This is a genomic window from Deinococcus sp. NW-56 (assembly GCF_002953415.1).
Lineage (GTDB): Bacteria > Deinococcota > Deinococci > Deinococcales > Deinococcaceae > Deinococcus.
Map to the genome: position 1 here is coordinate 114,568 of NZ_CP026517.1, position 56,387 is coordinate 170,954.

Sequence of the window (56,387 nt, forward strand, 5' to 3'; positions counted from 1 at the left end):
CTCGCGGTAGGCGTAGCTGGACTGAAGCTGCAAGGTCGGCTCGGACGCTTCCTCGTCCAGCGTGTAGAAGACCCCGTGGCTGGCCCGCACGAGCGGCGCGAGTTCGGACAGGATCAGGCGACTCACCGTGAGCAGATCACGCTGCCCCTGCAGCATCCGGGTGAAGCGGGCGAGGTTGGTCTTGAGCCAGTCCTGCTCGGTGTTCTTCTCGGTGGTCTCGCGCAGGTTGTGGATCATCGCGTTGATGTTGTTCTTCAGCGAGTCCACCTCGCCCCGCGCCCCCACCGAGATCGTGCGCGTCAGGTCGCCCATCGTCACGGCGGTGGCGACCTCGGCGATCGCGCGGACCTGGGTGGTCAGGTTCGCCGCCAGCTCGTTCACGTTGTCGGTGAGGTCCTTCCAGGTGCCGCTCGCGCCCGGCACGCTGGCCTGCCCGCCCAGGCGGCCCTCCACGCCCACCTCGCGGGCCACGCCCGTGACCTGCTCGGCGAAGGTCGCCAGCGTGTCGATCATGTCGTTGATGGTGTCGGCGAGTTCGGCGATCTCGCCCTTGGCCTCTACCGTCAGCTTGCGCCGCAGGTCGCCCGCCGCGACCGCCGTGACCACCCGTGCGATGCCCCGCACCTGGTCGGTGAGGTTCGAGGCCATCGAGTTGACGTTGTCGGTGAGGTCTTTCCAGGTGCCACCCACGCCGCGCACGTCGGCCTGACCGCCCAGCTTGCCCTCCGTGCCCACCTCGCGGGCCACACGCGTCACTTCCGAGGCGAAGGCGTTGAGCTGATCGACCATCGTGTTCACGGTGTTTTTCAGCTCCAGGATCTCGCCCTTCACGTCTACAGTGATCTTTTTACTGAGGTCTCCATTCGCCACAGCGGTGGTGACGAAAGCGATGTTGCGCACCTGATCGGTGAGGTTGGACGCCATCGAGTTGACGTTGTCGGTGAGGTCCTTCCAGGTCCCGCCGACGCCACGCACGTCGGCCTGCCCGCCCAGCTTGCCTTCCGTGCCCACCTCACGGGCCACGCGGGTCACTTCCGAGGCAAACGCATTGAGCTGATCCACCATCGTGTTGATGGTGTTTTTCAGCTCCAGAATCTCGCCGCGCACATCCACCGTGATCTTCTTGCTGAGGTCCCCGTTCGCCACGGCGGTGGTGACCTCCGCGATATTGCGGACCTGCCCGGTGAGATTCGACGCCATCGAGTTGACGTTGTCGGTGAGGTCCTTCCAGGTGCCGCCGACGCCTCGCACGTCCGCCTGGCCGCCGAGTTTGCCCTCCGTCCCCACCTCGCGGGCCACGCGGGTCACCTCGGACGCGAACGCACCCAGTTGGTCCACCATCGTGTTGATGGTGTCCTTCAGTTCCAGAATCTCGCCGCGTGCATCGACGGTGATCTTCTTGCCCAGGTCGCCGTTGGCGACGGCGGTGGTGACGAAGGCGATATTCCGCACCTGATCGGTGAGGTTCGATGCCATCGAGTTGACGTTGTCGGTGAGGTCTTTCCAGGTGCCCCCGACCCCACGCACATCGGCCTGACCGCCGAGTTTGCCCTCCGTGCCCACCTCACGGGCCACCCGCGTCACCTCGGAGGCAAAGGCGTTGAGCTGGTCCACCATCGTGTTGACGGTGTTCTTCAGGTCCAGAATCTCGCCCCGCGCATCCACCGTGATCTTGCGGCCCAGGTCGCCGCCCGCGACGGCGGTCGTGACCTCCGCGATGTTACGGACCTGGTTGGTCAGGTTGGAGGCCATCGAGTTGACGTTATCGGTGAGGTCCTTCCAGATGCCGCCCACGCCACGCACCTCGGCCTGACCGCCGAGTTTGCCCTCCGTTCCGACCTCACGGGCGACGCGAGTGACTTCCGAGGCGAAGGCCCCGAGCTGGCTCACCATCGTGTTCACGGTGATGGCGGTCTGGAGGAACTGGCCCTGGATGGCCTGACCGTGGTGCTCGACCGTCATGGTCTGCGACAGGTCGCCCTGCGCGACCGCCGTGATCACGCGGGTCATCTCGCTGGTGGGTCCGACGAGGTCGTCCACGAGGCCGTTCACGTTCTCGATCAGCTCGGCCCATTGCCCGGTCGTGGGGCCGAGGGGCACGCGCTGGGTCACTCGGCCCTCCTTGCCCACGATGCGGCCCACCCGCGCCACGTCCTGCGCGACGCGCTCGCTCTGCTCCATCACCTCATTGAACACGTCGGCGATCTTGCCGGGCGTGCCCTCCCAGGCCATGGGCAGGCGCACGCTGAAGTCGCCCCGGCGGTAGGCCTGCAGGGCGGCGAGAAGCTGGAGGTCCTCGGGGCGGTCGGGAAGGGTGGGCTGGGTCATGGTGGGGAAGGCACCGCACAGGATTTAGACAGACTTCATCCGGGCGGTACTGCCGCCAAGCATAGGAAGAGACTCCTAACAAATTCTGAATCTAAAGACTGTATGAAGCTCACCTCCCTGCTCTCTGGAGGCGGCCACCAGGCCCGAATCTCCCAGTGGGTTGGGTGGTAGGTCTATGCAGTGGCGGCGAAACATCTGAGCCTGCCTGAGCCAGAGCATGGGCGGCACAAGGTCAAACGAACTGGCACGGGGACCGGCCCCTGTTGAGGCCTGAAGCCACCTCCCCCAGCCAAGAACCATGGCCGATTCGTTAGCCGACGTTAATAGACCAGCCCAGCCACTGCTGCGCCACCTCTACCTCTCTCTTCCGAGCGCATCATCAGGCGGCTGACCCAGGGTTTGCCGCACGCCAAAGCCCGTGCCTAAGCTCAAGGCGAACAGCACGAACCTCCGGTTGGCCGTACCGAAATGTAACGCTCCCTTTGGCCTGAGCCATGGCACGTCTGCGGAGCAGGGAAGATCGGCCCAACCGGGATATGGACGAATTTCTCCTGCGAGGCATCTATGGAGCTTGTCTATCAACGTCGGTTAGATGATACCATCGACCATGGATTCTCTCGACGAGCGGGCCTCAAAGATGCGCGAGGCCCTGGCCCTGGCCCGCCTTGACGACCTACTCCCACATGTCCGGGACCAGTTGCCTGTGCCCCCCGGCATGGCGTTCACGCTGCTGAGCCTGATATTCAGACAGGCGGCCGCCGACGGGGTCGATTTCCTTTCGCCCCGGGAGGACTTTCACGCCTGGCTTCTTCAGGCCGCGCGTCTCAACCACCGTGGCTCGCCAGCCAAACCCAACACGGTTCGGCTGCGGCTTTCCCTCCTGAGCAACATCTACACTCAGGCTCTTCAGGCCGGGCTTCTGGACCACCACCCGCTGGATGGGCTTCAGCGGCCTCCCAATGAACGCGCGGGGGCTCCACTCCTGAGCCGCGAACAAATCACGGCCCTCCACCGGGCCACCCGGAATGATCCGGCGCTGCACGCGGCCCTGGTGTTGATCGACGAACACGCCTACCGGGTCCGGGAACTGCTTCAACTTCAGTGGGACGATTTCGATCTGGGCACGGGTGCCGTTTTGCGGCCGCATACCGTGACCCGGCTCAGCGACCCGGCGCTGCACGCCCTACAGACGCTGCAGCAGCAAGCCGGGGGGATGTTCGCCCGTGGCCGGGTACTTCCCTACAACATTGAGCGCGATCTCCGGGCTGCTCTGCACTCCGCTTGCCGCAAAGCAGAGGTCCCGTATGCCCCCCCCGGGGACCTGCGCCGCGCCTCCCTGCGCGACCACGTGCATTCCACCCACAGCGCCGGCTTCAGCGCTCAGGGCGGCAACACCAACCTGGAGCGGGCCACCCGCCTCGCGCGGGGGGTAGCGACCGCTCTCGAACACCCATCCCCACTCCCCCTGAAACGGTAAAGCCAGGCAGTCAACCATTCGGCGCCCCGGTCGTCATGGACCGTACCCCCCCTTCGCCTGCCCTGCGCTCACCGCCAAGCCACCGGCGCTTCCATCGCCTGTCTGGGCCAGCGCCACGTGACGGAGGGACACCACAGGTTCACTGTGAAGGTTCCGGACTTCGGGGAGAAAGCGGAGAAGGCCGCCCAGACGGTGCAGGAGGGTGAGACGCCTGGACCCAGTGACCCACCGCTGCATCTGGCAGCGCGACCGGCTCAGCCGTGGCCTGGCCGCCGGATCAACGTGCAGCGGAGCGCCCCATACTCCAGGTGAGTGGTCCGTCCCCCGGCAGGAGCACCTCGGCGGTGACCCGGAAGCCGAGGCTCTCGTAAAACCGCACGTTGCGCTCGCTTGACGTTTCGAGGTACGCGGGAAGGCCAGCGTGGTCGGCGGCCTCCAGGCCCGCCCGCAGGACAGCCCGCCCCAGGCCGTGGCCCTGCCGGGCCGGGTGCACGCCCACCGTCTGGAGGGTCCAGGCGGGACCGGTCGGGCGGTGCTGGGCCAGCAGCGCTTCCGCCTGGGCCGAAGCCTCAGCGCGGTCGCCGGCCAGCTCGGTGATGCGCGGCTCCAGGGTCTCAAACAACGACGCGGGGGGCGCGGTCTGCGGGGTGGTCCACACCGCGACCGCCTGCGCTTCCTCGGCCACCCAGACCCGGCCATAGGGAAGACCGAGGTGCCTGAGAAAGAGGTCCTGAAGGTGGGCAATGCGCCAGAGGTGCCGGTCGGCGGCCACGGTGTGGCGGGTCCAGGGGTACGCCGCGAAGGCGGCGGTGAGGGTCTGCACCGCCCGGGGCACATCGGCGGGCGTGGCTGGCCGAAGGGACGGCGGGGCCTGGGTCATGGAATCCTCCTCAGGGGGCGGCGGGCAGGGTGAAGTGGAAGGTGCTGCCCACGCCGGGCGTGCTCTCGACCCAGATGCGGCCGCCGTGCCGCTCGACGATCTTCTGGCAGATGCCCAGGCCCAGGCCGGTCCCCTCGTACCGGTCGCGGGTGTGCAGGCGCTGAAACAGCACAAAAATACGCTCCAGATACGGCTTTTCTATCCCGATGCCGTTGTCGGCGACGCGAACATGCCACTCCCCGCCCACCCGCTCGGCGCTCACCCGCACCTCGGGAGGGACTCCCGGCCGCGTGAACTTCATGGCGTTCGAGAGCAGGTTCTGAAAGACCTGGGCGAGCTGGGGGCCGTCGCCCAGGACCGTTCCCAGCTCGCCGGCAGTTACCCGTGCGCCCGTCTCCTCCAGGCGGCTGCTCAGCCGGGCCAGGGCCTCGGTGAGCGGGGCCTGGAGGTTAACGGGCTGCAGCGGCCGCGCGTCCCCGCTGAGGCGAGAGTAGGTCAGCAGGTCGTCCACCAGGGCCTTCATGCGGGCGGTGCCCCCCACGATCAGGTCGAGGTACCGCTGGCCCCGGTCGTCGAGGTGCTCCCCATAGCGCCGCCCCAGCAGCTCGGTAAAGCTCGCCACCGTGCGGATCGGCTCCTGCAGGTCATGTGAGGTGATGTAGGCGAAGCGCTCGAGTTCGGTGTTGCTGCGTTGCAGCTCCGCGTTGGCCCGTTCCAGTTCGGCGGTGCGGGCCGCCACCCGGCGTTCCAGCGAGGCGTTGAGGTCGCGCAGTTGCGCCTCCGCCTCCCGCTGCTCGGTCACGTCCGTGTGGGTGCCGAACCAGCGCACGATCTGCCCCTGCCCGTCCCGGATGGGCACGGCGCGGGAGAGAAACCAGCGGTCTTCCCCGTTCCGGCCCCGCAGCGCAAAGGTGTCCTCCCAGGCCTCTCCCTGCTCGAAGGCCCGCCGGAGCTTGGCGAGCACCCGCGGCGCCTGTCCCGGGGGAAGCACCCCCGTCCAGCTCCAGCCTAGCCCCTCTTCGGGGGTCAGGCCGGTGTAGTCGGACCAGCGGCGGTTGTGCCACTGCACCGCGCCGCTGGGGTCGGCCGTCCAGGCGAACTGGGTGATGTTGTCGGCCAGCTCGCGCAGCCGCTCCTCGCGGTCGCGCAGGGCCGAGAGCGCCGCCCGGCGGGCCTCGACGTCCAGCAGCACGCCGGGAAAGGCCAGCGGCGTGCCGTCGGGGGCGTGGTCGACGCGCCCGTTCGCCTCGATCCAGTAGTAGCGGCCGTCGCGGCGCCGCACCCGGTACTCGTGCGCGTACGCGCCGCCGCGGGCGATGGCCCCGTCGATCGCCCGGAGCAGCCCCTCGCGGTCCTCCGGGTGGACGGTGGCGATCACCTGCTCGAGGTTCAGGCCCTCGCGGCCCAGGGCGGGGTCCAGGCCGAAGGTGGCGGCGAAGGCCTCGTCCACGGTGAAGCGGTCGCGCGGCAGGTCTCAGAACCAGGTGCCCAGGATGGCCCCGGCGGCCAGGGCGAGCTGAACGCGCTCGGCGTTGTGCCGCAGCGCCCGCTCGGCCTTCAGGCGGTCGGTCACGTCCTGTTCGGCCACGACGGCGCCGAGCAGCTCGCCCCCGGGGCCGTGGATCGGCGCGGCGTTGTTGAGAAACGAGCGGCGCTCGGTCGACCCAAAGGGCTGACACTCCACCAGTTCGCCCTGAACCCGCTCGCCCGTCAGCAGGGCGCGGGCCATCGCCCACTCCCCGGCCCTCACGCGCTCGCCCGTCTCGGGCCACCAGCCCACCCACTCGCCGTACTCCTCCCAGCTGGCCGTGTCCGGCGCCACCCCCCACAACTCGCGGTGCGCGGCGTTGTCCCGCACGAGGCGGCCCGCCTGATCGGCGAGAATCACGCCCACCGGCAGCGCGTCGAGCACCGCCGAGAGCCGCGCCTCGCTCTGGGCGTGGGCCGCCTCGGCCTCCTTGTGGCCGTGCACGTCCGTGGCGCTGCCGATCCATTCCTCTGCCCCGAGGGGCACCAGTTGCAGGTCATGCCAGCGGTAGGTGCCGTCGAAGCGGCGCAGGCGCACGGCCTGCCCGAACGGCGCCCGCTCCGGCAGGCCGGTGTACTCGGTCCAGGTGCGGTTGAACTGCACGTCGCCCCGCGCCGGATGAACCGTCCAGACCAGTTGCGGCAGGGCGTCCAGCATGAGGCGGGTGCGCCGCGCCAGCGTGCGTTCCTCGCCCAGCAGCCGCACCCGCTCCAGCGCCTGCGCGAACGCGCCCGCTGCGGTCGCCAGGAAGGTCTGCTCGCCCGGCGTGGCCCCGTGCTCCGCCTGGCGGCCCAGGCTCAGCGCCCCCACCGGGCGGCCGTCGGTGACCAGGGGCAGGAACACTTCCGGGGCACGGAACAGCGGCTGGTCCGAGCGCTGCCCTTCCGTGGCGGGTGACAGCGCCTCCAGGGGGAGCGGCTGGCCCAGCTCCCCGGCCTCCTCCCCCACCCTCCCGACGAGGTGCAGTTCGTCACCGCGCACCACGCGCAGGCTGGCCTGGGACGCTCCCAGCGCCTGGGCGAAGTTGGGCAGCGCGGCGGCCACCTCGGCGACGGTCTGCGCTCCGGCCAGCCGGAGGATCAGGTCCTGCAGGCGGGCGGCGCGGTCCTCGGCTTCCTTCTGGGCGTGGATGTCGTGCAGCGTGCCGATGATGGTGGGCTGGCCCGGGGCCTCCCCCGACGGGCGGCTCAGGATCAGGTGCCAGCGGTACGCGCCGCTCGCCACCCGCAACCGGGCCTCATGCCGCACCGGCTGCTGGTCCTGCTGCGCCCGCGCCCACACCGCCAGGGCTGGTCCGCGGTCGTCCGGGTGAAAGAGGTCGGCAAAGCCGTACCCGTGCAGCGCCTCGGCCGTCAGGCCGGTGTGGGCCGTGAGGGCCGGGTTGGCATAGACCGTCGCGCCCCCAGCGTCGCTGACATAGGCCGGAAGGGGAAGGGGATCGAGCAGCGCGAAGGGGGACGGCACGGGGGGCCTGTGGACCATGACGGGCCAATAGTACGGTCGGGCCGGGGGTATGGTGACGCGGCGCCCCGGCCCCGGGGCAGGAGCGGTCCTCAGCGGCCGGGGCCGGCGAGGGCCTCCAGGGTGGCGTGCAGCGCGTCGGCGTGAAAGCCTTCGTAGAACGCCGGGACGGTGTCGGGCCGCTCGCCCAGCCGCGCGAGCACCTGTGCGTAGGAGGCCCCGGTCCGCTCTCCCGCCTCCTGGGGACGGTCCAACCAGTCGGCCGGCGAGTCCAGTTGCCCCAGCCGCGCCCGCAGGAAGTCGAACAGGTCCAGATTGCGCGTCAGGAGGTCGGGTGTGGTGGTGCCGCCGTGGCAGGGGATCACCACCTGCGGGCGGAGCGCGTGAAGACGTTCGAGAGAGCGCCGCGTGACGGCCAACTGGGGTCCGCCCCGCACCTGGGGAAAGGGATGCTCGGCCGCGTCCCCGGCCAGAACGGTGCCCAGCTCCGGAATCCAGACCGACACGTGGTCCGGGGTATGGCCCGGCGTCGAAATCACCTCCAGCGTGAGGTCGCCGCCATGCAGGGTCAGGCCCCCGGAGAAACTCAGGTCGGGGGCCACCAGCGTGACGTCGGCGAAGCGGGCGTCCTGGGCCTGGTGGTGGCGCAGCACCTCCTGGGCGCGCTTGGAGCGCAGGCGGTCGCGGGTGGCCTCGCTGGCGATCCGCAGGCCGGGCAGTTCGTCCTCCGGGGTAAACAGGCGACTGCCGTACACGTGGTCCCAGTCCGCGTGGGTGTTCAGCACCAGGACCCTGCGCCCGGCGAGGTCGGAGCGGACCGCCCCGATCACCTGCCGCATCAGGGCTGGGGTCGCCATCGTGTCCACGAAGACCAGAAAGCGGGCCGTGACCACGGCGAAGGTGTCGACCTCCTCGCCGGCACGGAACCAGCGGATGCGCGGGTCCACCTCCGGATGGCGCACTTCCTGCACGTGTGTGGGCGGCGTGGGTTGGGTCATGGCAGAGAGTCTGACAGGAGCCGCGCTAAAGTGCGTCTGAAAAACGTGCTGGCGCATGTTTTCCCTGCGTGAACAAGAGTGCACGATGAGACGGAGGTGGTGTGCCCATGACCCGGCCTGCCTACCCGAACGATCTCACGGATGCTGAGTGGAACGTGCTTCTCCCGCTGCTCCCTCCAGAGGCCCCAGTCGGCCGACCCCGGAAGTGGTCATTGCGGGAGATCCTGGACGGCATTTTCTATCTGCTGCGCGGCGGCATTGCCTGGCGGGCAATGCCGCATGACTTTCCCCCCTGGCAGACCGTCTATCACTACCATCGAATCTGGAGGCTGCAAGGCGTGTGGGAGACCGTGCACACGAGCCTGCGGGAGTGGGTTCGACTCCGGGAAGGCCGTGCAGCGACCCCTAGCTGTACTTCGGGAATATTCAGGGAGGGGACACAGGGGCCAGCATCCGAGATGCTGGCCCCTGTGCTATGGCTCGTTCTCTGCCTCGCTGGACCCGACATTTCCCTACCTGGTTTGCGCCCTTTCTGGTGCATTTTCGCCACCGAGCCCAGCGGACCTGGGCGCCTCTGTACGTCCGTGGATTGTGCAGCACGGTCCACCGAAAAAGCATGCAGCCCTTGGCTGCCGTCGTGGCGCCCGGGAAAGAGGACCATCTCCAGCAGTTCATCACCGACAGCCCCTGGCTGACCGAACCCCTGGAAACCCTGCTCGCTCAGCGGGCTCAGCAGATGCTGGGTGGCAAAGACGCCGTGCTGATCATCGACGACACCTGCTTGACAAAGTTCGGCACCAAGTCTGTCGGCGTCGCCCGTCAGTATTCCGGGCAGGTCGGGAAGATCACCCCCTGTCAATGCCTCGTCTCCCTGACGTTGGCCCAGCACGACTTGCCGGTTCCGCTCGCCCTACGGCTCTTCTTGCCACAGGAGTGGACCAACGATCCCGCTCGGCTCAGGGCGGCTGGTGTTCCGTTGGAACACCAGCCGCCACAGACCAAGTGCGAACTGGCGCTGAAAGAGTTGGACCGGGTGCGTCCACACGTCACCTTCGGCATGGTTCTGGCGGATGCGGGGTACGGCGTGAACGCCCGGTTCCGGCAGGCACTCACCGAGCGAGGACTGCTGTGGTCGGTCGGCATCACCCGCACGCAGACGGTCTATCCCAGGGACGTTCGCTTGATCCCCATCCCTCGGATCTTCCGGGGCAGGAAACCGACGCACCCAACCCCATCCGAGGACCGACTGTCGGTAGAAGAAGTGCTGGCGGGTGCTGCATGGCAGCACCTGGTATGGCGACATGGAACCAAAGGCCCGCTCTCCGGACGCTTCGCGGCTGAATACGTTCGCCTGGCAGACGGGGAGGAGTACGCTCGCAGTCAACATCTGCCGGGTCAAGCCGCCTGGATCATCGGAGAACAGCGACGAGGTGAGGAGCGCAAATACTACGTCTGCAATCTGCCCCCTGACACGCCGTTGTCGCGGTTGGTGGAAGTCACCAAGCGCCGCTGGGCGTGTGAGCTGAGCCACCGGGAGCTGAAGGACGAAGTCGGGCTGGACCACTTCGAGGGCCGGTCCTGGCAAGGTCTGCATCACCACGCCGTGCTGTGTATGGTGGCCCTGACCTTCCTGCAATGGCTTCGCCTCACCCAGCCCGACGACCTCAGAGGCGACACCATTCCGGCCATTCGAGCGGAGGTGGCAGGGGACTTGCCCCTGCCACCTCCTTGCCGCCGATGTCACACCTGCACCGCCTTATTCAGCGGCCCCTGAATATCCCCGAAGTACAGCTAGAGGCTGCCAAGAACCCTAAGCAAAAAGTGGCGTGAGGTTGTGGCAGAGCAGAATGCAGGCGGCGAGGAAGTGGAACCCAACCAATGTGGAGGGAAGGCGTTCCAGATCTCGGCTCAGCCTCCGGAAGCGTGCCAGCCACGCAAACGAACGTTCAACCACCCAGCGTTTCGGAAGCAGGATGAACCCCTTGGTCGCTTCTGGACGCTTCACGACGACCAGCTCGACGCCCGCATCCGTCGCGTCTAACGCGGTCTGGACTCCCGTATACCCTTGATCCACGAAGGCGACTTCCACCTGTGCTCCGGTGGCTTCCTGCACCTCTAGGCACAGGTCTTTGACCTGTGCCCTGTCCTGTTCGTTGGCTGGGGAAGTGAGGATAGCCAGCACGTGTCCCAGGGTGTCCACGGCGAGGTGAACCTTGGTGCCCTTGCGCTTCTTGGCCCCGTCATAGCCCGCACGGTGACCGCTTTCAGGTGTGCTTTGGAGGGTTCGGCTGTCCATGACCACCGCGGACGGCTCGGGATCTCGACCTTGCTCCACCCGGGCCAGGATTCGCAGGTCGTGGGCGGCATTCTCGAAGCAGCCTGCCACGAACCAACGGTGCGCCTGTTGGCGCACCGTCTCCGCAGGAGGAAAGTCGTTTGGAAGATAGCTCCACTGCGCCCCCGTGCGGGCCATCCACAGCAAGGCGTTCAGGACATCCCGGATGGGGTACTTCCGTTGACCTGCATCCGCACGGCTGAGCAGCAGGTACGGGAGCAGGAACAAGTAGGTGTCATCGTCAACGTCGCTGGGGTAGCCTCGCCGCGTCACCCACCCATTCTGCTGTTCTCAGAGCCACGCCCCTCGAGTTCGTCCCTGTTCTTGGCAGCCTCTAGCTGTACTTCGGGGATATTCAGGGGCCGCTGAATAAGGCGGTGCAGGTGTGACATCGGCGGCAAGGAGGTGGCAGGGGCAAGTCCCCTGCCACCTCCGCTCGAATGGCCGGAATGGTGTCGCCTCTGAGGTCGTCGGGCTGGGTGAGGCGAAGCCATTGCAGGAAGGTCAGGGCCACCATACACAGCACGGCGTGGTGATGCAGACCTTGCCAGGACCGGCCCTCGAAGTGGTCCAGCCCGACTTCGTCCTTCAGCTCCCGGTGGCTCAGCTCACACGCCCAGCGGCGCTTGGTGACTTCCACCAACCGCGACAACGGCGTGTCAGGGGGCAGATTGCAGACGTAGTATTTGCGCTCCTCACCTCGTCGCTGTTCTCCGATGATCCAGGCGGCTTGACCCGGCAGATGTTGACTGCGAGCGTATTCCTCCCCGTCTGCCAGGCGAACGTATTCAGCCGCGAAGCGTCCGGAGAGCGGGCCTTTGGTTCCATGTCGCCATACCAGGTGCTGCCATGCAGCACCCGCCAGCACTTCTTCTACCGACAGTCGGTCCTCGGATGGGGTTGGGTGCGTCGGTTTCCTGCCCCGGAAGATCCGAGGGATGGGGATCAAGCGAACGTCCCTGGGATAGACCGTCTGCGTGCGGGTGATGCCGACCGACCACAGCAGTCCTCGCTCGGTGAGTGCCTGCCGGAACCGGGCGTTCACGCCGTACCCCGCATCCGCCAGAACCATGCCGAAGGTGACGTGTGGACGCACCCGGTCCAACTCTTTCAGCGCCAGTTCGCACTTGGTCTGTGGCGGCTGGTGTTCCAACGGAACACCAGCCGCCCTGAGCCGAGCGGGATCGTTGGTCCACTCCTGTGGCAAGAAGAGCCGTAGGGCGAGCGGAACCGGCAAGTCGTGCTGGGCCAACGTCAGGGAGACGAGGCATTGACAGGGGGTGATCTTCCCGACCTGCCCGGAATACTGACGGGCGACGCCGACAGACTTGGTGCCGAACTTTGTCAAGCAGGTGTCGTCGATGATCAGCACGGCGTCTTTGCCACCCAGCATCTGCTGAGCCCGCTGAGCGAGCAGGGTTTCCAGGGGTTCGGTCAGCCAGGGGCTGTCGGTGATGAACTGCTGGAGATGGTCCTCTTTCCCGGGCGCCACGACGGCAGCCAAGGGCTGCATGCTTTTTCGGTGGACCGTGCTGCACAATCCACGGACGTACAGAGGCGCCCAGGTCCGCTGGGCTCGGTGGCGAAAATGCACCAGAAAGGGCGCAAACCAGGTAGGGAAATGTCGGGTCCAGCGAGGCAGAGAACGAGCCATAGCACAGGGGCCAGCATCTCGGATGCTGGCCCCTGTGTCCCCTCCCTGAATATTCCCGAAGTACAGCTAGAGGCTGCCAAGAACCCTAAGCAAAAAGTGGCGTGAGGTTGTGGCAGAGCAGAATGCAGGCGGCGAGGAAGTGGAACCCAACCAATGTGGAGGGAAGGCGTTCCAGATCTCGGCTCAGCCTCCGGAAGCGTGCCAGCCACGCAAACGAACGTTCAACCACCCAGCGTTTCGGAAGCAGGATGAACCCCTTGGTCGCTTCTGGACGCTTCACGACGACCAGCTCGACGCCCGCATCCGTCGCGTCTAACGCGGTCTGGACTCCCGTATACCCTTGATCCACGAAGGCGACTTCCACCTGTGCTCCGGTGGCTTCCTGCACCTCTAGGCACAGGTCTTTGACCTGTGCCCTGTCCTGTTCGTTGGCTGGGGAAGTGAGGATAGCCAGCACGTGTCCCAGGGTGTCCACGGCGAGGTGAACCTTGGTGCCCTTGCGCTTCTTGGCCCCGTCATAGCCCGCACGGTGACCGCTTTCAGGTGTGCTTTGGAGGGTTCGGCTGTCCATGACCACCGCGGACGGCTCGGGATCTCGACCTTGCTCCACCCGGGCCAGGATTCGCAGGTCGTGGGCGGCATTCTCGAAGCAGCCTGCCACGAACCAACGGTGCGCCTGTTGGCGCACCGTCTCCGCAGGAGGAAAGTCGTTTGGAAGATAGCTCCACTGCGCCCCCGTGCGGGCCATCCACAGCAAGGCGTTCAGGACATCCCGGATGGGGTACTTCCGTTGACCTGCATCCGCACGGCTGAGCAGCAGGTACGGGAGCAGGAACAAGTAGGTGTCGTCGTCAACGTCGCTGGGGTAGCCTCGCCGCGTCACCCACCCATTCTGCTGTTCTCAGAGCCACGCCCCTCGAGTTCGTCCCTGTTCTTGGCAGCCTCTAGCTGTACTTCGGGGATATTCAGGGGCCGCTGAATAAGGCGGTGCAGGTGTGACATCGGCGGCAAGGAGGTGGCAGGGGCAAGTCCCCTGCCACCTCCGCTCGAATGGCCGGAATGGTGTCGCCTCTGAGGTCGTCGGGCTGGGTGAGGCGAAGCCATTGCAGGAAGGTCAGGGCCACCATACACAGCACGGCGTGGTGATGCAGACCTTGCCAGGACCGGCCCTCGAAGTGGTCCAGCCCGACTTCGTCCTTCAGCTCCCGGTGGCTCAGCTCACACGCCCAGCGGCGCTTGGTGACTTCCACCAACCGCGACAACGGCGTGTCAGGGGGCAGATTGCAGACGTAGTATTTGCGCTCCTCACCTCGTCGCTGTTCTCCGATGATCCAGGCGGCTTGACCCGGCAGATGTTGACTGCGAGCGTATTCCTCCCCGTCTGCCAGGCGAACGTATTCAGCCGCGAAGCGTCCGGAGAGCGGGCCTTTGGTTCCATGTCGCCATACCAGGTGCTGCCATGCAGCACCCGCCAGCACTTCTTCTACCGACAGTCGGTCCTCGGATGGGGTTGGGTGCGTCGGTTTCCTGCCCCGGAAGATCCGAGGGATGGGGATCAAGCGAACGTCCCTGGGATAGACCGTCTGCGTGCGGGTGATGCCGACCGACCACAGCAGTCCTCGCTCGGTGAGTGCCTGCCGGAACCGGGCGTTCACGCCGTACCCCGCATCCGCCAGAACCATGCCGAAGGTGACGTGTGGACGCACCCGGTCCAACTCTTTCAGCGCCAGTTCGCACTTGGTCTGTGGCGGCTGGTGTTCCAACGGAACACCAGCCGCCCTGAGCCGAGCGGGATCGTTGGTCCACTCCTGTGGCAAGAAGAGCCGTAGGGCGAGCGGAACCGGCAAGTCGTGCTGGGCCAACGTCAGGGAGACGAGGCATTGACAGGGGGTGATCTTCCCGACCTGCCCGGAATACTGACGGGCGACGCCGACAGACTTGGTGCCGAACTTTGTCAAGCAGGTGTCGTCGATGATCAGCACGGCGTCTTTGCCACCCAGCATCTGCTGAGCCCGCTGAGCGAGCAGGGTTTCCAGGGGTTCGGTCAGCCAGGGGCTGTCGGTGATGAACTGCTGGAGATGGTCCTCTTTCCCGGGCGCCACGACGGCAGCCAAGGGCTGCATGCTTTTTCGGTGGACCGTGCTGCACAATCCACGGACGTACAGAGGCGCCCAGGTCCGCTGGGCTCGGTGGCGAAAATGCACCAGAAAGGGCGCAAACCAGGTAGGGAAATGTCGGGTCCAGCGAGGCAGAGAACGAGCCATAGCACAGGGGCCAGCATCTCGGATGCTGGCCCCTGTGTCCCCTCCCTGAATATTCCCGAAGTACAGCTAGTGCCGCGATCATCGACAGTCAATCCGTCAAGACCACCGAAGCCGGCGGACCCCGCGGCTACGACGGCGGCAAGAAAGTCAGTGGCCGCAAGCGTCACCTACTCGTCGACACCCTGGGGCTGGTCATGGCGATCAAGGTGCACGAGGCGGACATCCAGGACCGCGCGGGCGCGGTCCTCCTCCTGCGCGATCTGCCGAACGTGTTTCCGCGCATGGGGTACCTCTGGGCGGACGCGGGCTACACCGGAAAGCTCGCTGGGGACATCAAAACGCACCTCGGTTGGACGCTGGAGATCGTCAAGCATCCCTGGTCCGGTTGGCAGGGCACCTGGGCACCAAAAGACGCACCTCCACGCGTGGTGGAGGTGCCCAAAGGGTTTGTGGTGCTGAAGCGCCGCTGGGTGGTGGAGCGAACGTTCGCGTGGTTGGGCAAGTCCAGGAGGATGGCCAAGGACTACGAAGCGCTGGTCGAGACCGCAGAGAACATGGTCTATGAAGTCATGATTCGGCTGATGGTGCGTCGCCTGGCAAAAGGCCCACCGTGACGGTTTTCAGACGCACTTTAGTCCAGCCGCGTGCGTTCGCGCTCGGCGGGACAGGCCAGCGTGTCCGGGGCCAGGCCGTAGACCTCCGGTTCCTCGTCCAGAAAGTCGCGCAGGACCCGGGCACAGACGCCCTCCAGCAAGTCCGGGAGGGCGGTGGGTGTACGCTCGACCCACCCGTCGGAGCTGCCCAGGACCACCCATTGGCCGTCCGGGGAGAAGTCGGCGCGCATCAGGCGGGCGCTGCCGTGAGCGGCGAAGACCCGGCGCTCCTGTCCGGTCGCCGCGTCCCACAGGAAGGCCTGACCGTCCAGGCCCGCGGCGAGGAGCCGCCGCCCGTCCGGCGAGAAGCGGACGCTCTGCATACGCGGCCGCCCCCGCAGCGGCCCCAGGGCCAGCAGAAGTTGGCCGCTGGCCGTGTCGTAGACCCGCACGTTGCCGCCCCGCGTGCCCACCGCCACCCGCGTCTCGTCGGGGGACAGGGCCACGTCGCTCGGCATCAGGTGTTGCCCCTCGGTCTCCTCGTGAGGGTCCAGCGCCCGCAGGTGCCGTCCGGTACGGGCGTCCCAGAGGTGCGCGCCCGCCGGGGAGTCGGAGGCCGTGGCGAGGAACCGCTGGCCCAGCGCCACGCCGGTCACGCTGGACAGGCTCTGCCCGCCCGCGACCGGTTCGCGCAGGGTCAGCACCCGCCGCCCGCTCGGCAGGTTCAGCACCGCCACGCCCTGTCCCCCTGCGGCGAGGAAGCGCCCGTCCGGACCCAGGGCCAGGGCGCTGCCCGGCACCTTCAGGACCCGCAGGCGGCCACCCGCCGCGTCCCACTCGGTCAACCGGGTGTCCAGCACGGAATAGGCGCGGCGGCCGTCCGGGGACAGGAGCACCTGGGTGGCGGGCGCGTCGGGGCGGCTCCACCGCACCCGGCCGCTGGCGAGGTCCCAGGCCCGCAGGCCGCGCGTCACGTTGCCTGCCCAGAGGGTCCGCCCGTCCGGGGACACGGCCAGGCCGCGCACGAAGTCCCCCCCGAAGGAGAAGGCCCCGGGCGTGAGGGGACCCTCCACCGGCCACACCCGGGCATTGCCGTCAAACCCCGCCGTCGTGACCGCGCGGCCCAGGAACCCCGCGTTCTCGGCCCCCAGCCCCGTGGTGGGAAGCTGCCACACCTCGCGCACCCCCGCGCGCTCCCCAACCGACCAGAGCCGGACGGTCTGGTCCTTGCCCCCGGTCAGGAGGGTGCGGCCCCCGGGCGCGTAGGCCACGTTGGACACCGGCTCGCGGTGGGCGCGCAGCACCTGCCCCGCCTGACCGGTGACGGTGTTCCACAGCCGCACGGTCGTGTCGAGGCTGCCGCTCGCGAGGGTGCGGCCGTCGGGGGCGAAGGCCAGGCTGAGCGCGGGCCGCTCGTGGCCCCGCAACACGTGCTGCGTCCTGCCCCCCGGCAGCGCCAGCAGGTGAACGTCGTTGCCCGAGGGGGCGGCGAGCTGTCGCCCATCCGGGGAGAGGGCCGCCCCCCAGCCGTCGATGCCACCGGGCAGCGTGCGGACCGTCCGGCCGGTGTCGAGGTCCACGAGGTGCGGGGCCTGGTCCCCCACGAAGCCCAGCAGGCCCACCCCCTCCGACGACAGGTGCAGCCGGGCGGCACCCGCGACCCCCCGCCGCCACCGTTCCTTCCAGGTCCGCGTGTCCCACAGGTGCAGGGTGGTGCGGGTGTACCCGGCGCCGAACACCGAGAAGGCCAGCAGCCCTCCGTCGGGGGAAAAGCGGACGGGGCCGGGGTCGTGGCCCGGAGCGCGCAGCAGCACGCGCGGCCCACCCGCCGCTCCGACCCGCCACACCCGCACCGCGAGGTCACCGCCGTTGCCCAGCAGGCCGCTCACCGCGACGAAGCGGCCGTCCGGCGAGGCCGCCAGGCTCTCGGGAAAGCCCCCCGCCTGAAACAGCTTGCGGCCGTAGTCGAGGTGCGAGGCGCGTTGCAGGGCCAGATCGGCCTGTCGGGTGGGCGAGCGCCGGACCGCCTGCACCGCCAGCAGCGCGGCCAACTCCGGGTCGCCGGGCCGGGCCAGCAGCGCCGTGGACTCGGCCGCGAGGCGCTGGCTCTCGCTGCGGTCGAGGTTCACCCGCGCCAGGTCCCGCTCGCGCCGCGCTTCCTGACGGCTCGACAGCGCCCAGGCACTCAGCCCGGCCGCCGCCACGGTCGAGACGAGCAGCACCGCCGACAGCACCGTCAGGACACGGCGAGCACGGCCCTCCAGCTGCCGCTCGCGGGCCTGCCGGGCCGCGTCGGCGTCCGCCTCGCGGCGGCGCTGCTCGGCGCTCGCGGCGAGGTACTCGCCCTCGCCCGGCGTGCGCCGCAGCCCCGCCTGCGCGGCCCAGGCTTCCGTGTCGGTCAGGAGGGCGCCGCGCAGCAGCCCACCGGGGTCGCGGCCCGAGGCGTGCCACTCGCGCACCCGGCGGGCGAGCAGGCGCTGGCGGCGCAGGTCGTCCCGCGCCCCGTCCAGCCACGCGCGCAGGGTGGGCCACCCGCTGAGCAGGGCCTCGTGGGCGACTTCCAGGGTGGGTTTGCGGGTCAGCGGATCGTGGTCGGCGGTGAGCAGGCGGTGGGCGGTGTACAGGTCGAGGATGTCCGGCACCCGCTCCTCGTCCAGGGCGCGCAACTCGGTCAGGGGGCGCGGCGGCGGGTCTCCCCTTCCCCGCCCTCTCCCGGGGTCACCAGCCGCAGAAAGACCTCGCGGACGAGCGGGCGGTCCCTGGGGCCGAGGTCGTCCAGCAGCGCTTCCGCCCGCCGCGCCAGCGCCCCGTGCAGGCCGCCCATCTCCTCGTAGGCCCGCAGGGTGAGGGTCCGGCCCTCGCGGTGCCCGAACAGCTCGGTCAGGGCGTACTGCAAGAGGGGGAGCGACCCCGGCTGCCCCGCCGCGTCCCGCACCAGCGCCACGGTCAGGGCCGGTTCCGGCTCCAGCCCTGCCCGGCGGGCGGGGGCCGTGACCGCTTCGGCCAGTTCCCCGGTGCCCAGCGGCGTCAGGGCCAGGGTGTGCCCGTGCAGCAGCGGCGCGGCCACAGGGTGCAGCAGGGGGCGGTCGTAGAAGTCGGCCCGCAGGGTGACGGCCACCCGCACTCGGCTGCCTTCCGCGTTCACCGCCTGCGCGATGCCCGAGAGCAGGGCGTCGCGCTCCGCGGGGTCCTCGGCCTGGGTAAAGACCTCCTCGAACTGGTCGATCAGCACGAGCAGTTCGGTGTCCTCCCCGGCGGGCAGGAGGGCGGCGGCCAGCCCCGTCAGGTCCCCGGCCCGCACCAGCTCCGGGGGCAGGGGGCGCAGGGCCACCGCCGAGAGGGCCTCGCCCAGCGCGGCCAGCGGTCGGCGGCCGGGAACGAAGCTCGCCACGAACCAGCGTTCCGACCCCGGCAGCGCGCCTCCCCGCAGGGCGGGCAGCAGTCCCGCACGTACCACCGAGGATTTGCCGCTGCCACTGGGGCCGACGAGAACCAGAAACCGTGCGCCCGCGAGGTGCTCCAGCAGCGCCCGCGTCACCCGCTCTCGCCCGAAGAAGTCGGGGGCGTCCGCCTCCTGAAAGGCGCGCAGGCCCTTGTAGGGGTTGAGGGGGGTGCCCCGGTCACCGGGCGGGGCAGTGGGGGGCGAGGCGGGGGGAGCTGGCATTTCCCGCGCCTCGCTTCCGCCGGTGAACAGGCCGAGTTCCTTGGCCCGGGCGATGGCGGCCGCGCGGCTGTGCACGTCGAGCTTGGCGTAGACCTGTTTCACGTACCAGCGGGTGGTTTCCAGGCTCAGGGGGAGGTGCTCGATGATCTGCCGGTTGCTCAACCCCGCGACCATCAGCCGCAGCACGTCGCGCTCGCGCTCGGTGAGGGGGTCGGGCAGCGGTTGCCGGGTCTGGGCGGGGCGCGGCTCGGCGGCTGCCTCGAAGGCCGCCACGAAGCGGGCCACGTCCGCGTACCGGTGGCTCGGCTCGGGGGCCGTCGCGGTGGCCAGCACGGCGAGCACGTCCCCCGGCACCCCGGCACTTCCCAGGGCGGCCCGCAACACCTGCCCCAGGCTGTAGAGGTCCCCCAGCGGCCCGGCGGGTTCGCCCCGCCCCTGCTCGGGGGGCAGAAAGGGGGACTCCGGCGGTCCGGAGGCGGCCTCCTCCCCGGTCAGCCGCGCGATCCCGAAGTCGGCGAGGTAGGCGTTGCCGTCCTCGTCGAGCAGGATGTTGTCGGGCTTCACGTCCCGGTGCACCACCCCCTGCCGGTGCGCGGCGCTGAGGGCCGAGCCGACCTGGCGGGCCAGGCGCACGGCCTCCGGCAGCGCCAGGGGTCCCCCGTCCAGCCGACGCGCCAGCGTGCGGGGCAACCAGCGCATGACCAGGTACGCGCCGCCGGGATCACGCCAGGAGTCGTACAGCGGCACGACGTGGGGATGCTCCAGCCGCGCGATCAGCTGCGCCTCGACCTCGAACCGGCGCACGAACTCGGGCCGGGCGGCCAGGTCCGGCCGGATCACCTTGACCGCGACCTCGCGGCCCACCCCGGCCTGGTAGGCCCGGTAGACCTCGCCGTAAGCGCCGGTCCCGGCACAGTCGAGCAGTTCGTACTGACGAAGCACACGGCCCGTGGTCACGAGCGACCTCCCAGGTGGGCGAAGGGTGATGCGGCCAGTGTACCCACTTCGCAGCGGTCAGGGCGGGGCTGGGAGGCCGCCCACCTCCCACCTTTCCGGGGCTGGGAGGTGCGGTTCCACGCGGGGGTCCGCCTACCCTTCCGGCATCCCAGAGGAGGGGAATCCTATGGACATTCCGCGCACCCTTTGCCGCCTGCCCCTGTCCTTCGTCTTGGCCCTGCTGTTCGGTGCCCCCTGGGTGGTCGCCAGCCACGCCCAGCTTCCGGCGGCCCTGAGCCGCGACACGGTGGCCCTGAACGACGCCCGGCATTTCCCGGAGGGCTGGCAGGCCCAGGCATCTGTCCGGTCGGGGGACCCGGTGGCCCTGAACGACGGGCGACACTTCCCCGCGCAGACGCGACCGAACCAGGCCACCTTGCAGCCGTGAAGCGCGGCCGACCTCCAGCCTGTGGAGCGGGCGGTGATGCTGACCCGCTCCTGCACCGCGCCTCCCAGCCCTTTACCCCCAGCACAGGAGACCTCCCATGCCCCACCTGCTCCGGTTCCTCACCCTGACGCTGGCCCTCACCGCCTGCGCGCCCCTGCTGTCGGTCGGTCCGCTGGAGGTGCCTTCACGCACCGCGGCCGTCTTCGCCGGTCCGGGAAGTCGGCCCGGCCCTCAGGTCACCCTGACCGAGTACGAACTGCCCACGCCGGGCGCCCTGCCGGGGGGCCTGGTGGTCGGCGGGGACGGCGCGATCTGGTTTCACGAGTCGGGGGCAAACAAGATCGGGCGGCTGACCCCGGACGGCCGGGTGACCGAGTACGCCATCCCCACCCCCGAGAGCACCGAACCTCGGCAGGGTTTCGTGGGCGTGGCCCCGGACGGGGCCGTGTGGTTCACCGAGTCGGCGGCGGACCGGCTGGGCCGCATCGGGATGGACGGCCGGGTCAGCGAGTCCCGCATTCCGACGTACAACAGCAGTCCCCTGGGCGTCGCGGCGGGACCGGACGGGGCGATGTGGTTCGCGCAGTGGTCCAGCGGCAAGGTCGGCCGGGTCGCCCCGAACGGGGAGGTCAGCGAGATCGCGCTGCCCGAGACCCTGGGCCGCGTCCTGGGACCCGCCCCCGCGCCGGACGGCGCCCTGTGGTTCCGGGTCCGTGACTTCAAGGCGGGCACCTGGAACCTGATGCGGATGACGGTGGACGGCAAGTACACCCTCCTCCCGCTCGGGCTGGGGCCGGAGGACAAGCCCGTCGTGCCCCTGCGCATGACGGCCGGGCCAGACGGCGCGATGTGGTTCGCGGGGTCGAACGCCTCGGTGATCGGGCGGGTCGGCCCGGACGGCCAGGTCACGACCTTCCCGGTTCCCGGCATGAACCCGGTGAGCGTGGCCGCTGGCCCCGACGGTGCCCTCTGGTTCACGGGCTACAACACCCACGAGATCGGGCGGCTCACCCTGGACGGACAGCTCACCCGATACCCGGTCCTGACGGAAAAAGGGCGGCCCTACCACATCGTTCGCGGCCCGGACGGCGCCCTGTGGTTCACCCTGATGGACGCGGGCAAGATCGGGCGGCTGACCGTGAGGTGACCCCCGCCCAGGCCAGGGGGAGGGGTCTGCGCCGGGTGGCCTAGGTTCCACCCCGCCACCCGGCGCAGGCGTCCCGCCCCCAAGAGGGTCACACTGCCCCCACGACGGCGTTTCCCCGTCCGCCCTCCTTCTTCCGGCCCGGGTGCCGGACAGCCCCGCAGGAGTGACCATGGACATGAAAGGCACGAGTTGGGCCGCGCAGCAGCACCACGAGCGCGCCGTCGCCCACCACCAGCAGCTGATCCGCGAGGCCGAGGTCGCGCGGTTGCTGGCCTCACGCCGCGAACAGGAGACGCCGCCGGCCCCGTTCTGGCGTCCGGCCTTCCGGCGGGTCTGGGCCTGGCTGCAGCTGCATGGGCGGGTCGCCCGCTGACTACGGGTTGGAGGCGGGGGCTGTGGACCGGCCATAGACGTGGTCAGCGCGGCCCTGTTCCGGGTCCGTGACGGTGGAGCGCCGCCGCAGCTCCGCCTCCGCGAACAGCTGCACCTGTCGGTGCTGCTCGGCCTGGGCCAGGAACGCCACGCGCGGAAAGGCCCAGGCGCGGTCCGGCACGCCTGGCCTCACCCAGCAGTGGACCACGGCCTCCCCGCCAAGCATGCCCGGCCAGGCCAGGGCATCCGCCGCCCCGTCGTGACGGCCCGGCCGGGGGCGCAGCCAGGGCCGGAGCGGGTTGATGGAGACGCAGCCGAGTCAGCGGGTTTTCTGCGGATTCATCACGGTGAAGGGGAAGGGGGCGCGCTCCTGATGCTCCCGCTCGTGCCGCTCGAGATCGGCGAGGTTGTCGGCCAGGGAAAAGCCCTCGGCAGGCCAGCGGCCCCCGCTGGAGACGAGCAGGTCCTCCCGGCTGGCGATGACCGCGTCGTGATCCAGCTGAACAGCTGTGGCGCGCAGTGGGCGCAGGCAGAACTCGCCCGCGTGCAGGCCGGGCGGGACGGAAGCAGGGGCGGGATACCAGGGCAGGGTGACCTCCTTGGGCCGCCGGACAGAGGGCAAAACCTGCTGACCTGGCCCGGTACGCGCCGCGTCGAGGCCCCAGTCAGGCTCCCCGCCACAGAGTGGAGCAGCAGAGGCAAGACGGGCCTACTCAAGGTACAGCGGTGCCGAGCGTTGAAATTCCTCCGGGGCCTGCCCGAGGTGGACCAGCGAGAGTGGCTTTCCACGCCTCACCTGCCCGGTAGTGGGGATTGGCGGTGAGGCCGACCGGGTGACCCTGGTGTACCTCCAGCGGGAGATGCCAGTCCTCCTTCCGGACAGCACCTTGAAGCTGAACCCGGAATTCGGGCAGGACAACCACGCTGAGGACCTCGCGCAGACGGGGTCAGATCCAGGCAATGGCCTCTTCATCAGCGTGGAGGGCGCTTCTGGATCGGCACCTTGAAGGGAGCCTGACCAGCATCGCAGACGTCCATACCCTCTGCTGGGTCCAGGGGAAAGGCGACACACTTCATCTGGGTCAGCCTCGGACTGTGCCGGATTCCCTACCATGCCCCCGGCCTGCCCGCCCCTATGGTGTGTGGGTGAGTGACCGAAGTTCAGGACTGACCCACCCACACGAGTCCGGCGTGCCTCCAGGCCCCCTCCCGCGCCTGACGCTTCCCAGAGCGGTGGCGAATGTCATCGAGGACGAGGCGGCCAACTGCGATACCGGTGGTGCCTTTCCGGCCGCGTCGTTCCGGGCGCTGCGGGAGGCGGGGCTGCTGACCGCCCCCCTGCCCGCGTCGCTGGGCGGCCGGGACATGAGGGGCACGGCGCTGCTGAGGCTGCTGCGGCAGATCGGCCGGGCCAGCCTGCCGGTCGGCCGGGTGTACGAGGGGCATGTCAACGCACTGAGGCTGATCGGACGCTACGGCACGCCCGCGCAACTCGCCCGCGCCGCGCGGGACGCCCACGCCGGGGCACTGTTCGGCGTGTGGAACACCGAGGATGGGCCGGGGCTGCGGCTGGTGACGGGACCAGGGGGACTCACACTCACGGGGGGCAAGACCTTCGCCTCCGGCCTGGGCCACGTCACCCGGCCCCTCCTTCCCGCCGAGGGCGAGGCGGGCCGCACGCTGGTCCTGCTGCCCACCGAGCGCGAACCGGGCATGCCCGACCCCAGCTTCTGGCAGCCGCTGGGGATGCGGGCGACGGTCTCAGGCCGGGTGGACTACACCGGGGCACGGGTGCAGGAGGACGACCTGATCGGCCAGCCCGGCGACTACTACCGCCAGCCCGAGTTCGGCGGGGGCGCCGTGCGCTTCCTGGCCGTGCAACTCGGCGGGGCCGACGCCGTGGTCGCCTCGGCGCGGGCGGTGCTGCGGCGGCTGGGGCGCGCGGAGGACGACGTGCAGCGGCTAAGGTTTGCCGAAGTGGCGGTGCGCTCGGAGGCGGCCTGGCAGCTCACCCGCGAGGCCGGGCGGCGGCTGGAGGCGTGGCCGGAGGACCGGGACCCCGCGCCCCTGCTGGCCTACGTGGCCCTGGCCCGCACCGCGACCGAGGACGCCTGCCTGCTTGCCGCCGAAGCGGCCGAGCGGGCGGTGGGTGCCCGTGGCCTGCTCGCGCCCTGGCCCACCGAGCGGCTGCTGCGCGACCTGCGGATGTACCTGCGCCAGCCTGCCCCCGACGCGGCGCGGCTGGCAGTGGGCGCCTGGCTGCTGGACGCCCCCGAGGGCACCGGGGACCCCTGGGAGGAGGCGTGAAGGGCGCGGAGACGCTGACCCCAGCCATCCTCCCCGCTCCGGTGTGGGTGGCCGCCCCGCACCCGGACGACGAGGCGCTGGGCTGCGGCGGGCTGATCGCCGCGCTGGGCGCCGCCGGGCGGGAGGCCTGGGCCTTGCTGCTCAGCGACGGGGGCCTCTCGCACCCCGGTTCCCCCAGCCATCCCCGCGAGCGGCTGACGGCGGCGCGGCTCGCGGAGTGGCAGGCAGGACTGGCCGAGCTGGGCGTGCCCGCCGCGCGGACCCGGACGCTGGGGCTGCCCGATGGGGAGTTGCACACCTGCGCGGAGGCGATCACCCAGGGCGCCCTCGCCGCCTTCCGCGAGGCCCCGCCCGGCACGCTGCTCCTCCCCTGGGCACGCGACCCCCACCCGGACCACCGGGCGGCCTGGGCGCCGCTGCTGCGGGCCGCCCGCGCCTTTCCCGGTGTCCGGCTGCTGGCCTACACGGTCTGGCTGGAGGAGCGGGGCGACCCCGCCGACCATCCCCGCTCCGGCGAGACCCGGCCGCTCACGCTGGACGTGCGGCCCTGGCTGGCCCCCAAGCGGCGGGCGATCCGGGCGCACCGCACCCAGCTCGGCCGGATCACCGACGACCCGCACGGCTTTACCCTGCCCGCGAGTCTGGTGGAGCGGGCGCTGAACGGCACCGAGACCTACCATGAGGTGCTTTCCCAGGAGGTGCCCGCATGACTCCCCCCGACGAGACCCTGAACGACGCCTACTTCGAGGACGTGTACCGGGCCAACGACGACCCCTGGGACTTCGAGACGAGCGCGTACGAGCACGCCAAATACGCCCGCACCCTCGCCGCCCTGCCCCGTGAGCGGTATGCCCGCGCCCTGGAGGTGGGCTGCTCCATCGGCGTGCTGACGGGCCTGCTGGCGGAGCGGGTAGGCGCCCTGCTGAGCGTGGACGTGAGCGAACAGGCCCTCGCCCGCGCCCGCGAGCGCAACCGGGACCGCCAGGGCGTGACCTTCGAGCGCCGCCGCCTGCCGGACGAGACCCCCGAGGGACCCTTCGACCTGATCGTGCTCTCCGAGGTGGGCTACTACTTCAGCACACGGGACCTGGAGGCGGTGCTGGACGTGTTGACCGAGCGTCTGACCCCCGGCGGTGACCTGATTCTGGTCCACTGGACGCCCTTCGTGCCCGACTACCCGCAGACGGGCGACGCGGTGCACGAGGCGGCCCTGCGCCGCACGCCTGCGCCCCTGACCCACCGCCACGGCGAGCGCCACGAGCGCTACCGGCTGGACGTGCTGAGCAAGCCGGAAGCCTGAGGGACAGGCCAGCCGTCGGGGGAGGCGGCCTGAACTTGCCCGCGCACCTCGGCCAGCGCCCGCGCGATGGGCACCGGGGGAAAGCGCCCCGTCCATAATCCGGCGCTTACGCGGGCGGCGTGGGCGGCTTCCAGCGCCAGCCCCAGGGTGGGTGCCCGCAGCGCCTCGCGCAGGGCGGCGGGGGGCGCCAGCCAGTGACCGGGGAGGCCTGCACTCCAGCCCTGGGTGCGGGCCTGCCGCAGCGCGGCCTCCGCGTGGGCGAGGGCGGCGATCTCGGCAGCGCCGGGGACCCGCCAGGCGGCCGGGTCGGCGTGCCACTCGGCGAGCTGGGTGCTCAGGCCCAGGGGAACGCGCCCATTCAGACGGGCGCTGGTGTGGACGCGGGCGTGGGGGGTCCGCCGCACCCGCAGGTCGTGGCGGCGCAGGCGCTGAATGAGCGCCACGTCCTCCAGCTGCGGCACGTCGGGCACGCCGCCCACCTCGCGGTAGGCCCGCAGGGTCAGGGCCAGGTTCGCCCCGAAGTGCTGGTGGTGCCGGGGCCAGGGGTCGAAGGGGTCGGGGTTGAGTCGCGCGGTGAGGCGCTCGGCGGCCAGGCGGTACGCCGCGTCTTGCAGGTACACCCGCCGCACCGGGCCGGGCAACCGCGCCCGTTCCTCGGCCCGCAGCAGGATGCGCCCGCAGGCGGCGTCGGCGCCCGACTGCACCGCCCGCTGCAACTGCCACAGCCAGTCTGGTGCAGGCACGCTGTCGGCATCGGTGGTCACGATCAGGCCGTGCGGATTGCCCCCCAGCCGGGCGGCGGCGAGGTCCAGTGCGGCCCGCCGTGCCCCCACCACGTTGGCGCGGCCGGGGGGCAGGGTGCAGCTCTGCACCCGCACCGGGCGACCCGTGGGGATGGCCCGCGCCGCCTGCCCCGCCGTGTCGTCGGCCGAGTTGTTGACCACGATCCAGACCTCGTACCCCTCCAGCGGCGCGCCGTTCGCCCCCACCTGCGCGGCGAGAGCGCGGACCGTTTGGCCGATCCGCTCGGCCTCGTTGCGGGCAGGCACGGCGACGACGGTGTGGAGAAGGGGCACCCGCATGGCTGGGGCGCAGGCTAGCCCAGGCGGACTCGACCAGACGGCAAGAAAAGGCGACATCTGGGGAATGGAGCGGGCAGGGGGGGCAGCGCTCCGGGGCAGTCTCCAGAACAGGGGTCCCCCTGAGCCTCAGGGGAAGCGGCGCAAATGGGGGAAAGCGGTTTCGCCCGCGCTCAGCATCACCCTTCTTGTGTCAATGCCCCAGAACGCGCTCGACGGTCCGGGGACCGATCCCCCGTTGGGGCTGCTGGAAGTCGGCGACTTTGACCCTCCGTGTGGGCGCGGCAGGTACTGTAGCGCTGTGCCCGACGCCCTCACCGACCTGTTGGCCGCCCTCGTCCGGCTGGATTCCACCAACCCGGCCCTGGTGCCGGGCGGGGCCGGGGAGGGGGCCATCGCCCAGTTCGTCGCGGCGTGGTTGACGGCCCAGGGGATCGCGGCCGACCTTGATGAGACCGCGCCGGGCCGTCCCAGCGTGATCGCGCGGGTGGGGGGTACGGGGGGTGGACGGTCGCTGCTGCTCAACGCGCACCTCGACACCGTGGGCACGGAGGGGATGGCGCGGCCCTTCGAGCCGGAGGTGCGCGGGGGCCGGATGTCCGGGCGCGGGGCCTACGACATGAAGGGGGGGCTGGCCGCCTGCCTCCTCGCCCTGCGGGACGTGCGGGACGCGGGGCTGCGCGGGGACGTGATCCTGACCGCCGTGGCCGACGAGGAACACGCCAGCCTGGGGATGCAGTCGGTCCTGAAGCGCGTCACCGCCGACGCGGCCATCGTCACCGAACCCACCGAGCTGCAGGTCTGCGTTGCGCACAAGGGCTTTACCTGGCACGAGATCACCACCCATGGCCGCGCGGCGCACGGGTCGCGCCCGGACCTCGGCGCCGATGCCATCGCCCATATGGGCCGGGTCCTGGGGCGGCTGGAGGCATTTGGACAGGACCTCGTGGCTCGGCCTCCCCATCCCCTCCTGGGGCACGGCAGCCTGCACGCCTCGCTGATCAGCGGTGGGCAGGAACTGTCGAGCTACCCGGAACGCTGCACCCTGCACCTGGAACGCCGCACCCTGCCGGGCGAAACCGCCGAGGAGGTGGCGGCGGAGATAGAGGCGCTTCTCGCTGAGTTGGGAACCGACCCGGAGTTCTACGCCGAACACCGCCTCACCCTGGCCCGTGACCCCTTTGGCGTGGACCCAGGTGCACCGGTTGTCCAGACCCTCCTTCGGGCGGCGGCGGGCGTGCTGGGTGAGGCCCCGGCCCTGATCGGTCAGACCTTCTGGATGGACTCGGCGTTTCTCGCGGCGGCAGGCATCCCCACCGCCGTGTTCGGCCCCTGCAGCGCAGGGGCCCACGCCGCTGAGGAGTGGGTGGACCTCGCCTCCGCGGAGCAGTGCCGCGCGGTGCTGACCGCCACCATCCGCGACTTCTGCGCCTGACCCCTGAAGGACGCCCCATGACCCCAGCCACCGATCCACCGCGTGCCTACTTCAATTCCGCCGTCACGACCTTTCCGGAAACGTCGGACCCTCAGCTGCTGGCCTTCCACCGCCGCCTGCCCGGTTACATGCCAACGCCGCTGGTCCGGGCGCCGCATCTCGCCGCCGCGCTCGGCGTCCGCGAGGTCTGGGTAAAGGACGAGTCGGGCCGCCTGGGGCTGCCCGCGTACAAGATCCTGGGGGCGTCGTGGGCGACGTACCGCGAGCTGGAGGCGCTCTTCGGGCCTTTCGGGCCGTGGGCGACGCCCGGTGACCTCGCCGCGCAGCTTCGGCGGCATCTGCCCCTGACCCTCGTCACCGCCACGGACGGCAACCACGGCCGGGCCGTCGCGCGGGTGGCCCGCTGGCTGGGGCTGGGAGCGCACATCCTCGTGCCGCAGGACATGGTGCCCGCCCGCATCCACGCCATCGAGGCCGAGGGGGCGCGGGTGGAGGTCGTGCCCGGCACCTACGACGAGGCGGTCGCGGCGGCAGCAAGGCTCGCGGACGCGCGGCACCTCGTCATCAGCGACACGGCCTGGGCCGGATACACCCGCGTGCCGGGGTGGGTGATCGAGGGGTACGGGACGATCTTCCGCGAGATTGACGCGCAGCTAAGGGCGTCGGGCGGCAGACCACCGGACCTCGTGGCCGTGCAGATGGGGGTGGGGGCACTCGCCACCGCCGTGGTGCGGCACTACCGGGCGCCGGGGCGAGAGGCGCGGGTGGTCGGGGTGGAGCCTACCCGCGCGGATTGCGTGCGGCGCTCGCTGGCGGCGGGGCAGCCCACGGGGGCGCCGGGACCGCACCCGTCGATCATGGCGGGCCTGAACTGCGGCCAGGTTTCGCCGCTGGCGTGGCCCTTCCTGCGCGATGGGCTGAGCGCCTCGGTCGTCATCCCCGATGCGCGGGCCGAGGAGGCGATGCGGCTGCTCGCACGGGATGGAGTGACCTCCGGGGAGAGCGGGGCGGCGGGGGCGGCCGGGCTACTGGAGCTGCTGGCGGGGGAATTGAGCGCCCAGGCACGGGAGGCGCTGGCGGTCACACCCGGCAGTACGGTGCTGGTGCTCTCGACCGAGGGCGCGACCGACCCGGACGCCTACGCCCGCATCCTGCGCGGGGAGAGCTGAGCGTGCTTGGCCCCGCCTGGGGACGGCCTCAGAGCGTCTGACCCAAGGAGGGTCATGCTGAGCGCGGGCGGAGCATCCCTCGGTCCCGTCCGTGACACCCTTCGCTGGACGCTCTGCTGCGCAGCTTCGTAAGTCAGGGTGACAAATGTTCTGACAACGGCTTTAGTTCCTCTCGGAACGGCCGCCGGGCGGTACTCCACACCTGTCCCCCGTTCGCCGCTCTCCCCTGTTAGCCGCTTGTAAGTCCGTCTCCCCACACTGCCCGCATGGCAGAACATCCCCCTCCACGGCAGGCCTCCCCTGGGCGGCCCGAATTCGTGATGTCGGTCTGGCGGGACGCCTCGGGGGCGTGGCGCGGCCGGTTGAAATCGCTGCGCGACGGCGCCGAGCGGGCGGTGGCGGATGTACGCGAGCTGCCTGGCCTGCTCGACACGCTCGCGGGACCGGAGGAGCGCCGTGCTTAAGCCCACCGGCACCGCCCTGCCCCCCCGCCGCGACCCGCCGCCCGTCCCGGTGCCGGGCATGGACGTGACCCTCGACCGCCGGGGCGTGGTCTGGGGGCTGGTCGTCGCGGCGCTTGTCACGCTCTCCATTTACCTGGGTTCGCAGCGCTTTCACGGCTTCGACGGGGCACTGGCCGGGTACGCCTTCGCCACCGTCTTCGCCATCTTCGGCATCGTGTACCGCTACGTGGTGTGGCTCCAGCGCCCGCCCACCCGGACCTACTGGCGGCGGGGCTGGGAGCTGTTCTGGCAGCCGGGGCAGCGCCTGCGCAACACCGGCTTCTTTTTCAAGATGGGCTGGGAAAAGATGATCGAGCAGCGCTTTATCCGCAAGCGGTCACGGGACCGCTGGCTGGCGCACCAGCTCATCTTCTGGGGCTGCTTGATCGCCATCGCGATCACGTTCCCGCTCACCTTCGGCTGGCTGCGCTTCGAGAGCGACTTTACCAACCCCAGCGACTACCTGATCGTGCTGTTCGGGCAAAGGCTGGAGTTCTTCACCTTCCCGGCCCGCAGCCTGCTGGGCTGGCTGATCATGCACGGGCTGAACATCGCCGCCGTGCTGTGCCTCGCGGGCATCGCGCTGATCCTGGGCCGCCGCATCAAGGATCAGGCGGAAGTCTCCACCCAGCGCTTCGACAACGACATCATGCCCTTGATCCTGCTGTTCGCGGTGTCGGTCACGGGCATGTTCCTGACGGTCAGCAACATGTTTATCGAGGGCAAGTTCTACTACTTCCTCACGACCATCCACGCCGTGACGGTGTACCTGTGGCTGCTGTACCTGCCGTTCGGCAAGTTCTTCCACATCTTCCAGCGCATCGCCAACCTCGGCGTGTGGTTCTACAAGGCCGCCGGGGCCAACGGGCCGCAGGCCGCCTGCGCCCGCTGCGGCACGGAATACACCTCGGAACTTCAGCGCGGGGACCTCAAGGCGATGCTGCCGGAGCTGGGCTTTGACTACCGCCACGGACAGGTGGACAACTGGCAGAACCTCTGCCCGAGCTGCCGCCGCAAGCTGATGACCCTCAACCAGTTCGCCGTGACCGGCAAGGAGTTCATGTGAGGGCGCCTGCGGCGCCGTCCAAAGGTCAAGGGTCTAAGCGCCAGGAACCCATGTCCCCGACCCTCTTAGACCCTCCGACTCTTCGACCCTTAGACCCCTCCGAAGGAGGCCAACATGGCTAAACCCCCCCTGTCCCGCGAGGACTATCTCGACCTGTACGGCCCCACCCTGCACTACACGCCCCCCGGCGGCTTCCGCACGGTGGACGACTACGACGACCTGGTGGACACCCACTGCTGCTTTTGCGGGCAGCAGTGCGGGATCAAGCTCAAGGTCAAGGACAACGCCGTCGTGGGCTTCGAACCCCGCTACGAGTTCCCCTTCAACCGGGGCAAGCTGTGCCCCAAGGGCATCAAGCGCTACCTGCAAGGCTCGCACCCCGACCGCCTGCTGCACCCCATGCGCCGCACGCCGACGGGTTACGAGCGCATCACCTGGGACGAGGCGCTCTCGGAGACGGTCGCCAAGATTCAGGAGATTCAGGCGAAGTACGGCAAGGACTCGTTTGCCATGCTCTCGGGCGTCTCGCTGACGAACGAGAAGAGCTACCTCGTGGGCAAGTTCGCCCGCCTCGCCCTCCAGACGGCCAACCTCGACTACAACGGGCGGCTGTGCATGGTGTCGGCGGGGGCCGGGAACAAGAAGGCCTACGGGATTGACCGTTCCTCCAACCACTGGGAGGACATCACCCAGGCGAAGGTCATCTTCATCATCGGGACGAACATCGCCGAGTGCTTCCCGATCACGACCGACTACATCTGGCGGGCGCGGGACAACGGCGCGAAGATCATCTACGCCGACCCCCGCATGGTGCCGATGGCCCGCACCGCCGACCTGTTCCTGCCGCTGCGGGTCGGCAGCGACTCCGCGCTCCTGATGGCGATGCTGCACGTGCTGATCCGCGACCGTCTGATCGACGAGGAGTTCATTCGCAACCACACGGTGGGGTTCGAGGAGACGGCCGACGCCGTGAGCAACGCGACCCCGGAATGGGCCGCCGAGATCACCGGGATTCCCGCCGAGAAGATCGAGCTGGCCGCCCGCTGGTACGGCGAGGCCGAGACGGGCATGATCCTGCACGCGCGGGGGCTGGAGCACCAGACCAAGGGCGTGGACAACGTGGTGAGCTGCGCGAACCTCGCGCTGGCGACCGGCAAGATCGGCAAGCCCGGCTGCGGCCACTCCACGATCACCGGGCAGGGCAACGGCCAGGGCGGACGCGAGCACGGGCACAAGTGTGACCAGCTCCCCGGCAACCGTGACATCACCAATCCCGAGCACCGCAAGTACATCGCCGAGGTGTGGGGCTGCCCGGAGGAGGAGATTCCCGGCAAGGGCCTGACCGCGCAGGAGATTCTGAACGCGATCCACGCGGGCGAGATCAAGGGGCTGCTCAGCCTGTGCTTCAACCCGCTCGTCTCGCTCCCCGACGCGAACTTCAACCGCGAGGCGCTGGACAAGCTGGAGCACTACACGGTGATCGACTTTTTCCTCTCGGAAACCGCCCAGCACGCCGACATCGTGCTGCCCGGCTCGCTGCACGAGGAGGACGAGGGCACGTCCACCAGCGGCGAGGGCCGGGTGATCAAGATCAACGCGCCCGTCACCCCGCCCGGCGAGGCCCGGCGCGACTGGGAAATCATGCTGGACATAGCGAACCGGCTGGGGCGCGGCAAGTACTTCCAGTACACCTCCACCCGCGAGATCTTCGAGGAACTGCGCCTCGCCTCGCGCGGGGGCACCGCCGACTACTCGGGCATCACCTGGGACAAGGTGGTGAACACCATGGGCGTCTTCTGGCCCGCTCCGCAGGTCACCGAGCGCGGCAAGACCACCATGAACATCGCGGAACTCGACAGCCTGCACCCCGGCACGCCGAGGCTCTACGAGGGCGGCAAGTTCTACCACGCCGACGGCAAGGCCCGTTTCAACGCGGTGAAGTGGCGCGAGAGCGGCGAAGTCGTGGATGAGGAGTACCCGATCTGGTTCACGACGGGCCGCGTGGTCAGCCAGTACCTCAGCGGCACCCAGACCCGGCGCATCGGGCCGCTGGTGGACCAGTTCCCGCATCCGAGGCTGGAGATTCACCCGCGCATGGCGAAGCAACTCGGCATTGCGACCGACGACTGGGTGACCGTGCAGACCCGCCGGGGCGAGGTCATCATCCAGGCAAACGTGGTGAACACCATCCGGCCCGACACGGTCTTCATGGCCTACCACTGGGGCGGCAAGGAAAGCGCCAACCTGCTGACCCAGCGGGCGCTCGATCCCGTGTCCAAGATTCCCGAGTTCAAGGTGTCGGCCTGCCGGGTGCGCCTCGCCACGCCCGAGGAGCAGGCCGAGGGCGAGCGGGTGAAGGCCGCCAGCGCCCGCACCGAGAAGAACCTGCCCGCCGGGTACGGGCTGAACGCCCGCCGTCAGGAGCTGCGCCGATGAGCGACCTTCGCTTTTTCATCGACCCCATCCGCTGCATCGGCTGCAAGGCGTGCATGCAGGCGTGCTCGGAGTGCGCCACGCACCGGGGCAAGTCGATGATCCACCTCGAACACATCGAGCGGGGAACCTCGACCCAGACGGCCCCGATGGTGTGCATGCACTGCGACCTGCCGACCTGCGCGGCGGTGTGCCCCGCCGACGCGATCAAGCGCACCGAGGACGGCATCGTGCAGTCCAGCCAGGCGCCGCGCTGCATCGGGTGCTCGAACTGCGTGAACGCCTGCCCCTTCGGCGTGCCGCGCTACTACCCGGAAATCGACCAGATGCTCAAGTGCGACATGTGCTACGACCGCACCTCCATCGGGCAAAAGCCGATGTGCGCGAGCGTGTGTCCCAGTGAGGCGCTGTTCTACGGCACGCTGGAGGAATTCCAGGCCCGGCGCAAGGGCACCCCGAAAAACACCTTCCAGTTCGGGGCGCAGACGATCACGACCAAGGTGTTCATCGTGCTGCCGGAAGGCGAGATCGGCCTCGACATGGACGTGATCTCGCATATGGACGCCCGCTTCGAGCCGGACGCCTTCGACCACCTCGACCCCTTCGCCCATCTGGAGCCGCTGCCGCAGGCCCAGGGAGGTCTGCTGTGACCAAGTCCGGCAAGAAAAAGATTCTCAAGCACCCTCCCCACTGGAAAGACGACTTCAGCGTGGACTGGGACGAGACCGACTACGTCTCGCGGCGCGAGTTCACCCGATTCCTGGGCCTGAGCAGCGTGGGGATGGCGGTGGGCACCACCCTGATCGCGGGGGTCGGCAGCGCGGTGAAGCCCGTGCGCGAGGCCCAACCGCTGCGTCTGGGGCGGGTGGAGGAGTTCCAGCCCGGCACCTCCAAGGCCTTCGAGTTCCCGGAAAAGGGGCAGTATTCGCTCCTCGTGCGGCATGAGGACGGCACCTTCAGCGCCTACGGTCAAAAGTGCCCGCACCTGGGCTGCGCGGTGTACTACGAGCCCGAGGAGAAGGTGCTGGAGTGCCCCTGTCACGAGGGCTTCTTCAACGCGAAGACGGGCGACGTGATCGCGGGACCGCCACAGCGCGGGCTGAACGTGGTGGAGCTGGAAGTGCGGGACGGCGAGCTGTGGGCCGTGGGAGGTGGTGGGCATTGACCCGCTCTGACCTTCAGGAACCCAGGTCGCCCCGCCCCGAGTTGCAGCACCGGGACACCCGGATCAGTGAGTTGCCCAGTCAGCCGCGCACCGGGCCGCCCCCGGTCAGCCGCCCGAAGCCCCGCTATGCCCAGCGCAGCCTGATCGTGGGGGTGCTGTTCGCCTTCTGCCTGGTGTTCTGGACGATTCAGCTCTTCGTGCTGATGACGGCGCTGGACGCGGCGCTGGGCGGCGAGCGGGAACTGCTGTGGCCCAGCGCGATTTCCAGCGTGCTGCTGGCCGCGCTGACCGTGTGGCTGGTGCGGCTGATTCCGCAAGAGCCGCGCACCGACGACTGACCTTCCCCCTTCCGTAAGGAGTCCGAATGACCACCTCCAAGCCCAGTGCCCCCCGTTCCTCGACCTGGCTGCCCCGCTGGGAACCCAACGACCCCACCTTCTGGGAAGATGAGGGCAAGGCGCGGGCGTGGCGCACCCTGTGGGTGACCACCTTCTCGCTGACGCTGGCCTTCGCGGTGTGGTTCATGGTGTCGGCCATCGTGGTGCGGCTCAACGACATCGGCTTTAACTTCAGCGCGAATCAACTGTTCTGGCTGACCGCCATGCCGGGGCTGGCGGCGGGCACGACCCGGCTGATCCACATGTTCCTGGTGCCCATGTACGGCTCGCGGCACACGCTAACGCTGGGCACGCTGAGCCTGCTGATTCCGGCGGTGGGCTGGGGCATCGCGGTGCAGAATCCGCAGACCTCCTTTACCACCTTCATGGTGCTCGCCTTCCTGGCGGGGCTGGGCGGCGGCAACTTCAGCTCGTTCATGCCCTCGACCAGCCTGTTTTTCCCCAAGAAGATGCAGGGCACCGCGCTGGGCATTCAGGCGGGGATCGGCAACTTCGGGGTGTCGCTGGTGCAGTTCCTGACGCCGCTGCTGATCACCGCCGGGGCCTTTGCGGTCGTGGGCGGCGGGCAGGCGGTCACCGCCGGGCCGCAGGCGGGGGGCACCCTCTACCTGCAAAACGCGGCGTGGTTCTACGTGCCGCTGCTGCTGATCGCAGCGGGGCTGACCTGGACACAGATTCGCAGCGTGCCCATCAAGGCCAACTTCGGGCAGCAGTTCGCCATCTTCGGGGACAAGCACACCTGGATCATGACCTCGATCTACATGATGACCTTCGGGGCCTTTTCGGGGCTCTCGGCGGCCTTTCCCCTCCTGATCAAGAACCTGTACGGCGGCTTCGAGGGGGCACCGCTGCCCCTCAAGTTCGCCTTCCTGGGGCCACTGATCGGCTCGACCATCCGGGTGCTGTTCGGGCTGATCGCGGACAAGACGGGCGGAGCCATCCTGACTTCTGTGAGTGCCATTGGGATGGCGGTCTCGGCGCTGCTGGTCGCCAACTACGTCACGCCCACCAGCCTGGATCAGTTTCCCTACTTCGTGGCGACCATGCTGGGCATCTTCTTCTTCAGCGGGATCGGCAACGCGAGCACCTTCCGGCAGATGCCGATCATCTTCAACCCCCCGCAATCGGCGGGCGTGATCGGGTGGACGGCCGCCATCGCCGCCTTCGGCCCCTTTATCGTGAGCATGCTGATCAGCACGGTCACGGTGGCGACTGGCAACGTCAAACCCTTCTTCTACGGGCTGGCCGCATTTTGCCTCTTCAACCTCTTGCTCAACTGGTACTTCTACGGGCGCAAGGGGGCCGAGAAGCCGAGCTGAGGCGGGGGCACCGGGGAGGGTGGGGGCGCACGGCTACCCCACCCTCCTTCTGGTGTCTGCGGGGAGAGCTACACTCCGGCCATGGCTGAAGCGCTGCTGAAGACCGTGAGCTGGGCGACGGACGTGCTGAGCCGTGATCCCCGGCAGCTCTTTCACGTGGTGCGGGTGCTGCTCTCGGACCTGCGGCGGGTCACGGGCATGGACGCCGCCGAGCTGTACCTCGCGGACCCGGCGCAGACCTGCCTGATGCTCAGCGGGTACTCCGGGCAGGACCAGGGGACCTTTTCCGAGCGGCGCGTCTTCGCCTTCGGGGAGGGGTTTCCGGGGCTGGTGGCGGCGGGGCGGGGGGCGGTGGAGACGGCGGACCTGGGCCGCGACGAGCGGTTCGTGCGGGACGGGGTGCGGGCGCTGGGCTACCGGGGCTTCCTGAGCCTGCCGCTGCTGCTGCCGCACGCGGTGGTGGGGGTGCTGACCCTCGCCACGCGCGAGCCTGCGCGGCTGGGGGAGGCGCGGGCACAGATGGCCTTTTGTGCACCGCTGCTGGCGGCCAGCCTGTACGCGGTGATGACCTCGCTGGGCGAGCGCACGCTGGCGCGGGTGCGGCAGGCCCGCACCCCGCGCGAGCGGGCGCTGGCCCTGCTGGAAGACACCCTGGACGCCACCTCCGGCCTGCGGGCCACCCTGCGGCCCCTGGACGGCGAGCCTGTGGAGACGCACCCGCAGCAGATGGCCCCCTGCGAGGCGCAGGGGTGCCCCGCCCGGCGCGGGCAGGTCTGCGTGTCGGGCGTAAGCGACCTGCACTGCCCGGCTCTGCCGGACGCGGAGACGCCCGGCACCCCGCACACCGTCTGCCTGCCCCTCTGGGACGGTGGGGAGGTGCGGGCGGTCGCCTCGGTGCAGTTCCCGGTGCGCGGGGCGGTCGGAACAGGTGGGATGGTCGGCAGCGAGACGGCTGCCCCGCTGCTGTGGCTCAGCCGCTTCGCGGCCGGGGAACTCGGCCTGTCGCCCGCGCCCGCCGAGGCCCCGGACACGCCGTGGCTGGAAGTCGAGACCTTCGGGGCCTTCCGGGCGCGCCGGGGGGGCGAGTGGCTCTCGCCCAGGGACTTCCGGCGGCGGCAGGCCTACCAGCTCTTCAAACTGCTGGTCACCCGCTGGGGCCGCCCGCTGCACGCGGACGAGCTGTGTGAGGCGCTGTGGCCCGGCGAGGGCGGCGGGAGCGAGAAGGCGCTCGCGCGGCTGCACGTCACCCTCAATGCGCTGCGGCAGGTGGTGGAGCCCCAGGGCAGGCGTGGGCAGGTTATCGTGCGCGACGGCCCCAGCTACCGCTTTGCCCCGGCCCTCCCCTACCGCCTCGACGCCGAGGAGTTCGAGACCCTGGTGCGCGAGGCCGACCGGTTGGAGGGCGCGGCGGCGGTCGCGGGCTACGAGCGGGCGCTGCGGCTTTACCGGGGCCACTACCTCGAGGACGACCCCTACGCCGACCTCCTCGCGCTGGAACGCGACTACCTGCGCGAACTCGCCGTGCGCTCGCTGCTGCGCTGCGCCGAGGAGCAGGAGGCCGCCGGGCAGACGCAGGCCGCGCTGGCCTCCTACTCGCACCTGCTGACCTTAGACCCCCTGCACTTCGAGGCGCACGAGGCGTTGATCGACGTGCTGCTGCGCCGGGGCCAGGTGGAGGACGCCCGCGCCCGCTGGGAGCGCTACGCCCAGGCCTATGGGGGCCAGCCGCCGCGCCCCGCGCCATGACGCCGCCCGGCCTCTCCCTGCGGGGGCGGCACACCGCGCACCTGCCGGGGGGCACCCGCGCGGCCCTGCGCGAGCTGCTGGACCTCGTCTATGAGGGCGACTTCAGCAGCGACGACTGGGACCACGCGCTGGGGGGCCTGCACACCCTGGCCTGGCTGGACGGGCGGCTGGTCGGGCACGCGGCCCTGGTGGGGCGGGCCTTTCTGCTCGGGGACACGCCCCGGCGGGTGGGCTACCTGGAGGCGATGGGCGTGCATCCGGCGGCGCAGCGGCGCGGCATCGGCCGGGCCATCCTGCGGCGGGTCAACCTTCAGGTGGCGCGGGGGTACGACCTCGGGGCGCTGAGCTCAAGCGACGAGGGACTCGCCCTGTACCGGGCGGGGGGCTGGGCCGTGTGGCGCGGGCCGCTGGGGGTGATGACACCGGGGGGGATCGTCCCCACGCCGGAGGAAGCGGGCGGCGTCCTGGTGTACGCGCCCGCCGGGAACCTCAACCTGACTCTGCCGCTGACCTGCGACTTCCGGGGCGGGGACGTGTGGTGAGGGGCGACCCGCCTCAGCCCGGTTCCCAGTAGCGCTCGCCCGCGCAGTCGCGGCACAGCGTTTCACCTGGGGACGTGACCTCCCGCCCGTTGATGATCTCCTCGCCGCAGCGGTCGCACACCGTCCGCACCCCCGCCACGCTGATCAGCGCCGCGAGGTCGAGGGTCAGGCGCACGGGCTGCACGGTCAGCAGCGCCTCGTCGAGCCAGGTCTGGTAGGCGGCCATATAGGCGTCCCAGCGTTTCTGGCCGTCCGGACGACCTTCGCGGACGCGGGCACGCAGGTCGGGACGGGGGGCGATGCGGACGGCCCGGCCGGTCTTGGTGTCCACGAAGGTCGCCGCCACCTTGCCGTGGTCGACCAGCCGCATCGTGCGGCGGCCCAGCCAGCAGCCGCTCGCCACCGACACGCCGTCCGCGAAGCAGCCGTCGGTCTCCACGAAGACGAGCACCCGCTTGTCGCTGCGCGGAAAGTCCAACCCCAGCCACTCCCCGGCTTTCAAACCGATGCGGGCGCCCAGCACCTGCCGGGGGCAGAGGTGACGGTGCAGGGCCGCACTCTGCTCCAGCAGCGCGGGCAGCCGTTCCAGGCGGGGAGGCGCGGGGGCGGTCACCGCTCCCCCACCCCGGCCTCGTCGGTCTCGCCGCTGTTGTCGGTCTCGGCCCCGGCGGGGCCAGGCTGGGTGGGGGGCGGCGCGTCGGCTTCCGGGGAGGTGTCGCTGGGCCAGCTCTCGGGAATCACGGAATCGGGCTGGGGGCGGTTCGGGTCACGGGGGTCGGTCATGGCGGAGGCTCCTTGCGGGGGGTCAGGTGTGGACGGCGTCGCCGTCGATATTGGCCTGGAGGTGGGGCGCGGCACGGTTCATCATCCGCATGATGGTGAACTGCATCCAGACCACCGAGATCAGGGTAATCACGAACACGACGAAGAAGGTGCTCTGGGGAAAGCCCAGCGCGTTCTTCGCGTAGGCGAACAGCGGGGTCAGGAAGAAGCCGCCCAGGCCGCCCAGCATCCCGACCAGGCCGCCCACCGCGCCCACGTCCTTCGGAAAATACTCCGGAATGTGCTTGTAGACGGCGGCCTTGCCCACGCCCATCCCCACCCCGACGAGGAAGAGCAGCGCGGTAAAGGGCCACACGCCCAGCGCGAAGTGCATCACCTCGCGGGTGGTCACGCTTCCCCCGTCGCCGGGCACATACAGCACGATGTGGCCGCTGGGCATCATCATCACGCCGAGGGAAAGCAGCATCAACCCGAAGGCGCCGTAGGTCGCCGCCCGCGCCCCGTAGCGGTCGCTGAGGTAGCCGCCCAGGGGGCGCAGCAGGCTGGCCGGAAAGATAAACAGCGCGGTGAGCAGCGCCGCCGCCTGGAGGCTCAGGCCGTACACGTCCACGTAATACTTGGGCATCCACGCGGCGAGGGCCACGTACGCCCCGAAAAAGACCACGTAGTACAGCCCGAAGCGCCACACCCGCACGTCGCGCAGCGGGCGCAGCATGTCCGCGAGGCGCCGCCCCTGCCCCGGAAAGCGGTCCACGCGCGGGGCGAGCGCGAGGACGGTCAGGCCCATCAGCACCAGCAGGCACCCGTAGATGAAGGGCACGCCGCGCCAGCCGCCCGGCATCAGGCCGCCCAGGAGCCCGGCGGCGGGCAGCGAGGCGATCAGGGCCGGGCCGATAAACTTGGTGACCGACGCCCCCACGTTCCCGGCCCCGAAGACGCCCAGCGCCGCGCCCTGCTGCTCGCGCGGAAACCACACGCTGTTCCAGGCGATCCCCACCGAGAAGCTGTTGCCCGCGAAGCCCACCAGAAAGGCGAGCGCGAGCAGCGCCGGGTAGCTCTGCACGGACGCGATCAGGAAACAGGGGATGGCCGTGAGCAGCAGCATGGTGCCCAGCACCCGCTTGCCGCCCAGGCGGTCGGTGATGATTCCGGCGGGCAGACGCCAGAACGAGCCGTTGAGCACCGCCACCGCCGTCAGCCACGAGAGCTGCACGTCGGTCAGGCCGAACTCCTGGCGAATGGGCAACCCCAGGATGCCGAACATCAGCCACACCGCGAACATCAGCGTGAACGCGGCAGTCGAGAGCGTCAGCACCCGGCGGCGGTCCCGAACCTCGGTCGCCCCGGCCTGCGGGAGGGTGGTCATGGGTCCATCGTCCGGGGCGGGACTTACAAAGCGTTAACAAGCCCCAGCCACTTCAGAGCGCCGACCCGGTTCCGGCCAGCACGCGGGGAAACAGGACCTCTTCCTGAAGCTGAATGTGGTCCCGCAGCGTGTGGCCCAGCGCGGCGGCGTGGCTCTGGAGGGTTTGACGCTCGGCCAGACTCAAGCCCGGTGCCCCCTTCTCCAGAAGCGCGAGACCGTCGTCCAGGCTGCCCAGCAAGGCCGTGTGCTCCTCGCGCAGCAGGTCGATCGGTCCCTGAAGGTGCAGGCCGAGCGGCACCTGTGCCGGGCGCCCCGCCGCGAGGTGGTGCAGGGCCGGGAGGAACATCACGTCCTCCTTGAGAAGGTGGGTCTCCACCCCATCTGCGAGGTCGCTCCAGACGCGCTGCACCCGCACCCGCTCGGGGCACGGCGGGGTGCTGGCCCCACCCAGTGCCTCCAGGCCAACCTTCAGCCTGTTGAGGGCGGCGACGAGTGGCCCGGCACCGGCGCTCTCCAGTTCGCAAGGAGATTCCTGGGGCGGAGGAACGGACGAACAGCTCCGGGTGGACACAACCTCTCCTTTCTGGACCCCGCGTCCAGAGCGCGTGGCTGCCTCGACGCTAGGCCCGCTAAAACTGGATGTCAAGGTCCAGAATTACCTGGAAAGCCTGGGGTGCCGTTGATGGTCACCCGCTCCCTTACGACAGCCGCCCCGCCGGGCGATGAGCCGAACGCGAAAGCGCCTGAAGCGTCCGGTGACCCAGGACGGCATCCCAGGGGCGACGCTACGGGGCGAAGCCCCACCACCCCCACCCGGCGCGACGCGCCACAGGAGAACCCCATGAGTCAGAAAGACCACCGCGAGATCTACGCCCGCACCGAGGACGGCGGCGTGCAGTTTGCCGCCAGCGCCGACCGCTGGCACCTCTACGAGGACTATGTCCACCTCGCGCCGCACCACCGGGGAGGCGACCTCCTGCGCTTCGAGGCCAACCTCAAGCCCTTCGTGGACGATCCCAGCCGTCAGGCGCTGGTGATCATCGACATGCAGAACGACTTCTGCTCGCCGGGCGGGTGGACCGACGCCTCGGGGCTGGACTACGGGCGCTGCCGCCGGGCGATTCCCGGCGTGGCCCGCGCGTTGGAGGTCGCCCGCGAGCGCGAGATGTGGGTGATCTGGGTATACTGGCACAACCGCCCCGACCTGCGGAACCTCGGGGCGCCCACCCTCTACTCCTTCAAGCACACCCCGGACCAGCGCGGCATCGGGCAGGAACTGGCGCACGGGCCGGTGCTCACCGAGGGGTCGTGGGGCGCCCGCATGGTGGACGACCTGCTGCCGCTGATGCAGGAGCAGGACATCCACATCGAGAAGGTGCGCATGAACGGCTTTTTCGGCACCCACCTCGATCAGGTGCTGCGAACCCAGGGGATCGAGACCCTCCTGTTCGCGGGGGTCAACGTTGACCAGTGCGTGACCTCCACGATGGAGGAGGCGTATTTCCGGGATTACAACGCCGTGCTGCTGGAAGACGCCTGCGCGACCTCCAGCCCGGACTTCTGCTACGACGCGGTCGTGTTCAACGCCCGCAACTGCTGGGGCTTTTCCATGACGACCGAGCAGCTTGCGGCGGCAACGCCCTTCGTGGCCCAGGGGGAGGAAGGGGCCGGGTCATAACGCGGCTGCGGGTGCTGGCCGACTGTTCGGCCGCCGCGCCGGATGCGGGCACCCACCCCCAGCGGCGGGGACAGAGGCGGGAAAAGAACGCGGTCTTCTACTGCCCTGCGCCCTGAGCACGGGCCTGCAGCACCTCCCCGGCCGCCCGCTCGCCGCTTTCCACGGCGCCGTCCATGTAATTCATCCACGTTCGGGCGGTCTCGGCCCCGGCCCAGTGCAGGCGGCCCACCGGCTCACGCAGGGCCGGGCCGTAGCCGGTCCAGGTCCCCGGTCCGAAGAGGGCACCGTAGCACCCCCCGCTGTAGGGGTCGGCCATCCAGCCGGATTCCGCCGTCTCCAGCGGCGTCCGCGCCTGCGGGCCGAACAGCCGCGCGAGGCTCTCCAGCGCCAACTCGCGGCGCCGCGCCTCCCCGGCCTCCATCAGCGCCCGCGCCTCGCCGCCCTCGATAAAGCCCAGCAGCACGCCCGGCGTGCCCTGCGGCGGGCTGGTGTCGAAGGTGACCGTCACCGGTCCCCGGTCGCTGAGGCTCTGGCCGCTCAGCCCGGCTTCCCGCCAGAAGGGACGGTCGTAGACGGCCAGGAACTTGACCACCGCGCCCATCGGGAGCCGCTGCTGAAGCTGGGCGCGGCGGGCGGGCAGCGGTGGGTCGAAGGGCACCCCCGCGAGCAGGGCCGGGGGCACCGCGAGGACGGCGTGGGGGGCGTGGTGCTCGCCGCCCGGAGTCTCCAGGGTGACGCCCCACGCATCCTGCCGCACCCGCATCACCGGGGAACCCAGCCGCACGTCGGGCAGCCCGTCCGCGAGCCGCTGGGCGAGGCCCTGCGCTCCGCCCAGCACCCGGTCTTGCAGGGCGTGGCCGCGCGTCAGGGTGTGGCCCTCGATACCGCCGCCGTGGGCCGTGTAGGTCAGGGCGTGCAGCAGGCTGAACTCGGCCGCGTCCGCGCTGAACACGGCGCCCGCGTAGAGCCGCAGCAGGGCACGGGTCTGGGGGGTGCGGGCGTGGCGGATGATCCACGACTCGAAGGTCTGGGCATCGAGGGCCGCCGCGTCGGGAGCGCTCCAGGGGGCGTCCCGGGGGATCTGGCGGGCCAGCGCCTCAAACCTGGCGACCACGCGGGCGTAGTCCAGCAGCACCTGTGGGGGCAGCGGCGGCACCAGGCCCCGGTAGCGCCGGGTGCGGCCCCGCAGGTGGGCGAGGTGATCGCCGTCGTCATAGGTGGGATAGACCTCCAGCCGCAGTTCCCGGATGAGGGCCATCACGTGCGGCTGATTGGGGCCGACCCACTGCCCGCCCAGGTCCACGCCCACGCCGGCCACCGGGAGACGCACCGTGTGGGTGCGGCCCCCCACCCGGTCCCGCGCTTCGAGCACCCGCACCCGGCACCCGGCCCCGGTCAGGCGGTGCGCCGCCGTCAGCCCGGCCAGCCCCGCCCCGACCACCAGCACGTCCGTCTCCTGGGGAGTCATGCATGAGCGTACCGCGTGGAGAGGCGAGCGCTCAACGGCCTTCCGGAAGGCCCGGGGAAGCCGGGACACGGGCCGTGTTCGTCGCAAAAAGAACAGGTCTGGGAGAGGAGGAAACGGCGCGTCAGGCGCAAAAAGCGAGGCGTGCTTCCCCCAGCGGGATGGGCACGCCGGGGCGCTCAGTTGCGGCTGAAAGTAAGGGTGGTCACCCCCGACTGCAGGGCCAGCCCCGTGGCCGTCACGGTCAGCGTGGGCCGTAACGCCAGGAAGGCGGGCAGGTTGACCGGCGCGGGCTGGTCCGGGCAGGCCCGCAGGGTGCTGATCGGCTCGCCCGTCAGGATCAGGGTGGAGCCTGCCAGCCGGTAGGGGGCGCTGTACGTGTTGCAGCCGTCGCTGCCACCCAGGCGGTCCGGCTCGAAGGCCAGGGTCACGGGCTGGGACGTGGGTGCCGGACGGCCGCTCACCGCCGAGAGGGTGTATGTCCGTCCCAGCAACGCCGCTGGGTTGACGGTTCCACTCTCTGGACCACTCCCTGCGCGGCGGAAGACCAGGGTGCGGCCATTCGCCGCCGTCAGCGTCAGCGTCTGGCCCTGCACGTTCGCCCGCAGGGACGGCTCGGACAGGAAGCGCAGGAAGGTCGACTCCTGGGCAGTCACGGCGGGAGCACAGGCCATCCGGGTGGTCGCCAGCGGCCCGAAGGTGACCCGGCCCGCCTGCACCCCCACGCTCCCGGTCAGGCGGTTGCAGCCCGAAGAGCCGCTCACCCGGTCCCCCGCGAAGGTCAGGCTGGGCAGGCTCCCCGCCACGGGACTCAGGGCGGTGCCGCCCGCGAGCTGCCAGCTGCCGTTCAGCGTCACGGTGGCCTCCGGGGTGGTGGCCGCGCCGCTCTCCCGGAAGATCAGGCGGTCACGCGGGCCAGCGAAGAGGGTCAGGGTCTGGCCGCTGAGCTGGTAGCCCGTGACCTGCCGCAGGGCGTTGGTGTACAGCGTCTCCAGGCGCAGGGCGCGTTCCGCGCAGGCCCTCCGGGTGGTCGCCAGCGGGCCGAAGCGCAGCACGTCTCCCCGGCTCGCGTAGGCCCCCCGGTAGGTGTTGCAGCCGGTGAACCCGGAGACGGCGCGGCCGTCAAGGCGCAGGGTGGGCCGCTCGGCGCCCACGGGGGTGACCGTTTGCCCGCCTTGCTGGAACTGGGTCAGCGTCCAGGTGGTGCCGGTCAGGGCCGGGGGCTGGGCAGCGAGGGGTTGGGTGGCGAGGGACTGGGCACCCGCCGCTCCCGCGAGGGCGAGGGTCGTCAGGGTGGTCAGGGCAGCAAGGGTCCGCATTCCTCCGTTGTAGGCCGGGGGTCTGACAGAAGGCTGAGGGGGACCTGACCCGACATTGGCTGACCCGTGCGCCGGATACGCAGGAGAGGCCGCTCTGGTGAGGGCAGGAGGCTTCCTCCAACGCCCCGGATTCTGGAGCGACGGCAACCGCTGGCGGGGGACTGGCTCGCGGTGTTGGGTGAACGACAGCTTCACCTCCCCTGCCGATACTTGGACTTTTTTGTCCAATTGTGTAGCCCTAACCTTCCATCCGGCGGCGGCGAATCGCGCCGCCCACACGTCCACCCCTAGGGGAGTACAAATGTCACTGGACGCTTTATTTGGATGAGTTAGTCTTATTTCAGTTCAAGGGATCCGGGGCCGAGGAGCCAGCGGCACGCAGAGAATCAGACGAGATGGGCGCTTCCTCCTCACAACTTGGACAGAGGAATCCAAGATTCACTCCCACCGAGAGGAACGCCACCATGCAAAGCAACCGCACGTCCATCGACCGAGCCGTCTCCACCACCCGCAATGTCGTCATCAGCTGCACGCTGGGGATCACCGCGATCCTGCTGGGTGCCGCCCTGATTCCCGGAGAAGCGCAACCCGCCGCCGTTCCGGCTGCGGCCACCGCCCAGGCAACGGGCGACCAGGGCGGAGCAGCCCCGACCACCCCCGTCTTGGCGAGCACAGCGGTTCTGGCCACCACCGCCCAGAGCAGTGCTGCGACCACCCAGGGCAAGGTCGTGAGCTACACGCTGGAAACGGTCATGGAAGGCGGCAAGATGGGCTTCCGCACTCCCGACGGCACCGTCAACCCCACCCTGCGGGCGCAGCCGGGCGACACGGTCAAGATCAAGTTGATCAATGGCGACGGCATCCGCCACGACATCGCCTTCCCCGATCTCGGGCAGGACTCGGCCGACGTGGAGGCGAGGGGCAGCAGCGTGGAGCTGAGCTTCAAGGTGGACAAGGCCGGGACCTTCAGCTACATCTGCACCCTCCCCGGCCACGTGGCCGCTGGGATGACCGGGCAACTGGTGGTCGGTCAGGCTGGGGCCGCCCAGCCCGCCGCCAAGGCGCCGTCCATCGCCCGCGACCCCACCGACCTGCCCCCGCCGCTGGCCCGCCGCGCCCCCAAGCACCTGAAGTACGAGTTCACGACGATCGAAAAAGAAGGCCACCTCGCCGACGGCACGAGCTACACCTACTGGACCTTCGACGGCCAGGTGCCCGGTCCCTTCGTGCGGGTGCGGGTGGGCGACACGGTGGACGTGACCCTCAAGAACGCGGAGGACAGCGTCGCGCCCCACTCCATCGACTTCCACGCGGTGACCGGCCCCGGCGGCGGCGCGGCCTCGACCCAGACGGCGCCCGGCGGTGAGACCAGCTTCACCTTCAAGGCCATGAAGCCCGGCCTGTACGTCTACCACTGCGCCACCCCGATGGTCGCCCACCACATCACCAGCGGCATGTACGGCCTGATTCTGGTCGAACCCGAAGCCGGACTGCCCAAGGTGGACCGCGAGTTCTACGTGATGCAGGGCGAGCTGTACACCGAAAAGGCGCACGGGCAGAAGGGCGACGCGGGCTTCGACGTGGCCAAGCTGCTGGACGAGGACCCCGAATACTTCGTCTTCAACGGCAGCACCGATGCGCTGACCAAGGAGTTCCCGCTCAAGGCCAAGGTGGGCGAGACGGTCCGCATCTTCTTCGGCGTGGGCGGCCCCAACTACATCAGCAACTTCCACGTGATCGGCGAGATCTTCGACAAGGTCTACCCGGAAGCGGCCCTGAGCAACGCGCCCCTGAAGGACGTGCAGACCACCCTGGTCCCGGCGGGCGGCGCGACGGTCGTGGACCTCAAGCTGGAGGTGCCCGGCACCTTCCCCCTCGTGGACCACGCCCTCAGCCGCGCGGAGCTGGGCCTCAAGGGCCTGCTGCAGGTCGAAGGCCCCGAGAACCACGCCATCTACAAGGGCGAGGTGCAAAGCGGCCACTAGCCTTCCCGGACCCAGTGCCTCCCACCGGGTCTTTCCTTCTCTTTTCCCGACAAGGAGTTTCCATGCGCCTTCCCCTCGCCCTCGCCGCCCTGCTCGCCCTGAATGCCTCCGTCCTAGCCGCCGCCCCCGCCGTCTCCAGCAACGCCGCCCAGAAAACCGCCGTTCTCAACGTGGTCGCCCAGAGTGACACGAGCAACTCGGGCCTGAACTTCAATGGAGCCTCGAAGGGAGGCAAGACCTTCACAGTGCCGCTGGGCTGGACCGTCACCCTGAAGTTCACCAACGCGGGCGCCATGCCCCACAGCGTGGTGCTCGCCAGGGCGGGCGCCCCGGCCCTCTCCTATGACACGGACGCGGCAGCCTTCGCGGGCGCGGCGACGAAGGAACCCCTCCAGGGCGTGGTCAAAGCCGACACCTTCACCTTCAAGGCGAATAAGGCCGGGCAGTACGTGCTGATCTGCGGCGTCCCCGGACACGGGATGGGCGGCCAGTACGTGAAGTTCGAGGTGTCGACCAGCGCCAAGGCCGCCAGCTTCAAGTAACCCATCATTCCCACAAGGAGACCCCCATGCTCAGACGACTCGAGGAACCCGGTGTGATGGTTCAGGGCACCAAGGTCCGCGCCCTGCTCAAGGCCCTGCCACCGCACGGGGTGATTCCCACCCACACGCACCCCAACCACCACGTTCTCGTCACGGCCCTGACGGGGGACCTCTCGCTGAACACCCCCGACGAGCAGCTCAGCCTGCGCCCCGGCGAGATCGCCTGGATCGACGAAACTACGCCGCTGGCCCTGCACGCGGGGCGGGAGGGAGCCACCTTCAGCGTGACGCTGGCGCGGCAGCAGGAGGCCGCCCAGGACGAGGCCATTCGCCTGACCTGAGCTGGGCTAGGCTGGCGGGGGGCGGGGGACACGCTCTCCCGCCCTCCCGTGAACCGGCCCAGCACGGGCCGCTCGCCCTTCCCGCCGACGCGGCGGAGACAGGAGTTGCGATGACCCTCTCTTCCCGGCTGACCTCCACCGGTCCATCCGTTCCCGACCTGGACGTGCGGACCGACTTTCCCCTGCTGGGTCGCCTGGAAAACGGGCACCCGCTGGTCTACCTCGACACCGCCGCCACCAGCCAGAAACCCCGCGCGGTGCTGGAGGCGATGGAGGCGTTTTTCATCGTCCACAACGCCAACGTGCACCGGGGCGTGTATGGCCTCGCGCAGGAGGCGACCGAGCTGTACGAGGACGCCCGCACCACGCTGGCGGCCTTCCTGAACGCGCCGGACCCCCGCAACGTGGTCTTCACGCGGGGCACGACCGAGGCGATCAACCTCGTCGCGCACGCCTGGGGCCTGTCTCACCTGCGGCCCGGCGACGAGATCGTGGTAACCGAGCTGGAGCACCACAGCAACCTCGTGCCGTGGCAACTCGCAGCGGGCGCGACCGGGGCGCGGCTGCGGGCGGTTCGCCTGACGCCGGACGGGCGCCTCGACCTCGGGCACCTGCAAGAGCTGCTGGCCTCCGGCCGAGTGCGGATGGTCGCTGTGGGGCACGTCAGCAACGTGCTGGGCACGGTGCATCCGGTCGCGCAGATCGCGCGGCTGGCGCACGCGGCGGGGGCGCTGTGTCTGGTGGACGGGGCGCAGGCCGCCGGGCACCGGGCGGTGGACGTGCAGGCGCTGGGCGTGGACTTCTACGCCCTCTCCGGGCACAAGATGTACGGCCCCACCGGCATCGGGGCGCTGTGGGGCCGGGCCGAGCTGCTGGAGGCGATGCCGCCCTTCATGGGAGGCGGGGAGATGATCGAAACCGTGGAGATCGGGGGGTCGACCTTCGCGCCCCCGCCCCTGCGTTTCGAGCCGGGCACCCCGCCCATCGCGCAGGCGGTGGGATTGGCGGCGGCGGTGCGCTTTCTGGAGGCGATTGGCCTGGACCGGGTGCGGACGCACGAGGCGGCGCTGCTGGAGCGGGCCTTGCGGGGCCTGGACGCCCTGCCCGGCGTGGTGACCTATGGCCCCCGTGGGGAGGACCGCGCGGGCGTGATCTCCTTCAACGTTCGCGGGGTGCACCCGCACGACGTGGCGACCTTTCTCGACGAGGACGGCGTGACCGTCCGGGCCGGGCAGCACTGCGCCCAACCGGCCATGCGGGCGCTGGGGGTGGACGCCACGGCGCGGGCCTCCTTCGGCGTGTACACCACCCCGGAGGACGTGGACGCCTTCCTGCGGTCGGTGGAGCGCTGCGCGGCGTTTTTCGCTTCGGCCTGAACCGCAAGGGGGGCCGGGGGCGGCGAACACCCGCCCCCGGCCTCTTTTCTAGTTGGAACCCTCCCCGACCTGCCCCACCGCCGCCTTGAAGGTGTCCCAGGGCAGGAGGGCACACTTCGTCCGGGCGTGCAGACGCGCCACGCCCTGCAGGGCCACGAGGTCGCCCAGGGCCGGGTCGGGGGCGGCGCCGCGCAGCATGTGCTCGAAGGCCTCCGCGAGGGCGAGGCCGTCCTCGACCCGGCGGCCCCTCAACGCCACGGTCATCAGCGAGGCGGTCCCCTGCGACACGGCGCAGCCCGAGCCGGTAAAGGCCACGTCCGCGATCACCCCGTCCTCGACCCGCAGTTGCAGCGAGAGGCGGTCCCCGCATGAAGCGTTCAGGCCCGCCTGGGTCACGGTCGGAGCGGCCAGCGTGCCGTGGTGGCGGGGATGGCGCGAGTGATCGAGAATCACCGTTCGGTACAGTTCTTCGGCCCTGTTCATCTCACCCTCCTGCCCGGAGGCTAACTCGCCCGGCCCCTTCCCCACCATGACTCCGGTGGGGGCCATACGTTTTCTGTCCACTCCGTTCTCCCAGCGGGAGGGCGCCGCCGGGAGAACTCCTTTCCCGGCGAACGTTGTGTTCCCTCTCTCTCCGGTCGGGTTGAACAGTTATACAAACTGTTCAACCGGAATCCGTATCAGTCCAGGGAGGCCAGAAACTCGGCCACCAGGGCCAGGACCCGCTCGGGGTCCTCCCGGTGCGGCACGTGGTGGAGGCCCTCCAGCAGTTCCACCCGCGCCGGGCCACCGGAGAGCGCCCCGATCCGCTGCGGGTGGCGGGCCGAGCCGTACTCGTCGTGGGTGCCGTGCAGCACCAGCAGCGGGCAGCGTACCCCCGGCAGCGCGGGGTCCAGCGACCACGCGGCGAAGGCCGGAGCCAGCCACGTTCCGGTCCAGGCCTGCAGCACCCAGCGGGCCTTGTCGCCGTGGTAGCGCTCCAGGCGCTCAAGCTGCCCCGGCGCCGCGAACTGCTCCTGGGCCACGCGGATGCCCTCCAGGGTGCGGTCCTCGACAAAAGCCTGCGCCGATTCGGTGACGAGGGCCAGGCATGCCCCCGGCCACTGGGCCGCGCACTCCACCGCCATGCCCCCGCCCACGCTGTGGCCGAAGGCGGTGAAGGTTTCCAGGCCGAGAGACTCGCGCAGCACGGGCAGGAACGTCCGCGCCTCGTCCGCGATGAAGTCGGGGGGCAGCGGGCCGCGCCGGGGGGCGGAGCGCCCAAAGCCCAGGCGGTCGTAGGCGACCACCCGGCGCCCGGTCGCAGCACACAAGGCCTGCGGGAAGGAGCGCCACAGCTCCACCGATCCCAGCGAGTCGTGAAAGAGGAGAAGGGGTGTCTTCGCCGTCAGGGCCGCCGGATGCCAGACGCGGGCGAAGAGGCGACCCTGCGGATGCTCGACCCAACGGTCTTCGGGAGTGGGGAGGGCGTGGGCCATCAACCGGGGAAGTCTGCCACACGCGCCGGGACCGAGGTCTCCGCGCGGCCTTGCCTATGATGCCCGCATGGACAGGATACGGCCCCTCTCCCCACCCGGACGGCCCCGCCGATGAGTGCGCCGGGCGACCCCGGCTTTCAGGCTTTCGACTGGCCCCGGCTGCTGCTCGGGCCGGACCCCAGCGCAGGACTGCTGCTGGAACTCGTGTTCCGCACCGGGGTCCTGTTCGTGTGGCTGCTGCTCCTGCTGCGGATGACGGGCAAGCGCGGGCTGGCGCAGCTTAGCCCGCTGGAGTTCGCCATCGTGATCGGGCTGGGGTCGGCGGCGGGCGATCCCATGCTGTACGCCGACGTGCCGCTGCTGCAGGCGCTGCTGGTCCTGACGGTGGTGGTGGGGTTGCAACGCGCCGTCTCCCGGCTGATGACCCGCCACCGGGGGCTGGAGACCTTCGTGGACGGCTACCCGGTCGAGCTGATGCGCGGCGGCGTGATCGTGGGCGGGCGGCTGCACGAGGCCCGGCTGAGTCAGGAAGACCTCTTCGAGCGGCTGCGCCCGGAGGGGGTCGAGCACCTCGGGCAGGTGCGGCGGGTGTATCTCGAACAGGGGGGCCACCTCTCGGTCTTTCTGCTGCCCGAGGCGGAGGTGCGGCCGGGCCTGCCCATCGTGCCGCCCTGGGACCTCCAGCCGCCGCCCGCTGTCCCGGCCGGATACACCGGGCTGGTGGCCTGCCGCCGCTGTGGACGGGTGAGGCAGGGCGCGGCCGACCCCTGCGTCTGCGGGCACCGGAACTGGACCCTGGCGACGACCGACCCCTGGGCGCTGGCGGAGCCGGACCCGGCGCCCTGACCACGACACCCCCTGCCCGCGTCCTGGCGGCAGGGACATCGGCCTGGCGGGTCCAGGGCACCGGGGAGGCGAGGGGCACGGCGCTCTTCCCCCTCTGCTGTAATGCGGGCCGATGACCCCGCCGCCCTCTCCCGCCGCGTCTCGCCGCCCCCTGCTCGCGCTGCTGGCCTTTCTCGCCTTTATCAGCCTGGGGCTGCCGGACGGCCTGCTGGGGGTGTCGTGGCCCTCCATGCGGGAAACGTTCGGGGTGCCGCTCGACGCGCTGGGCCTGCTCGCGGCGGTGCAGACGGCGGGGTACCTCGTCGCCAGCTTTCTGAGCGGGCGCCTGCTGCGGGTCATGCCCATCGGGACGGTGCTGGCGCTCTCGACCCTGGCCGCCGCCGCCGCGCTGCTGGGCTTCGCGGTCACGCCGGGGTGGCAGCCCCTGCTCGCGTTCGGCTTTCTGGCCGGGCTGGGTGGGGGCGCGGTGGACGCGGGGCTGAACGCCTACGGGGCGAGGCACTTCAGCGCCCGCACACTGAACTGGCTGCACGCCTTTTTCGGACTGGGCACCACCCTGGGGCCGCTGATCGTGACGGCGGTGCTGGGGTCGGGGCAGGTCTGGCGCTGGAGTTACGTGATCGTGGGGAGTGCCCAGGTGGCGCTGGCACTGACCTTCTTCCTGACCCGGCGGCGCTGGGTGACGGGAGCGGCACCGGGTGGGGAGAGCGCCGCGCCCGTTCCGGCGGCCCGCACGCGCGACACGCTGCGCCGCCCGGTCGTGTGGCTGGGGATGCTGACCTTTTTCCTGTACACCGGGGTCGAGGCGGTGACCGCCCAGTGGAGCTACTCGCTGCTGACCCTGGGGCGCGGAGTCCCGGAGACGCAGGCGGGGCTGTTCGTGGGCCTGTACTGGGGCAGCCTGATGGTGGGGCGGATTCTCTTCGGGGCCGTCGCCCACCGGGTGCCGCTGGTGGGCACGCTGCGGGGGTGCCTGATCGCCAGCGTCGCCGGGGCGGGGCTGCTGTGGCTGGAGCCGACCCGCGCCCTCTCGGTCGCCGGGCTGATGATGATCGGGTTTTTCCTCGCACCCATCTTCGCCTCGCTGATCAGCCTGACGCCGGGGCGCGTCGGGCAGGCGCACGCGGACAGCGCCATCGGCTTTCAGGTCGCCGCCGCCGGGCTGGGCGGGGCCGCGCTCACTGCGCTCGTGGGCGTGCTCTCGCGCTGGGGCGGGTTGGAACTGATCGGGGCGGCGGTCGCCGTGCTGGCCGCGCTGCTGCTCGCGCTGTACGAGGTGTTCATGCGGGTGGGCGGCGGAGAGGCCGCCCCGGCGCGGGTGCCCGGCCCCGCCGCCGGAGAACGGTAACACCCCGGTAATCCCCCGGCCCAAGGCTGAATGGGGGGGCGAGGCACGTCCTTCAGGGTGCCCACCGGCCCCCCGCCACCCAGGGGGAAGACATGACACACGAACAGGCGGCACGCCGACGGTTTCAGGACAGGGTCTGTGTGGTCACGGGCGGCGCCAAGGGCATCGGGGAGGCGACGGCGCAGCGGCTGGCCGCCGAGGGCGGGGCGGTGATGCTCCTCGACCTCCGGGCCGGGGAGGCGCAGGCCGCCGCCGACCGGGTGAACGCCGCGGGCGGCTTCGCGGAGGGGTACGCCTGCGACGTGTCCCGCGAGGAGGACGTGCGCCGGGTCTTCGCCGAGATCGAACACCGGCACGGGCGGGTCGACGTGCTGGTGAACAACGCGGGAATTGGCGGTCCGGGCGGCCCGCTGGAGGACGTCTCGCTCGCGGACTGGCGCGGGCTGCTCGCCGTGAACCTCGACGGGGTGTTTCTCTGCACCCGCGAGGCCCTGCGGCTGATGAAGCAGACGGGCGGGGGCGCCGTGGTCAACCTGTCGAGCATCTACGGGCTGGTGGGATCCCCCGACTCGTCGGCCTACCACGCCAGCAAGGGGGCGGTGCGGCTGCTCACCAAGGCGGTCGCCCTGCAGGTGGCCGGGCAGGGCATCCGGGTCAACTCGGTACATCCGGGCTTTATCGACACGCCGCTGGTGCAGGAGTACGCGGCCCGCAGCGGCCACCAGGGCGAACTGCTCGCCTCTCTGGCCCGCCTGCACCCGGTCGGGCGGCTGGGCCGCGCCGAGGAGGTGGCGAGCGTGATCGCCTTTCTCGCCTCGGACGAGGCCTCCTTCGTGACGGGCGCGGAGTTCGTGGTGGACGGCGGGTACACGGCCCAGTGACCACAGCCCAGGGAACATGGCCCAGGGAGCGGGGAGAAAGGAGGGGAGGACCGTGGACCTGACCGTGGGCGAGGCGGCGAGCAGGCCGGGGACGGGCCTCGGGGCAGACGCACCGCTGAGTGCCGCCGTGGAGACGATGGAACGCTCGGGGCAGCGCCGGGTGCCCGTGCTGCGGGAAGGCCGGGTGGTGGGGATCGTGACCGCCGGGGACGTGCGGCGGCACCTGTCGCGGCTCGCCGGGGGCCGCTCCGCCTGGGACTTCGCCGCCGCGCTGGGGCGCACGTGCGTGGAGGACGTGATGACGGCCCCGGCCCTGACCGCGCAGCCTGACGAGCCGCTGGGGGCGGCGATCTCCCGGATGCTGGACGCGGGGGTGGAGGCCCTGCCGGTCCTCGACCCGGCGGGCGGGCTGGCGGGGATGCTCACCCGGCGGGACGTGCTGCGGGCCGGGGTGCGCCGCGCCCGCCTGACCTGGGGGCTGGTGGCCCAGCAGATGACCCGCGCGGTCAGGACGGTGGCCCCGGACACGCCCGCCACCGAGGCCGCGCGGGAACTGCGCGAGACCGGGCTGCACGTGCTGCCGGTGCTGGAGGGGGAGCGGCTCGTCGGGGTGATTCATGCCCGCGACCTGGCGGCCGAGGCCGAGCGGGGGGAAGCCGCGCCCGGCTCCCGGTCGCCGGAGGGTTCCCGCGTCCTGCAGGGCCGGGCGGTGCGCGAGCTGATGCGGCCCCCGAGCGGCTACCTGCTGGAGAGTGACCCCCTGCACACGGCGCTGGTGCGGATGCTGGACCGGGACGTGTACGGCCTGCCGGTGATCAGCGAGGGCGGGCGGCTGCTGGGCGTCGTCACCGTCACCGACGTGCTCAGCGCCGTCGCGGGCCGGACCCGCGCCCCGGCGCCGTAATGGCCGCGTAACCCGGCGCCCTCACGCTGCCGGTGGGAGGAACCCATGCGGCTGACGAGTTGGGGAGCGGCGGAAACGGTCACGGGCAGCGCTCACCTGCTGGAGGTGGGGGGGCAGCGGGTCCTGGTGGACTGCGGCCTCTTTCAGGGCGGCCTGGACGCCGAGGCGCTGAACCGGGAGCCGCTCGGCTTCGATCCGGCCAGCGTGGACGCGGCGCTGCTCACGCACGCGCACCTCGACCACCTGGGACGGCTGCCGCTGCTGGTGGCGGGGGGCTTCCGGGGCCGGATTCACTGCAGCGGGCCGACCGCCCGCGTCGCCGAGGTCGTGCTGCTCGACAGCGCCCGCGTGCAGCAGGAGGACCACGCCCGCGAGCAGCGCCGGTCTCACCGCCGGGTGGGGAGCGCCCCCCCGGAGGGTCCCCTCTACGACGAGGCGCTCGTCCGGGAGACGCTGCGGCGCCTGACGCCGGACATGACCCCGCACCAGCCCCGGCGCTTCGGGCGCGTGACCGTGACCGCCCGCCCGGCGGGGCACATCCTGGGCAGCGTGTTCTACGAGGTCGAGGCGCCGGAGGGCCGCGCCGTCTTGTCCGGGGACCTGGGCAACTGCAACTCGGCCCTGCAGCCGGATTTCACGCTGCCCTTTGCCTGCGACGCCGCCGTCGTGGAGACGACCTACGCCGACCGCACCCACCGCTCGCTGGCCGACACCGTGGCCGAGTTCCGGGACGTGCTGCGGCGCAGCCTGCGGCTGGGGGGCGCCGTGATCATTCCCAGCTTCGCGCTGGAGCGTGCCCAGAACCTGCTGTACTTCCTGGGGCGCCTGATGGACGCCGGGGAGATTCCGGCGGTCCCGGTGTTTCTCGACTCGCCGATGGCCGCCCAGGTCACCCGGCTGTACCGCGAGTACGCGTCCGAGTTCGAATCCGGCGTGGCGGGAGCACTCTCGCGCGGCGAGGACCCCTTTCACCCGCCGGGCCTGCGGGTGCTGGGGTCGCCCGGCGAGTCGCGTGCTCTGAACGCCCGCAGCGGCCCGATGGTGATCCTGGCGGGGTCGGGAATGACGAATGGCGGCCGGGTGCGCCACCACCTGCGCCACCGCCTGGGCCGCCCGGAGACCAGCGTGGTGATCGTGAGCTTTCAGGCGCCGGGCACCCTGGGCGCCGAGCTGATCGGTGGGGCACGGCAGGTGCGCCTGTTCGGGGAGGAGGTGCCGGTGCGGGCCAGCATCCACACCATCGGGGGCTTTTCCGCCCACGCCGACCGCGACGACCTGCTCGCGTGGCTGGAGCCGACCGGCGCGGCCCGGGTGCTGCTCGTCCACGGGGAGCGGCCCACGATGGAGGCCTTCGGGCACGACCTCGCGGCGCGGGGCCGGGCCGTGCAGATCCTGCGGCGGGGCGAGCCGCTGGACCTGGGAGGCGGGGAGCCGCAGAGGTCCGCTCCCCCCGCCGGGGGCAGGCCGGAGGGTAAGCGCCCGCAGGGCAGGTTCCCCGGTCTTCGCGTTCACCTGCACGGCCCGCACG

The 56,387-nt window shown here is 70.4% G+C and carries 51 protein-coding genes and 2 pseudogenes (2 of these 53 only partly in view); 31 read left to right on the forward strand and 22 right to left on the reverse strand.

The annotated features are described in order from the left end of the window. Positions 1-2,328 carry the beginning of a response regulator gene (locus C3K08_RS14405; protein WP_104992173.1) on the reverse strand. It extends 2,595 nt beyond the left edge of the window, so 2,328 of the gene's 4,923 nt are visible here — the first part of the coding sequence; its start codon is at positions 2,326-2,328; the stop codon falls past the left edge of the window. Positions 2,329-2,935: 607 nt separating this feature from the next. Here C3K08_RS14405 and C3K08_RS14410 point away from each other — a divergent pair. Next, entirely contained in the window at positions 2,936-3,805 is an 870-nt protein-coding gene (locus C3K08_RS14410; protein ID WP_104992174.1) for a hypothetical protein, read from the forward strand. A gap of 277 nt (positions 3,806-4,082) precedes the next feature. Here C3K08_RS14410 and C3K08_RS14415 read toward each other — a convergent pair whose 3' ends face one another. The 4 genes from C3K08_RS14415 to C3K08_RS14425 all read right to left on the reverse strand — a co-directional run bounded on the left by C3K08_RS14415 (position 4,083) and on the right by C3K08_RS14425 (position 8,672). After that, a complete protein-coding gene (locus C3K08_RS14415; RefSeq protein ID WP_104992175.1) occupies positions 4,083-4,685 on the reverse strand; it encodes a GNAT family N-acetyltransferase in 603 nt (200 codons plus the stop codon). A 10-nt stretch (positions 4,686-4,695) separates the two neighbouring features. Further along, positions 4,696-6,135, reverse strand: a complete 1,440-nt coding sequence (locus C3K08_RS18000) for a PAS domain-containing protein (protein ID WP_158679954.1) — start codon at positions 6,133-6,135, stop codon at positions 4,696-4,698. 24 nt (positions 6,136-6,159) lie between these two features. Then, on the reverse strand, positions 6,160-7,695 hold the full coding sequence (locus tag C3K08_RS18005; protein WP_158679955.1) for a PAS domain-containing protein: 1,536 nt from the start codon (positions 7,693-7,695) through the stop codon (positions 6,160-6,162). Between the two features lie 71 nt (positions 7,696-7,766). Beyond that, on the reverse strand, positions 7,767-8,672 hold the full coding sequence (locus C3K08_RS14425; protein WP_158679956.1) for an MBL fold metallo-hydrolase: 906 nt from the start codon (positions 8,670-8,672) through the stop codon (positions 7,767-7,769). A gap of 107 nt (positions 8,673-8,779) precedes the next feature. On the opposite strand from C3K08_RS14425, the pseudogene C3K08_RS14430 reads away from it, so the two are divergent. Together C3K08_RS14430 and C3K08_RS14435 are read left to right on the forward strand one after the other, a co-directional pair. Further along, positions 8,780-9,016 (forward strand): annotated as a pseudogene (locus tag C3K08_RS14430) (transposase); the annotation flags it as partial. Positions 9,017-9,147: 131 nt separating this feature from the next. Beyond that, positions 9,148-10,446: an IS701 family transposase gene (locus tag C3K08_RS14435; protein ID WP_104989851.1), complete on the forward strand. Its 1,299-nt coding sequence runs from the start codon at positions 9,148-9,150 to the stop codon at positions 10,444-10,446. Positions 10,447-10,482: 36 nt separating this feature from the next. Here C3K08_RS14435 and C3K08_RS14440 read toward each other — a convergent pair whose 3' ends face one another. From C3K08_RS14440 to C3K08_RS14455, 4 genes are all read right to left on the reverse strand, one after another. Next, positions 10,483-11,280: an IS5 family transposase gene (locus tag C3K08_RS14440; protein ID WP_104989958.1), complete on the reverse strand. Its 798-nt coding sequence runs from the start codon at positions 11,278-11,280 to the stop codon at positions 10,483-10,485. Positions 11,281-11,362: 82 nt separating this feature from the next. Then, on the reverse strand, positions 11,363-12,661 hold the full coding sequence (locus tag C3K08_RS14445; RefSeq protein WP_104989851.1) for an IS701 family transposase: 1,299 nt from the start codon (positions 12,659-12,661) through the stop codon (positions 11,363-11,365). Positions 12,662-12,746: 85 nt separating this feature from the next. Further along, positions 12,747-13,544 carry an IS5 family transposase gene (locus C3K08_RS14450; protein WP_104989958.1) on the reverse strand — a complete coding sequence of 266 codons (798 nt, stop codon included), beginning with the start codon at positions 13,542-13,544 and terminating at the stop codon, positions 12,747-12,749. 82 nt (positions 13,545-13,626) lie between these two features. Next, positions 13,627-14,925 carry an IS701 family transposase gene (locus C3K08_RS14455; protein ID WP_104989851.1) on the reverse strand — a complete coding sequence of 433 codons (1,299 nt, stop codon included), beginning with the start codon at positions 14,923-14,925 and terminating at the stop codon, positions 13,627-13,629. 32 nt (positions 14,926-14,957) lie between these two features. On the opposite strand from C3K08_RS14455, the gene C3K08_RS14460 reads away from it, so the two are divergent. Continuing rightward, positions 14,958-15,539 carry an IS5 family transposase gene (locus tag C3K08_RS14460; protein ID WP_255411737.1) on the forward strand — a complete coding sequence of 194 codons (582 nt, stop codon included), beginning with the start codon at positions 14,958-14,960 and terminating at the stop codon, positions 15,537-15,539. Positions 15,540-15,556: 17 nt separating this feature from the next. Here the strand turns inward: C3K08_RS14460 and C3K08_RS18925 are convergent, their stop codons facing one another. Further along, positions 15,557-16,036, reverse strand: coding sequence for a WD40 repeat domain-containing protein (locus tag C3K08_RS18925; protein WP_369848619.1), 480 nt, complete (start codon positions 16,034-16,036; stop codon positions 15,557-15,559). Positions 16,037-16,491: 455 nt separating this feature from the next. Then, positions 16,492-20,139, reverse strand: a pseudogene (locus C3K08_RS18930) (hypothetical protein); the annotation flags it as partial. A gap of 166 nt (positions 20,140-20,305) precedes the next feature. On the opposite strand from C3K08_RS18930, the gene C3K08_RS14475 reads away from it, so the two are divergent. From C3K08_RS14475 to C3K08_RS14485, 3 genes are all read left to right on the forward strand, one after another. Continuing rightward, entirely contained in the window at positions 20,306-20,566 is a 261-nt protein-coding gene (locus C3K08_RS14475; protein WP_104992179.1) for a hypothetical protein, read from the forward strand. Between the two features lie 97 nt (positions 20,567-20,663). Further along, positions 20,664-21,713: a Virginiamycin B lyase gene (locus C3K08_RS14480; RefSeq protein ID WP_104992180.1), complete on the forward strand. Its 1,050-nt coding sequence runs from the start codon at positions 20,664-20,666 to the stop codon at positions 21,711-21,713. Positions 21,714-21,888: 175 nt separating this feature from the next. Next, positions 21,889-22,086, forward strand: a complete 198-nt coding sequence (locus tag C3K08_RS14485; RefSeq protein WP_104992181.1) for a hypothetical protein — start codon at positions 21,889-21,891, stop codon at positions 22,084-22,086. Here C3K08_RS14485 and C3K08_RS14490 read toward each other — a convergent pair whose 3' ends face one another. Together C3K08_RS14490 and C3K08_RS14495 are read right to left on the reverse strand one after the other, a co-directional pair. Then, on the reverse strand, positions 22,087-22,266 hold the full coding sequence (locus tag C3K08_RS14490) for a hypothetical protein (protein ID WP_158679957.1): 180 nt from the start codon (positions 22,264-22,266) through the stop codon (positions 22,087-22,089). Between the two features lie 138 nt (positions 22,267-22,404). After that, positions 22,405-22,707: a hypothetical protein gene (locus C3K08_RS14495; RefSeq protein ID WP_104992183.1), complete on the reverse strand. Its 303-nt coding sequence runs from the start codon at positions 22,705-22,707 to the stop codon at positions 22,405-22,407. A 524-nt stretch (positions 22,708-23,231) separates the two neighbouring features. On the opposite strand from C3K08_RS14495, the gene C3K08_RS14500 reads away from it, so the two are divergent. Genes C3K08_RS14500 through C3K08_RS14510 form a run of 3 tightly spaced genes read left to right on the forward strand, consistent with a single transcriptional unit; the run spans position 23,232 to position 25,692 of the window. After that, on the forward strand, positions 23,232-24,392 hold the full coding sequence (locus C3K08_RS14500; protein ID WP_234009257.1) for an acyl-CoA dehydrogenase family protein: 1,161 nt from the start codon (positions 23,232-23,234) through the stop codon (positions 24,390-24,392). Then, the gene (locus C3K08_RS14505) at positions 24,389-25,102 is read left to right on the forward strand and encodes a PIG-L deacetylase family protein (protein WP_199777060.1); all 714 of its coding nucleotides are present in this window, start codon (positions 24,389-24,391) and stop codon (positions 25,100-25,102) included. The genes C3K08_RS14500 and C3K08_RS14505 overlap by 4 nt, the downstream gene beginning before the upstream one ends. Beyond that, a complete protein-coding gene (locus tag C3K08_RS14510; protein WP_104992185.1) occupies positions 25,099-25,692 on the forward strand; it encodes a class I SAM-dependent methyltransferase in 594 nt (197 codons plus the stop codon). The genes C3K08_RS14505 and C3K08_RS14510 overlap by 4 nt, the downstream gene beginning before the upstream one ends. On the opposite strand, the gene C3K08_RS14515 is transcribed toward C3K08_RS14510, so the two are convergent. Continuing rightward, entirely contained in the window at positions 25,656-26,774 is a 1,119-nt protein-coding gene (locus C3K08_RS14515) for a glycosyltransferase family 2 protein (protein WP_104992186.1), read from the reverse strand. The two genes, C3K08_RS14510 and C3K08_RS14515, sit on opposite strands and share 37 nt — an antisense overlap. A gap of 298 nt (positions 26,775-27,072) precedes the next feature. On the opposite strand from C3K08_RS14515, the gene C3K08_RS14520 reads away from it, so the two are divergent. The 11 genes from C3K08_RS14520 to C3K08_RS14570 all read left to right on the forward strand — a co-directional run bounded on the left by C3K08_RS14520 (position 27,073) and on the right by C3K08_RS14570 (position 38,547). Beyond that, positions 27,073-28,206: an ArgE/DapE family deacylase gene (locus tag C3K08_RS14520; RefSeq protein ID WP_104992187.1), complete on the forward strand. Its 1,134-nt coding sequence runs from the start codon at positions 27,073-27,075 to the stop codon at positions 28,204-28,206. A 17-nt stretch (positions 28,207-28,223) separates the two neighbouring features. Then, on the forward strand, positions 28,224-29,375 hold the full coding sequence (locus C3K08_RS14525) for a diaminopropionate ammonia-lyase (protein WP_104992188.1): 1,152 nt from the start codon (positions 28,224-28,226) through the stop codon (positions 29,373-29,375). A gap of 266 nt (positions 29,376-29,641) precedes the next feature. Then, a complete protein-coding gene (locus tag C3K08_RS14530) occupies positions 29,642-29,839 on the forward strand; it encodes a hypothetical protein (RefSeq protein WP_104992189.1) in 198 nt (65 codons plus the stop codon). Next, the gene (locus tag C3K08_RS14535; protein ID WP_104992190.1) at positions 29,832-30,944 is read left to right on the forward strand and encodes an MFS transporter; all 1,113 of its coding nucleotides are present in this window, start codon (positions 29,832-29,834) and stop codon (positions 30,942-30,944) included. Before C3K08_RS14530 ends, C3K08_RS14535 begins: the two co-directional genes overlap by 8 nt. 114 nt (positions 30,945-31,058) lie before the next feature. Then, on the forward strand, positions 31,059-33,380 hold the full coding sequence (locus C3K08_RS14540; RefSeq protein ID WP_104992191.1) for a molybdopterin oxidoreductase family protein: 2,322 nt from the start codon (positions 31,059-31,061) through the stop codon (positions 33,378-33,380). Next, positions 33,377-34,027: a 4Fe-4S dicluster domain-containing protein gene (locus tag C3K08_RS14545; RefSeq protein ID WP_104992192.1), complete on the forward strand. Its 651-nt coding sequence runs from the start codon at positions 33,377-33,379 to the stop codon at positions 34,025-34,027. The genes C3K08_RS14540 and C3K08_RS14545 overlap by 4 nt, the downstream gene beginning before the upstream one ends. Then, positions 34,024-34,542 carry a ubiquinol-cytochrome c reductase iron-sulfur subunit gene (locus tag C3K08_RS14550; protein WP_104992193.1) on the forward strand — a complete coding sequence of 173 codons (519 nt, stop codon included), beginning with the start codon at positions 34,024-34,026 and terminating at the stop codon, positions 34,540-34,542. The genes C3K08_RS14545 and C3K08_RS14550 overlap by 4 nt, the downstream gene beginning before the upstream one ends. After that, complete coding sequence (locus C3K08_RS14555; RefSeq protein WP_158679958.1) at positions 34,539-34,880, forward strand: DUF6755 family protein; 342 nt, start codon at positions 34,539-34,541, stop codon at positions 34,878-34,880. Before C3K08_RS14550 ends, C3K08_RS14555 begins: the two co-directional genes overlap by 4 nt. Before the next feature lie 26 nt (positions 34,881-34,906). Beyond that, positions 34,907-36,259 carry an MFS transporter gene (locus C3K08_RS14560; RefSeq protein WP_104992195.1) on the forward strand — a complete coding sequence of 451 codons (1,353 nt, stop codon included), beginning with the start codon at positions 34,907-34,909 and terminating at the stop codon, positions 36,257-36,259. An 81-nt stretch (positions 36,260-36,340) separates the two neighbouring features. Then, on the forward strand, positions 36,341-38,005 hold the full coding sequence (locus C3K08_RS14565; protein WP_104992196.1) for a GAF domain-containing protein: 1,665 nt from the start codon (positions 36,341-36,343) through the stop codon (positions 38,003-38,005). Further along, positions 38,002-38,547 (forward strand): GNAT family N-acetyltransferase, encoded by a 546-nt coding sequence (locus tag C3K08_RS14570; RefSeq protein ID WP_104992197.1) that lies wholly within the window; start codon positions 38,002-38,004, stop codon positions 38,545-38,547. The genes C3K08_RS14565 and C3K08_RS14570 overlap by 4 nt, the downstream gene beginning before the upstream one ends. Before the next feature lie 13 nt (positions 38,548-38,560). Here the strand turns inward: C3K08_RS14570 and C3K08_RS14575 are convergent, their stop codons facing one another. From C3K08_RS14575 to C3K08_RS14585, 4 genes are read right to left on the reverse strand one after another with little or no spacing between them, the layout of a single operon-like run. Next, positions 38,561-39,160, reverse strand: a complete 600-nt coding sequence (locus C3K08_RS14575; protein WP_104992198.1) for an FmdE family protein — start codon at positions 39,158-39,160, stop codon at positions 38,561-38,563. Continuing rightward, positions 39,157-39,330, reverse strand: a complete 174-nt coding sequence (locus tag C3K08_RS18010; protein WP_158679959.1) for a hypothetical protein — start codon at positions 39,328-39,330, stop codon at positions 39,157-39,159. The genes C3K08_RS14575 and C3K08_RS18010 overlap by 4 nt, the downstream gene beginning before the upstream one ends. A 22-nt stretch (positions 39,331-39,352) precedes the next feature. Next, the gene (locus tag C3K08_RS14580) at positions 39,353-40,696 is read right to left on the reverse strand and encodes a nitrate/nitrite transporter (protein WP_104992199.1); all 1,344 of its coding nucleotides are present in this window, start codon (positions 40,694-40,696) and stop codon (positions 39,353-39,355) included. A gap of 52 nt (positions 40,697-40,748) precedes the next feature. Continuing rightward, entirely contained in the window at positions 40,749-41,267 is a 519-nt protein-coding gene (locus C3K08_RS14585) for a hemerythrin domain-containing protein (protein WP_158679961.1), read from the reverse strand. 270 nt (positions 41,268-41,537) lie between these two features. On the opposite strand from C3K08_RS14585, the gene C3K08_RS14590 reads away from it, so the two are divergent. Further along, positions 41,538-42,374, forward strand: a complete 837-nt coding sequence (locus tag C3K08_RS14590) for a cysteine hydrolase family protein (protein ID WP_104992201.1) — start codon at positions 41,538-41,540, stop codon at positions 42,372-42,374. A 97-nt stretch (positions 42,375-42,471) separates the two neighbouring features. Here C3K08_RS14590 and C3K08_RS14595 read toward each other — a convergent pair whose 3' ends face one another. Together C3K08_RS14595 and C3K08_RS14600 are read right to left on the reverse strand one after the other, a co-directional pair. After that, a complete protein-coding gene (locus C3K08_RS14595; RefSeq protein ID WP_104992202.1) occupies positions 42,472-43,842 on the reverse strand; it encodes a flavin monoamine oxidase family protein in 1,371 nt (456 codons plus the stop codon). Positions 43,843-44,018: 176 nt separating this feature from the next. Next, positions 44,019-45,158 (reverse strand): META domain-containing protein, encoded by a 1,140-nt coding sequence (locus C3K08_RS14600; RefSeq protein ID WP_104992203.1) that lies wholly within the window; start codon positions 45,156-45,158, stop codon positions 44,019-44,021. Positions 45,159-45,622: 464 nt separating this feature from the next. Between C3K08_RS14600 and nirK the strand changes: the two genes are divergently transcribed. From nirK to C3K08_RS14620, 4 genes are all read left to right on the forward strand, one after another. Further along, entirely contained in the window at positions 45,623-47,143 is a 1,521-nt protein-coding gene (nirK, locus tag C3K08_RS14605; RefSeq protein WP_234009258.1) for a copper-containing nitrite reductase, read from the forward strand. A gap of 62 nt (positions 47,144-47,205) precedes the next feature. Then, positions 47,206-47,685, forward strand: a complete 480-nt coding sequence (locus C3K08_RS14610; protein WP_104992204.1) for a sulfocyanin-like copper-binding protein — start codon at positions 47,206-47,208, stop codon at positions 47,683-47,685. Positions 47,686-47,711: 26 nt separating this feature from the next. Then, the gene (locus C3K08_RS14615) at positions 47,712-48,026 is read left to right on the forward strand and encodes a hypothetical protein (RefSeq protein ID WP_104992205.1); all 315 of its coding nucleotides are present in this window, start codon (positions 47,712-47,714) and stop codon (positions 48,024-48,026) included. A gap of 110 nt (positions 48,027-48,136) precedes the next feature. Further along, a complete protein-coding gene (locus tag C3K08_RS14620) occupies positions 48,137-49,402 on the forward strand; it encodes a cysteine desulfurase (RefSeq protein WP_104992206.1) in 1,266 nt (421 codons plus the stop codon). A gap of 48 nt (positions 49,403-49,450) precedes the next feature. On the opposite strand, the gene sufU is transcribed toward C3K08_RS14620, so the two are convergent. Together sufU and C3K08_RS14630 are read right to left on the reverse strand one after the other, a co-directional pair. Continuing rightward, complete coding sequence (gene sufU, locus C3K08_RS14625) at positions 49,451-49,885, reverse strand: Fe-S cluster assembly sulfur transfer protein SufU (protein ID WP_104992207.1); 435 nt, start codon at positions 49,883-49,885, stop codon at positions 49,451-49,453. Positions 49,886-50,082: 197 nt separating this feature from the next. After that, positions 50,083-50,880 carry an alpha/beta fold hydrolase gene (locus C3K08_RS14630; protein WP_104992208.1) on the reverse strand — a complete coding sequence of 266 codons (798 nt, stop codon included), beginning with the start codon at positions 50,878-50,880 and terminating at the stop codon, positions 50,083-50,085. Positions 50,881-50,991: 111 nt separating this feature from the next. Between C3K08_RS14630 and C3K08_RS14635 the strand changes: the two genes are divergently transcribed. The 5 genes from C3K08_RS14635 to C3K08_RS14655 form a co-directional block, all read left to right on the forward strand. Next, complete coding sequence (locus tag C3K08_RS14635) at positions 50,992-51,726, forward strand: DUF421 domain-containing protein (RefSeq protein ID WP_104992209.1); 735 nt, start codon at positions 50,992-50,994, stop codon at positions 51,724-51,726. Between the two features lie 112 nt (positions 51,727-51,838). Beyond that, complete coding sequence (locus tag C3K08_RS14640) at positions 51,839-53,074, forward strand: sugar MFS transporter (protein WP_104992210.1); 1,236 nt, start codon at positions 51,839-51,841, stop codon at positions 53,072-53,074. 92 nt (positions 53,075-53,166) lie between these two features. After that, complete coding sequence (locus C3K08_RS14645) at positions 53,167-53,955, forward strand: SDR family NAD(P)-dependent oxidoreductase (protein WP_104992211.1); 789 nt, start codon at positions 53,167-53,169, stop codon at positions 53,953-53,955. 52 nt (positions 53,956-54,007) lie between these two features. Continuing rightward, on the forward strand, positions 54,008-54,859 hold the full coding sequence (locus tag C3K08_RS14650; RefSeq protein ID WP_158679963.1) for an HPP family protein: 852 nt from the start codon (positions 54,008-54,010) through the stop codon (positions 54,857-54,859). A gap of 45 nt (positions 54,860-54,904) precedes the next feature. Then, positions 54,905-56,387 carry the 5' portion of an MBL fold metallo-hydrolase RNA specificity domain-containing protein gene (locus C3K08_RS14655; protein WP_104992213.1) on the forward strand. It continues 623 nt past the right edge of the window, so only the first 1,483 of its 2,106 coding nucleotides appear in the window; its start codon is at positions 54,905-54,907; its stop codon lies off the right edge, out of view.

Bases quoted from the DNA above. Each gene is read 5' to 3' on its own strand.
- C3K08_RS14410 (WP_104992174.1), top strand. From the start codon at position 2,936: ATGGATTCTCTCGACGAGCGGGCCTCAAAGATGCGCGAGGCCCTGGCC.
- C3K08_RS14415 (WP_104992175.1), bottom strand. From the start codon at position 4,685: ATGACCCAGGCCCCGCCGTCCCTTCGGCCAGCCACGCCCGCCGATGTG.
- C3K08_RS18005 (WP_158679955.1), bottom strand. From the start codon at position 7,695: ATGGTCCACAGGCCCCCCGTGCCGTCCCCCTTCGCGCTGCTCGATCCC.
- C3K08_RS14425 (WP_158679956.1), bottom strand. From the start codon at position 8,672: ATGACCCAACCCACGCCGCCCACACACGTGCAGGAAGTGCGCCATCCG.
- C3K08_RS14435 (WP_104989851.1), top strand. From the start codon at position 9,148: ATGGCTCGTTCTCTGCCTCGCTGGACCCGACATTTCCCTACCTGGTTT.
- C3K08_RS14445 (WP_104989851.1), bottom strand. From the start codon at position 12,661: ATGGCTCGTTCTCTGCCTCGCTGGACCCGACATTTCCCTACCTGGTTT.
- C3K08_RS14455 (WP_104989851.1), bottom strand. From the start codon at position 14,925: ATGGCTCGTTCTCTGCCTCGCTGGACCCGACATTTCCCTACCTGGTTT.
- C3K08_RS18925 (WP_369848619.1), bottom strand. From the start codon at position 16,036: ATGCCGAGCGACGTGGCCCTGTCCCCCGACGAGACGCGGGTGGCGGTG.
- C3K08_RS14475 (WP_104992179.1), top strand. From the start codon at position 20,306: ATGGACATTCCGCGCACCCTTTGCCGCCTGCCCCTGTCCTTCGTCTTG.
- C3K08_RS14480 (WP_104992180.1), top strand. From the start codon at position 20,664: ATGCCCCACCTGCTCCGGTTCCTCACCCTGACGCTGGCCCTCACCGCC.
- C3K08_RS14485 (WP_104992181.1), top strand. From the start codon at position 21,889: ATGAAAGGCACGAGTTGGGCCGCGCAGCAGCACCACGAGCGCGCCGTC.
- C3K08_RS14510 (WP_104992185.1), top strand. From the start codon at position 25,099: ATGACTCCCCCCGACGAGACCCTGAACGACGCCTACTTCGAGGACGTG.
- C3K08_RS14515 (WP_104992186.1), bottom strand. From the start codon at position 26,774: ATGCGGGTGCCCCTTCTCCACACCGTCGTCGCCGTGCCTGCCCGCAAC.
- C3K08_RS14525 (WP_104992188.1), top strand. From the start codon at position 28,224: ATGACCCCAGCCACCGATCCACCGCGTGCCTACTTCAATTCCGCCGTC.
- C3K08_RS14530 (WP_104992189.1), top strand. From the start codon at position 29,642: ATGGCAGAACATCCCCCTCCACGGCAGGCCTCCCCTGGGCGGCCCGAA.
- C3K08_RS14540 (WP_104992191.1), top strand. From the start codon at position 31,059: ATGGCTAAACCCCCCCTGTCCCGCGAGGACTATCTCGACCTGTACGGC.
- C3K08_RS14545 (WP_104992192.1), top strand. From the start codon at position 33,377: ATGAGCGACCTTCGCTTTTTCATCGACCCCATCCGCTGCATCGGCTGC.
- C3K08_RS14560 (WP_104992195.1), top strand. From the start codon at position 34,907: ATGACCACCTCCAAGCCCAGTGCCCCCCGTTCCTCGACCTGGCTGCCC.
- C3K08_RS14565 (WP_104992196.1), top strand. From the start codon at position 36,341: ATGGCTGAAGCGCTGCTGAAGACCGTGAGCTGGGCGACGGACGTGCTG.
- C3K08_RS14570 (WP_104992197.1), top strand. From the start codon at position 38,002: ATGACGCCGCCCGGCCTCTCCCTGCGGGGGCGGCACACCGCGCACCTG.
- C3K08_RS18010 (WP_158679959.1), bottom strand. From the start codon at position 39,330: ATGACCGACCCCCGTGACCCGAACCGCCCCCAGCCCGATTCCGTGATT.
- C3K08_RS14580 (WP_104992199.1), bottom strand. From the start codon at position 40,696: ATGACCACCCTCCCGCAGGCCGGGGCGACCGAGGTTCGGGACCGCCGC.
- C3K08_RS14590 (WP_104992201.1), top strand. From the start codon at position 41,538: ATGAGTCAGAAAGACCACCGCGAGATCTACGCCCGCACCGAGGACGGC.
- C3K08_RS14595 (WP_104992202.1), bottom strand. From the start codon at position 43,842: ATGACTCCCCAGGAGACGGACGTGCTGGTGGTCGGGGCGGGGCTGGCC.
- C3K08_RS14600 (WP_104992203.1), bottom strand. From the start codon at position 45,158: ATGCGGACCCTTGCTGCCCTGACCACCCTGACGACCCTCGCCCTCGCG.
- nirK (WP_234009258.1), top strand. From the start codon at position 45,623: ATGCAAAGCAACCGCACGTCCATCGACCGAGCCGTCTCCACCACCCGC.
- C3K08_RS14610 (WP_104992204.1), top strand. From the start codon at position 47,206: ATGCGCCTTCCCCTCGCCCTCGCCGCCCTGCTCGCCCTGAATGCCTCC.
- C3K08_RS14615 (WP_104992205.1), top strand. From the start codon at position 47,712: ATGCTCAGACGACTCGAGGAACCCGGTGTGATGGTTCAGGGCACCAAG.
- C3K08_RS14620 (WP_104992206.1), top strand. From the start codon at position 48,137: ATGACCCTCTCTTCCCGGCTGACCTCCACCGGTCCATCCGTTCCCGAC.
- sufU (WP_104992207.1), bottom strand. From the start codon at position 49,885: ATGAACAGGGCCGAAGAACTGTACCGAACGGTGATTCTCGATCACTCG.
- C3K08_RS14630 (WP_104992208.1), bottom strand. From the start codon at position 50,880: ATGGCCCACGCCCTCCCCACTCCCGAAGACCGTTGGGTCGAGCATCCG.
- C3K08_RS14635 (WP_104992209.1), top strand. From the start codon at position 50,992: ATGAGTGCGCCGGGCGACCCCGGCTTTCAGGCTTTCGACTGGCCCCGG.
- C3K08_RS14640 (WP_104992210.1), top strand. From the start codon at position 51,839: ATGACCCCGCCGCCCTCTCCCGCCGCGTCTCGCCGCCCCCTGCTCGCG.
- C3K08_RS14645 (WP_104992211.1), top strand. From the start codon at position 53,167: ATGACACACGAACAGGCGGCACGCCGACGGTTTCAGGACAGGGTCTGT.